Source organism: Corynebacterium sp. HMSC074C01, from assembly GCF_001814605.1.
Lineage (GTDB): Bacteria > Actinomycetota > Actinomycetes > Mycobacteriales > Mycobacteriaceae > Corynebacterium.
Genome location: NZ_KV817269.1, coordinates 115344 through 165928, shown reverse-complemented (window position 1 = coordinate 165928; position 50585 = coordinate 115344). Strand labels below are relative to the sequence as shown.

The window sequence follows — 50585 nt, the reverse complement described above, 5'->3', positions numbered from 1 at the left end:
GGCCGGCGTCCTAGGCCGCTAGACGAACGGGGCTCGTTTAGCTGTCCGTTGCGGACTTGCTAAACACTATAGGATCCTCAAAAGATTGCACAAATCGGCAGGTAAAGGAGCTTTTTGCACAGATAAAATCCCGAACCTCGTTGCCACTTATGGCTGCGATGCAAACTTCGACTCTCAAGGCCTAGGTGCGGATCGAATCAGTGGTTATTCCGCCGGCGTGCCGTTGGCTGCAGGGGCCGGACCACTCGTTAGACATCGCTGGAGGTTCGGGAGGACACGTGCACTAACAGCATGTGATGCAAGGCTCCTACTTCGCTCGAGTGTTGGCTTTAAGAAGTTGTGGATTATGGCGATGCCGCCTTGTATTATCTGCTAGGGTTGCGTCGGCGATAGTGATGATTTTCAACTTCCGCCATCCGCTCTCCTTTCTGTCGGGAATGCGTTGTACCTGCAGTGTATGGCTAGAAAAGGCATACCGGTAGGACTTAGGCCAATTGAGTACTGGTTCACCCCCTGGTACTCCAGCGCCCCTCCCATCTACCTCGCCGAGGATTGAAACCGGTATGGGGTAAAACCAGACCACTCAATTGATCCGAGTACCACACCCCCTTTACTTGCCACCCGTGCAATCATTACACTTGCACTAGATGCAAACAAAGGAGGCACATCATGGACAGCGACCTAAAAGTCATTGAAGAGATTCAGCAACGCACCACCTGGACGCAGTGCTGGTGGGCAGTAGCACTTGTAGCACTCGGCATCGGTAGCAGTCTTGCGCTATCCAAGCTGTCCTGGTGGTACACACTCGCAATCCTGATACCGACGTTCATTCTCGGCTTCCTCCTCAAGGACAAAATCGCGAACCCTTTTGTTCGCCCCAATCCCAACAAGGGACCGAAGAACGATCGCGCCACGTGGTCACGCGTACTGCTCCCCGTCGCCATGATCATGTCCACCACGCCGACACCTGATACATGGCCATGGATGATCACCAGCGGGGTCATTGTTTCGGCAGCAACGGCTTGGATGCTCTACGAAAACCGCAACGCGGCCATAAAGGGCCCCAATGCCTAAGGAAGCCCCCAATCAATCTCCTGAGCTGGATTCAGTTATCCACCCGATTAATCGCCTCAAAATCTGCGCTACGCTCTACTCCGCCGGTGCCACCGACGGCCGGCAAATGAAGTACAGCAAGCTCGCCGAATTGACCGGGCTCCCCGCCGATACACTTTCCAAGCAGTTAAAGCACCTTGAGGACCGCGGCTACATTAGCCGCACCCGAGAGTACGGCTCTACCCGCGCCAAGGACGCCGTGTGGGTCGCACTTACTGAGACGGGCACACGGGCTTACGTGCAGCACGTGGAGGCGCTCCAAGCGATGACTGAGGGCCTATAGGCTACGTAGCCATTGCACTATGCGATCCCCCAGTTGTGGAAACTCGGTATAGCCGTCATCCTCAAGGAAATGCCCTGCGCCATGGATGGTGATGGGTACGGCCGAGAGGGCGTCGGCAAGCTGCTGCGTGAGGACGGGGTCAACCAGGACATCGTCAGTGGACACGAAGACCTCCGTGTGATCGATGTGGGGTTTGACAGCAGGCACGTCGACGTAAGCCTGGCCAATAAACTCGTCAAGCTCTGGGATGACACGAAGCTTCTCCAAAAACCCAGAGACAACAAAGAGCCCAGGAAGCTCCCACTCGCCCTCATGCGATCTACGCTATCCTAGGATAGGCGCCAGAAGGAGGCTATGTTAATGAGACGCATGATGACGCGGATAGGGTTCACTAGTATTGTCTCCCTATTACTCTCCTCTTGTAGTTTTGATGACCCATTGGCTTCTCATCTCGCGTCCGTAGAACGATCGGGACATGCAATCCCCGTTACTGAGTCCATCACACTGGAGGAACTCTACGGACCAGAGTGGACTGAGTTTTCGGTCGTGTGCCCATACACTCCGTATCAAACAGTCAAAGAAACACTTATGGCTGATGATCCCCCTGTTCCAGAACACGGCTTCTCCGATCACGAAAACTTCCTTTTTCTTAGAGGAAAGGGCGACAGCGAACAATGGGTGAGGTTCTCTCAACAGGCTCTCGATCTCTGTTCTCCATCAAGTCCGTCTTCTTTAACCATGGAGTCAACGACAGTTGCTCTCACTTTTTCTCTGGATAATCCGGGTAGTGCTTGGATTCTAACCGACTTGAACAAGTAGTCATATGGGCTCGCTGCTCCTGGGCAGTATCGGGAACACTCAGATTGGGGTCAGCGTGCACGCCCAGGCGATCATCGTCGCGGCCTTGAACGAGCAGTGGGATCGTCTTGACGGTGGCCAGCAACGGAGCATCGTGAAGGGCCTGACCCTGGAAAGTAGACACGTCGGGGGTTAGCTATGCTGCTCGGGTCAGTGTAGCTGATTGGAGTGCTTCGAAGTCACCGGTCGCTGGACTCACACCTGGACTCATGCCAGCGTGCGCAAGGCCTACAACAGTCTCAACCACCTCTGGCGCAGCAACCTGCTGTTTGTCTACCTCAACCCACCCGACGGAGTCCTTGATGTACACCGAATCAAAGCCACCACCAACAGCCTTGAAGGCGGAATCAACTCCCAGCTGAAACTACTAGCACGCACTCACCGCGGAAGACGCGGAGAACACCAACGACGAATGCGGGTGCATGGTCGCCAATTATAAGAAAAAGAGTGGCAAGCTCATTGTGCTTGCCACTCTTTGAGTGGTACCCCGTACGGGATTTGAACCCGTGTTACCGGCGTGAGAGGCCGGCGTCCTAGGCCGCTAGACGAACGGGGCTTAGAACTGTGACCGCTGGCTGCAAAGTACCGCTGCACTTTGAGCAGTTATCACTGCTGGCCTACCAGGACTCGAACCTAGAATGACGGTACCAGAAACCGTTGTGTTGCCAATTACACCATAGGCCATTATTGCTATGAACTAACTCAGGGCTTTAACCCCTCGCTGCTCGCTGCAACGGTTTATTACTATATCCAGCACTACCGATACACACAAATCGCCAGGTCAGGATATATTTTCGGGGCGTTAAGAATGAACCCTAACGCCCCGAAATAACAGCCATGTGAGACTACTTAATGGATCTACTCAGCGCTCCACGGCGTGAGAGCACGCGCAGCCTTAAGGCGGGCCAGCGTGGACTCCTTGCCCAGCAGCTCCATGGACTCAAACAGCGGCGGCGAGACCTGCTGGCCCGAGATCGCAACGCGCAGGGCGCCGTAAGCCTTGCGGGGCTTGAGGCCGAGGTCGTCGATAAGCGCGGCGGAGAGAACCTTCTCAATCTCCTCCGTCTTCCACTCCCCGAGCTCCTCCAACTTCGCAATGGACACCTCCAGAGGCTGCACCGCCTCCTCCTTGAGGTTCTTCCGGGCCGCCTTCTCATCCAACTCCAGCTCGGCGTCCGGCGTGGTCAGGAAGGACATGAGACCATAGGCGTCAGACAGGGTCTTGATGCGGGTCTGCACCAGATCCGCAGCGAAGGCGAACTTATCATCCGGGTAATCGGCCGGGAAGTCGGTGTACTCGGTGAGGTAGTCACGCAGGCGCTGAGCAAAATCAGCAGGCTCGAGCAAACGAATATGGTCAGCGTTGATGGCCTCGAGCTTCTTCTGGTCGAAGCGAGCTGGGTTGCCCAACACGTCGTGGACGTCGAAGTTAGCGATGAGCTCGTCGACGGAGAAGATGTCCTGGTCCGCGGACAGGGACCAACCCAGAAGGGACAGGTAGTTGAGCATGCCCTCCGGGATGATGCCGTTGTCGCGGTGATTGAACAGGTTGGACTGTGGGTCACGCTTGGAAAGCTTCTTGTTTCCTTCACCCATCACGAAGGGCAGGTGGCCAAACTCAGGCGTCTTCTTGGCAATGCCGAGCTCTACGAGCGCCTCGTAGAGGGCCAGCTGGCGCGGCGTGGAAGACAGGAGATCCTCTCCGCGCAGGACGTGGGTAACTCCCATGAGGGCATCATCAACCGGGTTAACCAGCGTGTAGAGCGGCGCACCGTTCGAGCGTGCCACGACGTAGTCCGGCTGGGTCTCCGACTTGAAGGTCACCTCGCCGCGCACCAAGTCAGTCCAGGACCAATCCTTGTCCGGCATGCGCAGGCGCCAGACTGGTTTGCGGCCTTCCGCCTCGAAGGCGTCGATCTGCTCCTGAGTCAGGTCGCGGTCGAAGTTGTCGTAACCCAGCTGCGGGTCGCGGCCAGCTGCCTTGTGGCGCTCCTGAACCTCTTCATTGGTGGAGTAAGCCGGATAGACATAGCCGCCATCCTTGAGCTTCTGCAGGACATCTGCGTAGATATCCATGCGCTGCGACTGACGGTAAGGCTCATCCGGGCCACCGACGTTAACTCCTTCATCCCAGCCCAGCCCGAGCCAGTTCAGGGAGTCAATGATGGCCTGGTAGGACTCCTCAGAATCACGGGCAGCATCAGTGTCCTCGATACGGAAGATGAGCGTACCGCCAGTGTGACGGGCATAGGCCCAGTTGAACAGAGCCGTGCGGACCATGCCCACATGGGGCGTGCCGGTAGGCGAAGGGCAGAAACGGACGCGGACGTCGGATGTCGGTTTAGTCATGTCCCCCATCGTAGTTCAGCGCTTAGCTACTGCATTGGCCGCCCCACTTGGGGGTAATTGAACCCTGTTTCCACTAAGCGTGAACTGGGCTTTCTGCGCAAGCTTAACGGGACTGAATTCCATTACCTATAGTGAAACTCTCGCCAAAGAACTGAAGAAAGGTCCCTGACTGTGGCTCAAACTCGCTATGTGGCGCTTCTAACCTGCGCCACGCTTCTCTTCTCCCCCGCTACCGCCGTCGCTGGCCCCGACGACGGCAAACACGTAGCCACTCAGACACATATTGATTCCCCCAAGGCTTTCTGGGAGGGCAATGCTCTCAACCTCAAGAGCCATTCTGCAAGCTCCGACCACGACCTAGCCGATACCGTGACCTGGGTAGGCAAAGGTTGGGACCAGAACGGCACCAACCAATACCAGTTCACAGTGCCTGAGGACCCCGCGCTCTCTTTTGTGGGACAGCCGGGCGACACGTATTACATGGCGCCGGCCAGTGTCCAAGGCAGCTTGGACCCGGTGTGGATGGGCTTCGGCGCGGACACAGAGCTGCCTGTCGACGACTTCCGCGACAACATCGCTTCCCTGGACCTCTTAAGCGTTGACGGTCCCGGCGATGTCGAGATGTTTGGCTACTACCCCGGCCCCGGCGGCCTGCAGCGCTTCTTTGGGACCACCGAGGGCGCTCCGCATTCCGCATGGCTGACCAGCGGCACGCATACCCACAACTACACAGTCTTTTCCAAGCCTGGACGCTATGAGCTCACCTATCAAACAAGCGCGCGGGGCAAGGATGGCTCGTTGATTACCTCCAAGCCCACGACCACCTCGATCCAAGTCGGCGGGCAGCGTCCCGCTGATGAGAAAACGCCTTCCCTCACAGAGCGCTTTGACCAAGCTTCCTCTGGCGATGCCAGCCAGAAGGACTACCGCCTGAGCATCACGCCCAAGAAATCCGGGGACAAGGACGGGGATGAGCGCCTTTCCTCCATCGATTTCTCTGGCGGCAGCGACGGCACGCTTACGCTGCTGATCGACGGCTACTTCCTCACCGATCTAGCCGTGAAAGATGGCAAAGCACACTTCGATGAATTCTTAGGGCCCGAGGCCTCCACAATCCAAGCTGTGTACACCCCGGAGGACGGCAGCCCGCGCTGGGTGAGCGAGGAGCTCGCCTACTCTGAGAACGCTGAGCTTTCCACCACCTCGAAGACGTCCGCGGAGTCTTGGACCGAGACCACGAACCCCCGCCAGCTCTTCTCCGGGGAAGAGGTTTCGCTATCTGACACGGGTCTGTCCGCGCGTGCTGTTCCGGAGGGCGAAGACGCCACCCGCATCATCCTGGAGGCAGCCGATAAGAACCTAGAAGGCTACGTGCAGGGCGGCTTCTTTAGCAAAGGAAGCTCGCTTCCGGACATCGATTTCGACGGCACGATCACCCGCGGCCGCGCGGAATTTGTCGTCGGCGCCGATGCAAACTTCAACGGCACTACCGTGCGACTGGATATTCTTCCGCACCCGAGCATCACGCAAGAGTCCGGCAGCATCACGCTGACCGACGATTTCGCTTTCGGGCAAAAGTACGAGGGCACGGGCAAGCTCGGTACTGGGGCTCAGGCTCCTGCGCCAGCCCCGGATAACGGCCCGAAACCGGACGCAGGGAAACACACCGGTACCTGCGCTGACAAGGTAGTGCTTGACCGCGGCCACGTCGACATTGCGGTCACCCGTGACGGCGATGAGTTCCTCACCCGCTTGAAGGATGAAACGGCCCTCGTGGACAAGAAAACTGTTGAGCGCCCGCTCGATGACGTCGTCCTCGCGGTGCACGACAACGCTCTGCACTCCCGCCCCGCCGAACTTAAAGGAAAGGACTTCGATTACCTAGGCAAGGAAAAGTTCTTCCTCCTCCCGCAGACCCAGAAGCAAAGCATTATCTGGCCGGGCTATAACACCCAGGCCCTCAACTACAAGGACTATAAAGACGGCAAAGTCACGCTCAACATCAAGCCCGTGGAGATGCCAGAGGGTGCGCAGGTAGGCCTTTTCACTGCCGAAGGCTTGGGCAAGGTGTTCACCCCGCTGATCAATACCGCGGAGGGTGACTACTCCATCGAGACCACTTTTGCTTCGCACACCCACACCAATTGGGCGTTTACCAAGCCGGGCATCTACAAGCTCGAGGTCACCTATTCGGCCACCACCACAGAGGGCAAGGACATCTCCTCTGCACCCCAAACGCTCACCGTCGCAGCGGGCGATGCAGCAATCAAAGACTGTGTGAAATCAAAGGAAGGAAAGGAAGGCGAAGACACCCCCAAGCCAGGTAATGAAAAGCCCGGAGATAAGCCAGGCGATAAGAAACCAGGTGAGAAGAAACCAAACGATAACCAGCCTGGTGGCCAGAATGGCAAGACGTCCTCTCTGCCCAAGCTCGAGGGCCTGTGGGGGCTCGTGCTCCCAGTTGTCTTGGCCATCATCTTCCAAGGTTTCCTCAACTTCTACAACGATCACCGCGACCAAATTGCGGCGCGGTTCACTGGCCTGCTTCCCCGCTAGAAAGGACACACTGGATTGCACTCCACACCATCACGCGCTGCTCAGGACCTGAACGTGCGCCAGAACAGTGCACTGCTAAAAGCCAGCGCCGCCGTGTTCACCATTGTCGCGATATTGTGTGTAGCCGTCCTTGGCTCTCCGGCTGCGGCGCGAGCTGATAGCGAGCTCATCGATTCCGGACACGTCGATGCCTTTTATGTCTCCGCGCCAGGCGGTCAACTGACCTTGTCGATGAAGGAGGACGTCACCGGCAGTGGCGTCGTCCGGCCCGGCAACGATGTCATCCTCAAAGTCGCAGAAGAAGCATGGAGCGAGGCGACCGAGCGTATCGACGGCATTGGTATACCTACGTATTACCTTCCTCAAACCCAGGACAGCTCGCTGCTGTGGCCGGGATGGGATACCCAGGCGGCGCAATCCGCTGGTTACAAAGACGTGAACTTCGAATTCGTCGAGGTCACTGGTCCTGGTGACGTCTTCATCTTCGAAACCGCTGGCTTCGGCGATATCCAGCCGGTCACCGATGCCGGCGAGCTCGACCTCGTGTCTGGTGATGTCATCAACCAGGCTTACCCGGCGCATCGCCACGTTAACTGGGCTTTTAGTGAACCGGGTATCTACACCATGACTGTCCAGGCGGAATCCAACGGTGACACGAGTAATCAGGTCACCTATACCTGGGATGTCGGTGATGGTGACGCCGCGCCGCAGGAGGCCGGGGAAGAGGAAGCCGCCACCGATAATGGTGACCACGGTACCGAAGACCACCACGAGGCAGAGCTGGGCGACGCCTCCCCTGAGCAACCAGCATCCTCTGCTTCCGGAACACGCTCGGGAGGTGGAAACGCCGGAGGAGGTACCCGCGGTGCGGCATCCGCAGCCGGCACCAGGAACGCGAAGCAACAGGCAAGCAGCAAGGAGCGGAAAGAGCGCGGAGAAAGGAAAGAGCGCAAGCCTTCTCACCGCTCCACCGCGGCCGCGGACGGAGAGAATGTGGACACCGTCGCTGCGGCCGGCTACTACGACAGCGGGCAAAACCTGCTGCCGTGGGGCATCGGAATCCTGGGCTTAGGCATGCTCGTGCTGGGCTTGGCGCTAGCGCGCCTCGCGCTCATGAAGGGCCGCGACTAATGCCACGGAAGGTTCGTACTCGGACGCAATACATCGCGCTCCTTTCCGCCATCGTTCTCGGCGCGTCCATGCTGAGTGGCTGCACGGGCTCCGCCAGCGGAGACGATGGGAAGGTGAAGGTGGTGGCGACGACGCCGATACTGGGGGACGTCGCCAAGCACGTCGCCGGTGAGGATGCCACAGTAACCACGCTGATTCCTGCGGGAAAGGATCCACATACCTTTGAGCCGAGTCTGCGCTCGGTGCGCGATATCGCCAACGCCGACGTATTGCTGTCCAATGGTTTTCTCCTCGAGCCGCAAAACCTGCTGAAGTCCTTGCGGGAGTCATCGGATGTGTCCGTCACCGAAGTGGCGGACCAAGCGTCCACGCGCGGCGCGAAGCTCGTCCCCTTGGTAGAAAACGTTGCCCTCGATGCGGTGTGGCTGGGATTGCGCGTACGCAACGCAGCCCCAGGTACCACGAGCGTCGACATGCGCCTGCTCGATGTGGAAGGACCCGGCGATGTCGCGGCCTACGTGGTCTCTACGTTCGGTACGCCTGAGCCGCTCTTTAACAGCGCAGATGGGATTGACCAGCACAACGATTCCACGACGCTGCCGGCTAATGCCCACACGCACGTCTCCTGGGCTTTTAACAAGCCAGGTGTGTACCGGCTGAAGTTCGACGCAACAGACAGCTCCCCGCAGGAGTTCACAGTGGCAGTAGGCGTGAGCGCACCTGAGGGGATGCGCGCGCTCGATGCAGGTCACGTGGATATCACCGCGGACATGGCATCCGGGACGCTCGACCTAGAAGACCAAGGCGAGCGTTTTGATCCGAAAAGCACGGTGCTCAGCATCCCGAACTCCGCGCTGCAGGAAATTCCGCCGGACCCCTCCTACCGTTTCTTGGGCCGGCCGGGTGATGAAACATATCTCCTGCCGCAAGCCGTCTTGGGTAAACACATTCACGGTGAGGTGGACCCGCACCTGTGGCATAACGCCGCCAATGTGATCAGCTTTACCGAAGTTATCGCTGAGCAACTTGCGCAAACGGATCCTTCGCACGGCGCGGACTACCGTGCCCGCGCACAGGACTACATCGCACAACTGCGGGACGTCGACGGCGAGGTTAATCAGCTCATCTCCGCCATTCCTGAGCGCAACCGCCACCTCGTCACACCCCACCACGGCTATGCCTACCTGGAACAAGGCTATGGCGTTGACATTGCGGGCTTCGTTACTCCCAACCCGGCCATCGAGCCCTCGCCGCGCGATGTCATCGCGCTGCGCCGCACCTTGGAAAACCTCCAGCTTCCCGCGGTGTTCGTGGAGCCGACCCAACAAGCCAGCGCAGACGTCATTAGGGAAGCCGCCGTTTCCCTCGGGGTGGCGGTCTGTCCCATTTACGGCGACACCCTCGATGACGCCGTACCGACGTATCTCGATCTCATGCGTTTCAATGCACACTCACTCAACCGCTGCCTTGGCAGCACAACAAAGGAATCTCATGTCTAATCGCACTATCCGAACTTTCACCATGCCGCTTGCGGCAGCACTGAGCGCCGTGGCGCTGGCCTTCGCGCCCTCCGCCGCCTGGGCTGGGGATCTGGCTCAGGTTGTCAGCTCTGACGAAGAAGTGGCGGCACCAGGAACTGCTGCCGCTATCGATCACGGTCACGTCGACCTGGGCCTGCTGCTTAATGAAGGGCAAGCAGAATTCCTCGCTCGTGATGATTCAGCTGAAACCCCCGTGTGGCGTCAACCCGACGATGTGGTATTCCAGGTGGGCGACAACGCGCTGTTGACTCTGCCTGAGGACAAGGCTTTCTCCTTCGTCGGTGCCGAGCCCGGTTCGCAAGTATGGGTCGTTCCACAAACGGAACAGGCTGATGTGCCGTGGCTAGGTTGGAATACCCAGGCTCCTTCCCTCGAGGAGAACGTTGAGAGAGGAGTCACTATGGAGTTCCTGGGACACCAAGGCCCGGGTGAGTTCTCCCTCTTCTTGCAGAACGGCGGCTTCGAGGAACCGCAGTTGCTATGGTCCACCGCCACCGGGGACTCAGAAGGCTTCTGGGTCGACTTGGGCACGCATACCCATGCCAATTGGGTGTTCACCGAGCCCGGCATCCACCAGGTGCGCGTGCGCATGAGCGGCGAAGGTGCGGGTGAAAGTGCTGGCAGCGAGGTGGCCGCCGAGGCTACGTTGACCTTTGCTGTAGGTGATGAAACGGATGTCGCACAAGCTCAGGCAACAGAATGGGATCCGAACGCTGAATCCTCTGCCGATTCAAGCTCTGCATCGGCATCCGTGCCGGTATGGATCTGGGCGCTGGCCGGCGTGGGCGTCCTCGTTCTTATCGGTGCCATTATCGCCGTCGTGCGTGCGAAGGGCGGCCAGCGTGACTAGTCCCCTCATTTCAGTCAAGGACCTGTCCGTTTCGCTCTCCGGCCGCAAGGTCATCGACGCCGCCAACCTGTCCGTACACCCTGGCGAATTCATCGGGCTCCTCGGCCCCAACGGCGCGGGAAAAACCACGCTGATGCGCGCCATCTTGGGGCTTGTCCCCTTCGCCGGGACGATTGACGTGAGCACCTCGCTGGGGTATGTCCCGCAGCGGCACGACGTGGAATGGGACTTCCCCATCAGCGTGGCCAAGGCTGTGCTCAGCGGACGCACCGGGCTGGTGGGCTGGCTCCGCCGTCCGGGACGTGCCGATAAACAAGCCGCCCGCCGCGCCATCGCGCTAACCAACTTGGAGGAATTTGCACGCCGCCCCATCGCGCAGCTGTCCGGTGGTCAACGTCAACGAGTCCTCATTGCTCGGGCCTTAGCCTGCGAGCCTGAGGTGCTGCTTCTCGACGAACCATTTACCGGCCTCGACGCCCCCAACACCGAAGAGCTCCTGCTTCTCTTTGACAAGCTCACCGCCGATGGCACCAGCGTTGTCATGTCCACGCACAATCTCTCAGAGGCCGCACATTCCTGCTCGCGGCTCGTGCTGTTCAATCGGGGAATCATCGCGGATGGCCCAGCGGAAACGCTGCGCATAACCTCGCAGCCCTGGAGCGACACGTTTGGGGTCTCAGCTTCTTCTCCACTGCTTTCTGCGATTGGGGTGGCCGCATGATCGACATCTCGCTTTTCGAGTTCTTCCAGGATCTCACCAACCCACACTTGGACTTCCTGGCGCGTGCGGTGGGAATTTCTATCCTCGCCGCCATCGTGTGCGGTGTGGTGGGTTGCTACGTCGTGCTGCGCGGCATGTCTTTCATCGGTGATGCTGTTTCCCACGCGGTCTTCCCAGGGCTGGCCATTGCCTTCGTGCTCCAGGGCTCAGTGTTGCTGGGCGGCGCCGTGGCGGGCTGCACCGTGGCGGTGCTCATCGCATGCTTCTCCCAGCGGCGCACGGTGCGCGAGGATTCTGTCATCGGAATCTTCTTCGCCGCGGCGTTCGCCCTCGGTATGGTGATCATCTCCCGGGTTGACGGTTACACAGCATCGCTCACCAGCTTTCTCTTCGGCTCGCTCACGGGTGTCTCCCGCGCGGACCTCTACACCGCGTTCACCGTCACGGTGCTCATCGTGGCCACGGTTCTTCTCCTTGGCCCCCAGCTCACCGCCACGTGCTTGGACAAGGAAACCGCCCGCGCGATGGGTCTTCCCGTCTTTGCTCTGGATATCGTGCTCTACCTCTGTGTTACGGGCGCAGTGGTTATCTCCGTGGGCACCATCGGCAACGTCCTCGTCCTCGCTCTGCTTATCACCCCGGCCGCGACTGCCCGCCTGCTCTGTGACTCGCTGGGCTCGATGATGCTCGCAGCTGCGGCGATCGGCTCCTTGGGTAGCTTCTTCGGAATCTACCTGGCATGGGCCATCGACCTTCCCGCCGGTGCCACCATCGTTCTACTCCTCACCGCGTGCTTCCTCGTGGCGTGGGTGCTCTCCCCTCTTATGCACTCCCGCCGCGCTTCCGCATCCACCTCGACATCACACACCTCGAAGGAGACCTTGTCCGCATGAATATTCTCCCAATGACACGTATGAACTACCGTCCCCTCGCTTTGACCGCATCCGCTGCTTTAGCGCTCAGCTCCCCGACGCTCATTCACGCTGCGCCGCCCGCCACGGCGGCCGAGCAGGCGAGTGACACTTCCTGTGATGCTGACTCCCTCCACGCCTTTAGCCGCGGACACCAAGACCTCGCTTTGGTCGGTGGCTCCGGGGACCTGTCCTTTATAGCCCGCGATGATGAATCCGGTAAGGACTATGCCTCTGGGGAGTTCTACGTGGAAGTGGGTAACAACGCTGCTTTCGATGAATCAACGGGGAGCGATATTCCATCGAGCGGTTGGCAAATCCCCCAAACCCAAGATCCGAATATCCCTTGGTTGGGGTTCAACACCAGCTACCTCGATGAGGCCACTGCGGCCGATGCCACTTTATCCTTGACGCTACACAGCGGCCCAGAAGGCGGGCGCATGGTGGGCTTTCAGAACACCGTGGGTGCTAACCCCACCGTGCTCTTTGACTCCGAGAACCCCGATATCACGTGGGATTATCCTGATCATTTCCACAGTCACACCGGGATCATCTTTAGCGAGCCGGGTGCCTATGCTGCCACTTTTACCTTCACCCTCAACGATGGCTCCGAGCACTCTATTGATGTGCCTTTCTTGGTTGGTGGCGCAGATATCTCTGAACTTTGCCAGCTGGAGTGGGGCTCGGGCGAAGGTGGCAGCGGTGGCTCGGGAAGCCCGAAGAACCGCCCCCAGCAGCTGGCCAAGGACATTAATGACACCTCCAAGGCCATCGCGCAGCTAGATAAGACGATGGACAAGACCTTCAAAGAGGCCGATACCTTCTTCAACGGTGGGAAACCCTCCGATGCGAAGAATGCGAAGGAGGAAAAGAACTCAGAGCGCTCCACGCGGGCCAGCGCGCGGAAGGAAACAAAACCAGAGAAAGAAACAGGGTCGAAAGAGCCAAGCGCAGCCAACACTGCGACCGGGCAAGGCCGGAATCCGGCCCCCAACGCTACAGCCCACACGGCACAAGGACAGAGAGATTCAGCACAGCGTGGGACGTCGCGCAGCACGTCTGCCGCCGACACCAAGGACTCGACGCGCAGCACCGCGTCCAATCGCGAACGGAATGCCAGGAAAGAAGCAGCGGCACAGCGTCCGGCTTCTGATGTGCCAGAACAGTATGCTGACGGCGGAAACATCCAGGCTATGAGCTATGGAGCCCCGATGGTGGGCTTCTGGGCGGGCTTTTTGGCCGGCATGGGAGCCCTGGCCCTACTGCTAGGAATTGGACTTTTCATCGCCGTGCAATTCTTCCGCCCGCGCAAGCGCGACTAGCACTACAGCCATGCGCACAGCCTGTACGGAGGGGGATCTGGTTTCGGCACTAGCACAGCAAACAACTAGAGTTATTCCCTATGTGTGAAAACAGACCCTCTACCGCCCCTGACTTCCTCCTGTCCCGCGCGACGGGGTCTGTGCGTACCCAAGGCTCAGTGGCCACCTTCAGCGATGTTGACGCTGCCGTATCTGCTCTGCGTGCCGGCACGGCACCCATGGTTGTCGGCGCGCTGCCCTTCCACAAGGGTGACCCCGCGGCGCTGACCGTGCCGCGCAGCATCATCCGCGAGGACGGGCCGCTCGAACCGCACGCCTATTACCGCAGCGGCACGCTCAACGCGCGCGTGACTGGGTTTGACCCGGAGCCGGAGGAGCACCTGCGCCGCATCGAGGCGGCCATTGCCACGATCGAGGCCTCCAAGCTGGATAAGGTGGTGCTTGCACGCGCCGTCGACATCGAGTTCAATGCCCCGGTGGATCCGCTATTCGTTGCCGCGCGGCTGATTGATTTATCTTCCCACCGCGATGGCTTCATCGCCGACCTCACTCCGGCTGGACGCCCTGGCGCAATGTTCGTCGGCTCCTCCCCAGAGGTGCTGGTTAAGAAACAAGGTTCGACGGTCACGGCCTTCCCTCTGGCTGGCTCCGCGCCCCGCCAGGCAGATAAGGCACGCGATATCAAAGCGGGCCAAGACCTCCACAACTCCGCAAAGGACCTGCGCGAGCACGCCTTCGTGGTGGATCACATCCGCCGCATTCTGCAGCCGCTGTGCGAGACCCTCGATGCTCCCACGTCCCCGCAGCTGACCTCCACCAATGAGATGTGGCATCTGGGAACGCCGATCGCGGGAACCCTTAAGGATTCGAATATTACTGCGCTCGAGCTGGCCGAGCTGGTCTACCCCACCCCGGCTATTTGCGGCACCCCCACTGAGGCCGCACAAGCGCTGATCGAAACGGCTGAAACCGACCGCGGTTTCTACGCCGGCGCAGTTGGCTGGTGCGATGATTCCGGCGACGGCGAATACATGGTGGCCATCCGCTGCGCCGAGGTGGCCGGCGATGGCCTCTCCGCCCGCGCGTGGGCAGGCGGCGGAATCGTCGTGGATTCCGACCCGACAGCCGAGCTTCAGGAAACCACGGCTAAGCTGCGCACCATTTTGCGCGCGCTCAATCTTTAGAACAGCGTCTAAGCGCGCTCGATCGGGTTGGTCAGGCTACCCACGCCGGGGATCTCGATTTCGATGGTATCGCCCGGCACCATCGGCGCCGTACCAGCCGGGGAACCCGTCGTGATGACATCACCCGGCAGCAGCGTGTAGGACTGCGAGATCTCAGCGATGATGTGACCCATCTTCACAATCATCTGATCCGTATTGGAATCCTGCTTCTGCTCACGTTTGCCCTCGTGAGTGAGGTAGGCGTTAATCTTCTGGTCATCGAGATTGATGCAGTCCAAGTCCGTCTCAATCCACGGGCCCAGCGGGCAGAAGGTGTCGATGCCCTTCGCACGTGCCCACTGGCCATCCTGGAACTGCAGGTCGCGCGAAGAAACATCGTTACAGATCGTGTAGCCAACTACGTGATCGCGCCACTTCTCCGGATCAATATTCTTCGATACCTTAGAAATCACCACGGCGAGCTCGCCCTCGAACTCGACGTTGGTGGCGAACTCCGGGATCTTGATGGGTGCACCGGGGCCAATGACCGCGGTGGAGGGCTTGATAAAGATCGTCGGCGGCAGGTGCTCCGCGGATTCCTTGAAGACTTCCGCCACGTGGTCGGCGTAGTTGCGGCCCAGAGCCACGACCTTGGTGGGCAGAGTCGGCGCCAGCAAGCGCACCTCACTCAGCGGCCACTCGCGGCCAGTCGGCTCCGGTGGGGTAAACGGTGTGCCGGAAATTTCCTTGGCCACCAGCTGGTCAAGCGGGGCGTCGGCGGGGCCATCGATGATGGCGAAACAGATACCTTCGGTGTGAGCAATTCGTCCTAAACGCATAACGGCCATACTACTCGCAAGGATTTTTAACTCGCGATCAGGGGTCTTAGGTAAAGGTTGCAAAGATTGCAATGCTTCTACGGGCATCAAGCTCCGCGATGAGCGCCTTCGCACAGGCCTAGCGCTGGGCGACGTCCCCCAAGGTCACCGCCCGCGTGTGTCCCCGTTGTGCAAGGTATAACTCGGCACAGGCCAAGGCATCACTGAGCGCATTGTGGCTTCCATAACGTGGAAGGCCATAACGCGTCCGCACGCGGGGCAGACGTAGATCCTCGCCGCGCGGGTAGGTTCCCATGCGCTCCATGTGGCGCCGCTCAAGCGCAAAGGTATCAACCACGCTCAGGCGCGGGCGCTCCCCAAAGACCTCACGGGAGGCAGCTTCAATGAACCCCACCTCCAACGCCGCGAAATGCGCAAGTAGCGCGCGTCCCTGCGAAGCTTGGCGCAATTGCGTCACCGCGATACTTAGCTCCTCGCCGGCGTCAATGACCTCCTGAGTCAGCAGGTGGACATGTGCGTCCTCGGCCACCTGCGCGCCGCGCACCACGGTATAACCGGCACCAGATAAGTCGATGGCTCCCCCGTTGACCGGCACCCAGCCAATGGAGACAATCTTTCCCCTGCGAGGGTCAAGGTTCGTGGTCTCCATGTCCACGGCGAGCAATCCCAGGTCATCGAGCGGGGTACTGCGTGCGGGCGCGCCCCAGTCCGCTCGGCGGCTCCAGCGATTCCACATTTAGATATTCCTCACCGGATACTTGGTCGCCAACGCATTCTGCATCGATTTGATGGCACGGAAAGCATCGCGCAGGTGTTCTCGCTCCATGCGGCCCAAACTCTTGGGGTCGATGTGGTAGTTCGGCTGCTGCCCTTCACGCAGCTGGCGGGCCTGGTGTTGGAAGGACAGGGAGCGCAGGTAATCGAACGCGTCGAGAAGCTCCTGCGCACCCTGGCGGCTCACCGCATTACCCGCTGCTTCCCTGAGGCGTTGGCGCGTATCCACCACCGTGGAGCCGGAGGCCAAGGCGAAGAGCCGGGCCATCTGCACGATGCCCGCTGTTCCGCCCTTTTTGATGTCGAGGGTATTGGCGTAGTCACCATCGCGCTCCACCACGAGCCCCCGAAACAAAGTCAGCGGCGGCTCACGGCGCGCGGCCAAGCTAGCCAGGTGGGCGTGCAAGCGCGTTGCCCCTTGACCCATCTCTACGGCAGCAGTGTGAACGTCCCGGCCCAGCGCCTCGCTTCCATAGAGCACCCGGAAGTCGAAGAAAATCTGCGCGTTGAGCAGCGCCTCCGGTTGAGGGTCTCGAATCCACCGGCGAAAGGTTTCGATCCATTGGGAGCGCGTCATCCGCCACTGAGCGGTCATGGCCATCATGTCCCCAGGGCACAGGATCTGCCCGGCGTCGGCTAAGCCCTGGCATACAAAGGAACTAAGCCGCGCGAAATACTCTCCATGCGCAGCGGCATCGAAATCATCCGCGAGGACTAGCGCATTATCTTGGTCTGAGGCCAGCGCCATCTCTCGCCTTCCCTGCGAGCCCACGGCCACGAAGGCATACTCGACAGGCGGAGGACCAAGCTCTTCCTCCGCCAGCGTGCACAAGCGCCGTGCCACAGCATCGGCGGCAAGCGTGACCAGGCTCGAGGATTCCGCCGGTGTGGAGCCGCGTTCCACGAAGCGCCCGGCCAGGCGCGTGGCCTCAAGAAAAGCACCGTTGAGCTCAGCGGCACTCGTGCGCCGTGAAAGATCCGCAGCGAGGTAGACCGGATCGTTGTGCAGCAGCCGGGTAACGTCCGACTGCGTAACTATTCCCTGTAAGGCCCCTTCTTTGACCACCGGTAAATGGTGGATGCCGCGCTCGGCCATGTGCAAGAGGGCTTCCATGGCCGGGGCATCTGCCGACACCGTGAGGGGCTGAGGCGTCATGATCTCCCCCACTGGCTCGGCAGGGTCGCGCTGGGCGGCGAGCACCCGAGTTCGCAGATCGCGGTCGGTCAGTATTCCCGTGAGCCGCTTATCTGACTCTGGGCCCGGTTCCACGACGAGTAAGGAAGAAACGCCATGTTCTGTCATCAGCAATGCAGCATCGCGGATGGTGGTTGCGGCTGGCGCGGTGACCACGTCGGTCCGAATAAGCTCCCGCAGCGGCGTGCGGAGCACGTCTGTTGGTGCGGATTCGGTGAGCTCGCGCGCTGCTGCTCGGATCTGACGGGACTGCGCTGAAAAGAAACGCGCGATGTCAGGGTTCCGCTCAGCGAGTTGGCTAAAGGCCTCCTGCTCAAGAGTAAAGACGAGGCTATCCTCCACCGCGACCATCTCATAGGCAGAGACCGGCTCTCCCTGCAATGTGGAGTAGCCAAAGGTAAGGCCAGATTCGCGGCGGTCCAGTAACACGCCTTCCTCTCCCACCACATCAATCGCACCGGTGCGGATGATGTGGAGATGAGCATTCTCTTCCCCCATCTTTATGGGAATCTCCCCGCGACGCAGGTAGATCATGCTCAGCTGAGAGGACAGTGCGGTGAGCTCTTCCTCCGGCAGACGGGAGAAGGGCTCATGCTGGGCGAGGAAGCTAGTGACCTCGTCTATTTCGACGCTCATGCGCCAACCATACAGCGCTAAGCACTGAGCGCGGCAGCGATTCGATCACCAATTTCAGTGGTACGCGCCTGTGCATCATTGCGGGCGGAAACATCAGCGGCCACGGCCTCTTCGATGCGCACGGCGTTCTCCTCGTCACCAAGGTGGCGCAGCAACATCGCCGCCGACAGGATCGCCGCGGTGGGATCCGCGATGCCCTTGCCCGCGATATCCGGTGCGGAACCGTGAACCGGTTCAAACATGGAGGGGTTAGCTCCGGAGGCATCAATGTTGCCGGAGGCGGCCAAACCGATGCCACCGGTGACAGCACCGGCTAGGTCAGTCAGAATGTCACCAAAGAGGTTATCGGTCACGATGACGTCGTAGCGAGCGGGATCGGTGACCATGTAAATGGTTGCGGCATCGATGTGGTTGTAATCCACGGTGACCTCCGGGAATTCCTGAGCTACCTCGTTTACGGTGCGCTGCCAGAGCCCACCGGCGTTGACCAAAACGTTGGTCTTGTGCACCAACGTGACGTGTTTGCGGCGGGACATCGCACGCTTGAAAGCATCCCGCACAACGCGCTCAACGCCGTAGCGAGTGTTCTGGGAAACCTCCGAGGCCACCTCGTGCTCGGTGCCTTCGCGCAGCGTGCCGCCGTTTCCGCAGTACAATCCCTCAGTGCCTTCACGGACGACGACAAAATCGATATCGCCCGGGTTCGCCAGCGGCGAGGTGGACGTCGGGTACAGCTTGGAGGGGCGCAGGTTGACGTGGTGGTCCAAGGCAAAACGCATCTTCAGCAGCAGGCCGCGCTCCAGCACGCCAGGGGGAACCTTACCGGGCGCACCAATGGCGCCGAGCAGGATAGCGTCATGCTCGCGCAGGGAGGCCAAGTCGGCGTCGCTAAGCAGCTCCCCGTTGCGCAGGTAGCGCCTAGCACCGAGGTCATAATCAGTGACCTCGATATCCTGGCGAACCGCACGCAGGACCTTCAATGCCTCCGCGGTTACCTCGGGACCAATGCCGTCGCCGCCAATCACTGCCAGTTTCATTTTGTGGGATTCCTTTCTCACATATTGGATACTTGTGAGAGTACCACTCTCTCGGCTCCGGCGACGGCAAACCCCCGTGAAGAACCTCGGACGATCCTTCACGGGGGCTGCTGCGTAATGTTCAACGCCGTGGACTATGCATCCAGGACGAGCTGGCGGCAGGTAGCACCCAGCGCCGCGTTGATTTCCTCGACCAGCTCCTCCGGCACCTCACGTTCGACGCGCAGGATGAGCACAGCATCGGAGGCATCCTTGCCCTGGGTCAGGGCGGCGGCCACGATGTTGATGCCTGCAGCGCCCAGCTTGGTGCCCACGGTGCCCAGTGCGCCCGGGGCATCCTTGTAGGAGAAGAAGAGGTTGCGGCCGGTAGCGCGCATGTCGACGCCGCGGCCATTGATGCGGATAATCTTCTCCACGCCATCGATACCTGTCAGGGCGCCGGTGAGCTGGGAAACCAGACCATTAGGACCGATGACCTTCACGCGCACCGAGGAGCGGTGGCCCTTCGACTCCACGTTGGTCTTAACGTCCACGGTCACGCCGCGGCTTTCGGCGATCTTCATGGCGTTGACGAAAGTAACGGTCTCCGAAACCACGCCGGAGAACACACCGCGAACGGCAGACAAACCAAGCGCAGAGACTTCTTCATTGGCTAGCTCGCCACAAGCCTCCACCTCGATGGCGACGGGCGCAGCACCCAGGAGGTTTCCTGCAACGAGACCCAGCTTGCGCGTCAGATCCAGCCAGCCGGATACTTCCTCGCCGACCTTGCCGCCTTCAACGTTGACGGCGTCGGCCACAAACTCACCGGCCAGCGCCTTCAAGACCGAATCGGCCACATCGGTACCTGCACGGTCCTGTGCCTCTACCGTGGAAGCACCCAGGTGCGGGGACACGGTTACCTGCGGGAGCTCGAAGAGAGGGGAATCGGTGCAGGGCTCGGAAGCATAAACATCGAAACCGGCGCCGCGGTGGTGCCCCGACTTGATGGACTCAGCCAGCGCTGCCTCATCCACGAGGCCACCGCGGGCAGCGTTGATAATGATCTGCCCCTTCTTGGCCTTAGCCAAGAGTTCAGCATCAAACATGCCGGCGGTCTCGGGCGTCTTGGGCAGGTGAATGGTGACAAAGTCAGAGCGGGACATGAGCTCTTCAAGGCTCACTAGCTCCACGCCCAGCGCCGCTGCGCGAGCCGGGTTGGCATAAGGATCGTGGGCGATGACGGTGGTCTCAAAAGCCAGCAAGCGCTGTGCGAAGAGCTGGCCGATGTGGCCGAAGCCAACGATGCCGATGGTCTTGCCATAGATCTCGACGCCCTTGAAGGAGGAACGCTTCCACTCACCCTGGCGCAGGGACTGATCCGCTGCCGGCACTTGGCGAGCGGTGGCCAGAAGCAGCGCGATGGCCTGCTCACAAGCGGAGTGGATGTTGGAGGTCGGAGCGTTGACAACCATGACGCCACGCTCGGTGGCAGCGGGGATATCAACATTGTCCAAACCGACACCAGCGCGGCCCACAATCTTGAGGTTCTCCGCGGCGGCCAGCACCTCCGCATCCACGGTCGTGGCAGAGCGGACGAGGAGGGCGTCAGCCTCCGGCACCGCGGCGAGCAGCTCCGCGCGATTTGGACCATCTACCCAACGGACCTCGACGGTGTCCCCGAGAGCATCGACGGTGGATTCTGCAAGCTTATCGGCGATAAGAACGACCGGCTTCGACATAACTTCCTTTACTAGTCAGAATTGGAGATGCCGAGAAGTGTAGTTTATTCTTTCCAGCCCTGAGTGATTTTATGCGTGAATTCTGTCACTGAACCGAATTCCGGCCCGAGGGCCACGATCGGCCCGTCTGATAGCCCCGCTGTAATCGCCGCGCCGGCCTTCGTCGCTGTCGGATCCTGGTCCTCCATCACGAACACCGTACCGCCATATGCGGTGGCATTCACCACATTGGCCAAGGGACTATCTTTCGTCGCCACGATAACCGGTGCCATTTGCGCATCACGGCGCGCTTGCGCGGGAATCGCCGGCATCTTCTCCTTGGTAAGGTGCTGCGGCAGCGGCTCCCACGCGGCCTTGAGCTCCGTTTTCGTGGAGGAATCCAAGCGCGCGATGTTATCAACCATGCGCTCACGGTTCACCACCACTTTGGAATCAAAACGAAAAGCGGTGTACTCCCCCAACGCCTTGGTGTTTCCTGGGTCGTGGATAACCTCGAGTTGCCCGTTCTGGCTAGCCCACGGGACGTTGCCGATGACGAGAATTTGGTCAACATCAAGGTCATTGAGCAGTTGTGAAATCTGCGGGCGAATCGAATCATCGTAGGTCACCATGGGAACGCGCTGCGACACACTCAACGTCGCTGCCCGCAAGGCCGCAGCATCTGTCTCCTCGGCGAGAATCAGCGTATTGCTCTCCTTGAAGAATAAACGTGCCGAGACGATTCCCCAGCGGTCCCCCAAAACGGTGACTTCATTGGCGAATTGCGGATCAATGAGCCGCAGGCGGTTTTCCTCACTCGCCCGAGCCAGGTCAATTTCTGCCTCAGGGAGGGCGGTGATGTCTTGAGTCAAGAGGGGCTCACCGCGTCCCAGCGATGAGCACCCCACGACCCCCAGAGCGGTCATGCCCAGCAGCACCGCCGAGGACACGACCTTTAGCCCACGTGGAGATGGAACCTTAACGAGCAAAGGCCTGCGGCCCCTCCTCGCCACCAGAGAGGTTCGCCTCGTCCACGTCACGCACTACCTTTTTGTTGAGCGCGTATTCAACAATGCCGACGAAGCGCTCGCGGCGGTCAGCAAAGAACTGGTGCACAGTCTTCGCGGTCAACAGCTCCGGTTCCAGTTCATGGGAGGCCAGCACGCTATCAAACTCAGCATCCTCCATGATCGACTTCGACTGCACGCGCGGCAGGTAGCGCTCGGGCGAATGCCCATCGATGACAACCTCGGTGCGCTTGCCCATCGGAGTGCGGTTCAGCACGGAGTTTGCCAGTACGCCGCTGACGCCGTGACGCTCACACCAGCGAAGCGGGAAGACGGGGAAGAAGCCCGGCTGCAGCTCCTCAAAGCTATGGCGGCTAAACGGACGGCCCGTACGCCAGTCCTTCGCGCCACGAGCCATGAGCAGGGCATACAGACCGTGCCACACCCCGTCGTGCTCCCCTACCGACAACAGGCGGGACTCGCGGAAGGAGGCATCTCGGACGGTCTTTGGAACATCCTCGGTGTCGCCGGCGACCCACGCGGTGACCTCGTCAACATCGCGCGCTGCACGTAGCTTCACGGCGGAGGAGCCGTAGAGCTCACCAAAGACGCCGCTCCAGAACCACTGATTGAGGCGGTCCCAGGCATCCTGACTCGACAGCACGCCCTTCTTCTCAGCCAGACGCGCCAGAATAACCGCCAGCGGAATGATCTGCTCGGAATAAGGAACCTGCTCAAGGGATAGTATGCAACGCTCAGCCAGGAACTCTGCGACTTCGCGGAAAGTAATCACCAGGGTCTGCGAAGCCTTGCGGTATTCGGCGAGCGAGAGCTGCAGGATGTCTTCGCGCTGGCCGCCGGCATTGCCCTTCTCCCCCGACACCAACAGCGATACTGCCGAGAGGAATTCATTTCGGCCAATGCCGTCGAGCGCTGGGAAGGCACGTAGCTGCTTCTCGACGCCTGCCCAGTCCTCCGCCAAGTGGAAGTCCGGGTCCTCGGAGGCAAAGACTGCCGTGAGGAGGTCGAAGACATCCATCTGTAATCCGGCCGAGTTCACCTGGGCAAAGATGGAGCCGATACCAGCGCTGGCCGTTTCGCGGGAAAGGCGAATCATCGGCACAGTGTAGCCGGACAGCGGGCGCAGGATGCGGTTATTGAAGGCAGCGACGACATCGCGGTTGGCGCCATCGTTGGCAGCGGCGAGCTCGAAGAGCATGCTGGTGCCCTCCTCGCTCAGCAGCGCGGAGACGGGAATGCAGCATGCTTGAACCGCGGCCTCGCGGCTGTTCAGAGAATCGTCGAGGTCCGGCGCGAAGTGAGAGCGCAGCTCGCCGTGCTGATTGATGGCGAAGACTGCTTCATCCGGCATGATGTCTTCAGAAGTGGCTTTGTGCAGGTCCACAAAGTACTTGCGGGAGACCTTCTTGGAGCGGAAGTCTGTGGTATCAACAAAACCCTCACCACGGAAGCAGTGGTACAGAGTGGTCAGCCTCTGCTGGCCATCGAGCAACAGCAGGCCCGGGTTTACCCCGGTGTTGGGCGCACCCGCGAGCGGCCGCGGCCGAAAGCGCATAGCCTCGTTGCGGGTATCCAAGGCCATGAACGCGCCGAGTGGGTAGCCGCGCAGCACAGTGACGATCAGCGATCTGATGCGGTCCTCATCCCAGGCATAGGAGCGCTGAAAATCTGGAAGCTGAATATCACCGCGATCGATGCGTGCGAAGAGGTCATTAAGGTCATAGCTTGGCGTAGAGAAACCCATGGCTTCGAGCCTACCGCCAAATGTGGGAACGTGCCCGTTTATGCTCGAACATCACAAAACTAAAGAATCCCGCTGACCAGTGGCCAACGGGATTTTTAGGCGAAGCGCAGCTTATGCAGTTGCATCCAGCGGGTTCTTCACCCAGCTCATGAGATCGCGCAGCTGGGAGCCGGTCTGCTCGATCGGGTGGGAGTTCACCTTGGCGCGCAGATCCTCGAGCTCCTTGTTGCCGCCCTCAACGTTAGCGACGAGGCGCTTGACGAAAGTACCGTCCTGAATATCGGTGAGGACCTCCTTCATGCGCTCCTTCACGGAAGCGTCGATGACGCGCGGTCCAGAAAGGTAGCCGCCGAACTCCGCGGTGTCGGAGCAGGAGTAGTTCATGTTCTTGATGCCACCCTCAACGATGAGATCAACGATGAGCTTCAGCTCATGGCAGACCTCAAAGTAAGCCATCTCCGGCTCGTAGCCAGCCTCGGTAAGGACCTCGAAGCCGTTCATGATCAAGTACTCCACGCCACCACACAGAACGGCCTGCTCACCGAAGAGGTCGGTCTCAGTCTCATCTTTGAAGGTGGTCGGGATAACGCCGGCGCGGGCACCGCCGATGGCTGCGGCGTAGGACAGGGTCAGTTCGCGCCCCTCGCCCTTCGGATCCTGCTCCGTGGCAATCAGGCAAGGAACACCCTTGCCGTCAACGAACTGGCGGCGAACCAGGTGGCCCGGGCCCTTCGGAGCGACCATACCGATGGTGATGTTCTCCGCCGGCTTGATCAGACCGAAGTGGATGTTGAGGCCGTGGCCGAAGAACAGCGCGTTGCCATCCTCCAGGTTCGGCTCAATGTCCTCGGTGAAGATAGCAGCCTGGGAGGTATCCGGCGCCAGCAGCATGATGACATCAGCCCACTTGGCAGCCTCGGCATTGGTGAGAACCTTGAAGCCAGCTTCCTCTGCCTTCTCGCGGGACTTGGAGCCTTCGCGCAGGCCGATGGCGACCTCAACGCCGGAGTCACGCAGGTTCATTGCGTGGGCGTGGCCCTGGGAGCCGTAGCCAATGATGGCCACCTTGCGGCCCTGGATGATGGTCAGGTCTGCATCGGAATCGTACAGAGTCTCAATAGCCATGTTTGATGTTCCTTTTCTCTTTGGGTTCGTGAGCACTACGCATCCAGTAGTAACTCTGCCTATAGAATTTGTATCACACTTTGGGACAGTCTGCCCACATTGTGAGATTCTTTATTTGCTCGGTGCCATCGCCTTTGGGCCACGACCCAGCGCGACATTTCCGGACTGCACCAGTTCGCGGATGCCGAAGGGCTCGAGGACGTCGAGAAGCGCCTGCAGCTTGCCGGGCGTTCCGGTGGCCTCCACCACCACGGACTCCGGCGATACGTCCACGATGCGGGCACGGAAGATGTTCACCGCGTCGACCACCTGGGGGCGGTTCGAGTTATCCGCAGCCACCTTGACCAGCATGATGGCGCGGGCAATGGTGTTTTCTTCCTCCAGCTCCACCACCTTGAGCACGGGGACAATCTTGTTGAGCTGCTTCGTCACCTGCTCGATGACAACCTCGGAGGCGTCCACAACGATGGTCAAGCGGTTGATCCCCTCAGTTTCGGTACGGGCGGAAACCAGCGAAATGAGGTTATAACCGCGGCGGGTGAACATACCGGTCACGCGGGAAATGATGCCCTCAATATCTTGGACGCGCACAGACAGGATGTGGCGAGTGATGTCGTCTTTAGCCATTGCTCTTAGGCCTCCTCGAGGGATTCGTGGATGTCGGCCGGATCCTCGGCCGCGGACTCATTTTCATCAAACAGCGGACGCAGACCCAGGGCGTACTGGATCTCCTCATTGGAGGCACCGCCGCCAATCATTGGCCACACCTGGGCGTCCTGACCCACAATGAAGTCAATGACCACTGGGCGGTCATTGATTGAGCGCGCACGTTCAATCGCGGGGCCAATCTCCTCCGCCGTGGTGACGCGAATGGATTCGCATCCTAGGGCCTCGCTGAGCTTGACAAAGTCCGGGACGTACTCATCGTGCTCACGCAGCTTGGTGTGGGAGTATTTGTTCTCATAGAACAGCGTCTGCCACTGGCGCACCATGCCCAAGTTTCCGTTATTAATGACAGCCACCTTGATGGGGAACCCTTCCACCGCGGCGGTGGTGAGCTCCTGGTTGGTCATCTGGAAACAGCCATCACCGTCGATTGCCCAGACCTCTCGCTCCGGGCAGGCAGCCTTAGCGCCCAGCGCTGCGGGTACTGCGTAGCCCATCGTGCCGGCGCCACCGGAGTTGATCCAGCTGCGCGGGTGCTCGAAGTCAAGGAACTGTGCCGACCACATCTGGTGCTGGCCCACGCCCGCGCAGTAAATGGCCTCCGGGCCCACAATTGCGCTGAGCTGCTGAATGACCTCTTGCGGGTTGAGCAGACCGTCTGCTGTCGGCTCGAAACCGCGCGGGAAGCGGCTCTGTAGGTCCCCCAAGTACTTCATCCACGGCCCGATGCACGGGGCATCCAGCTCCGCGTCATTGGCATAAGCCTTGGTCAGGCACAGCAGCACCTCGCGGGCATCGCCCACGATAGGGACAGCGACCTCACGGATCTTGCCGATCTCGGCCGGGTCAATGTCGGCGTGGATGACCTCGGCATGGGGAGCGAAGGTGTCGGTATCACCGGTCACACGGTCATCGAAGCGTGCGCCCACCGCAATAATGAGGTCTGCGCGCTGCAGCGCGGCCACCGCCGGCACCGTGCCGTGCATGCCGGGCATGCCCATGTGCTGCGGGTGATTATCCGGGAAGGCACCGAGAGCCATAAGCGTGGTCACGACCGGGATTCCGGTCAACTCTGCAAACTCGCGCAGCTCGCGGGAGGCTTCGGCCTTGATGACGCCGCCGCCAACGTAAAGCACCGGGCGCTCGGCGCGAGCAATGCGCTGAACAGCCTGGGTGATCTGGCGCGGGTGCGGGGTCGTAGTGGGCTTGTAGCCAGGCAAATCCGGCATGACCGGACCCGAGTACTCCATCAGCGCGTTCTGCACGTCCTTCGGAATATCCACGAGGACCGGTCCTGGACGGCCACTAGAAGCCAAATGGAAAGCGGCTGCAATCGCACTGGGGATATCTTCGGCCTTGGTAACGATGAAGTTGTGCTTCGTAATCGGCATCGTCACGCCGCGGATATCAGCCTCTTGGAAGGCGTCGGTGCCCAGCAAAGAGCTGCCGACCTGTCCGGTAATAGCCACGACAGGCACGGAGTCTAGGTTGGCATCCGCCAGCGGTGTCACCAGGTTGGTGGCACCCGGGCCGGAGGTGGCAATCATGACGCCGACCTTTCCGGATGCCTGAGCATAGCCTTCTGCTGCATGGCCAGCTCCCTGCTCGTGGCGGGTGAGCACGTGGCGCAGCTTCGTGGATTCAAAGAGGGCGTCGTACAACGGAAGCACGGCGCCGCCCGGAATGCCGAAGACCAGCTCGGTGCCCAAATCTTCGAGGGTACGGACAATGGCGTGTGCGCCCGTGATGCGCTCGGGCGCCCGCTGTGGCGGTGTGGAAGCTGTCACGGTTGATGTGCTCCTTTGGTGGGTGTGGATATCGGAGAGATCATCCAACAAATAACGCCCCCGCTGTCCTTCCTGGGTGTGAAGGTAACGGGGGCGCTTGCTGGTCGACGTCACTAGTGGACTCGCTACGGCACGCGCCGCCCGGGTACTACTACGAGGTGAAGTCGAATAATGATCATGGGATAAACTGTACACTGATAGAAACGCCACCGCAGGCCCTTACCCCCATTTTTGGGATCTTTTTCTCATTTAGCGAGATTCCACAGGTGGGGCGGTTCGCCACCGCGCCACACTGTCAATTACGATGACCCACTATGACGTCCTCACACCCGCAGAACGCATCTTCTCGCACCGAACACCCCACGGCCGAAACGTTCAAGCCCACTCGCGAACACCTCCTCGGCATCAGCATCCTCGCCGCCATCGCTTTCCTCAGCATTGGCTGGGCCCCGAAGTACCTCTTCTGGGTTCTCATCTTCCCCGTGCTGGCCATCTGGTGGGTCCTGCGGGCCCGCACCACCGTGGACAGCAAGGGTATCCACATCACATATGGCTTCCGCGGTCCCAAACACATCGCGTGGAGGGACTTCCAAGGAATCGGATTTCAGCGCTCGAAGGCTTATGCCTGCACGACGAAGGGCGATAATTTCGACCTGCCGGGAGTGACGTTCAACTCCCTTCCCCGCCTTGCTGCCGCTTCCAATGGGCGCATCCCCGACGCCCTGACCGCTGGCCGTGACGCCGCCGATGACAAGGTGGTCATCGTCCACCGCGATGGCCAGCAGATCCTCCTCACCAAGGAGGAATACGCCGAATATCTCAAGAAACACCCCGAACTGAAGGATTAACCATGTACCCTCTCCGCTCTAAAGTCACCACCGTTGGCCGCCAGGCATCTGGCGCCCGCGCGCTGTGGCGCGCGACCGGCTCCAAGGAGAGTGACTTTGGCAAGCCGATCGTTGCCATCGCCAATTCCTTTACCCAGTTCGTTCCCGGCCACGTCCACCTCAAGAACGTCGGCGACATCGTGGCCGATGCCATCCGCGAAGCCGGCGGCGTGCCGAAGGAGTTCAACACCATCGCTGTCGACGATGGCATCGCCATGGGCCACAGCGGCATGCTCTATTCCCTGCCCTCGCGAGAGATCATCTCCGATTCCATCGAGTACATGGTCAATGCCCACACTGCCGACGCCTTGGTGTGCATCTCCAACTGCGACAAGATCACCCCGGGCATGCTGAATGCCGCGCTGCGTCTGAACATCCCCACCATCTTCGTATCTGGTGGCCCGATGGAGGCCGGCAAGGCTGTGGTCGTTGACGGCGTGGCACACGCACCGACGGATCTGATTACGGCTATCACGGCGTCGGCCAGCGATGCCGTCTCCGACGAAGGGCTGACCCGGGTAGAGGAATCCGCCTGCCCGACCTGCGGTTCCTGCTCCGGCATGTTCACCGCCAATTCCATGAACTGCCTCACCGAGGCACTCGGTCTGGCCCTGCCGGGCAACGGCACCACGCTGGCTACCCACAGCGCCCGCCGCGATCTTTTCGAGCAGGCTGGCCGCACCATCGTGGACCTGTGCCGACGCTACTACGGCGAAGAAGACGACGCCGTTCTCCCGCGCTCCATCGCCACCAAGGAAGCCTTCAGCAATGCCATGGCTTTGGACATGGCTATGGGTGGTTCCACCAACACCATCCTCCACACGTTGGCCGCCGCGCAGGAGGGCGAGGTGGACTTCACCCTCGAGGACATCAACGAGATCTCCTACCGCGTACCGTGCCTGTCCAAGGTGGCGCCCAACGGCACCTACCACATCGAGGATGTGCACCGCGCCGGCGGCATCCCCGCCATCTTGGGCGAGTTGCGCCGCGCCGGCCACTTGAACCTCAAGGTCCATACCGCCCTCTACGACAACGCCGAGGAGTGGCTCGACGACTGGGATATCCGCGGTGGCAAGGCTACCGACGCTGCCCGCGAGCTCTTCTTCGCCGCCCCCGGCGGTGTGCGCACCACCGAGCCTTTCAGCCAATCCAACCGCTGGGATGAGCTCGACACCGACGCTGCCAATGGCTGCATCCACGACGCCGAGCACGCCTTTTCCTCCGACGGTGGCCTGGTTGTCCTGCGCGGCAACCTCGCCCCCAACGGGGCCATCGTCAAGGCCGCCGGCGTGGAGGAAGAGCTCTGGACCTTCACCGGCCCGGCCCGCGTGGTGGAGTCCCAGGAAGAAGCTGTTTCCATCATCCTCAAGAAGGAAGTCCAGCCCGGCGATGTCATCGTCATCCGCTACGAGGGCCCAGCCGGTGGTCCCGGCATGCAGGAGATGCTGCACCCGACTTCCTTCCTCAAGGGCTCCGGTTTGGGCAAGGCCTGCGCCTTGATTACCGATGGCCGCTTCTCCGGCGGCACCTCCGGCCTGTCCATCGGACACATCTCCCCCGAGGCTGCCCACGGCGGCCTCATCGGCCTAGTGGAAAACGGGGATCCCATCACCATCAACATCCGCGAGCGCCAGCTCACCCTCGACGTGGACGACGAGGTCTTGGAACGTCGCCGCGCCACTGAAGAGCAGCGCGAGAAGCCCTGGACGCCGAAGGACCGCAATCGCCCGGTCACCAAGGCACTGCGCGCCTACGCCAACATGGCCACGTCCGCTGACCGTGGTGCGGTGCGCGTGGTGGATGGCTACGTCAATTAGAGTATGTGGCGATGATTTTCGCCACTAACGCCGCAAGGCGCACACTGCTGACCGCCGCCGGACTCATCATTGGCCTGGTGGGCGTCATCCGCCACGTCCTCCACACGGACTTCCCTGTCGACATGATCATTTACCGTGAGGGCGTGCGCGCCTTCATGGAGGGCGGCTCGGTCTATTCTGAGCCCATGTACGCCGGGGATTTGGCGCTCCCCTTTATCTACCCGCCCTTCGGGGCGCTGGTCATGGTGCCGCTGACTGCCTTTGACTGGATGAGCGATTCGCTCTCCGGCGATATCATGATCGTTCTCTCGGATGCCTTGGTCTTCGCCTGCCTCTACGCGATCTTCCGCGCGCTCAAGGTGCCGCACCTGTGGCCCACAGTGGCGATTGCGTGGGCCGCGGCCATGTTCTTTGAACCCATCCGCCTCAACAACGGTTTTGCACAAATCAACATCGTCATCATGGCGTTGGTTATCTTCGATCTTGTCCCCCGCAAGCGCAAGCTTCCGCAGGGCTGGCTGATAGGTCTCGCGGCGGCCATCAAGATCACCCCGTTGGCCATGCTGCTGTACTTCCTGCTGCGCCGCGAGTGGAAGCCGATCCTTACAGCCTTCGCCTCCGCCGTCGTGGCGACGCTGTTGGCTGCCGCTTACCGCTGGGAGGCCTTCGTCGAATTTTTTAGCTCAAAGCTCCTCGATATGGGCAAGGGCGCAGACTTCGGCGTGGCCACGGACTATCAGTCCAATTCCTCGCTCAAGGGCGTCATCCAGCGTCTCTTTAGCTCCCAGGAGGCCATGGACAATCACAGCACGCTCATCAATGTGCTGTGGCTGGTAGCTGCGCTTGGGATCATCGGGCTTGGCTCAGCACTCATCCTGGCGCAGATGCGGCGCGGCTTGCTTGTCGACGCCCACCTCACCACCGCCACGACCATGCTGCTCATCTCCCCCGTTTCGTGGTCCCACCACTGGGTGTGGCTATCGCTCATCGTGCCGGTTCTGGTCTACCGCGCCTGGTCCTGGCGCAATTCCACCTGGGTCGCCGGCAGCCTGCTGGCTGTTCTCGCGGCTTGGGCGGGCATGCTGCTGACCGTTCCGCCGAAGTGGTGGTTCGGTGACAGCATCGATGTCCACGAGATGCCGCTGTACCAGAAGTTCTTGGTCGATGACTTCGTGTGGCTGGCACTTCTCAGCTGGATTCTCTACGCCATCTGCCTCCAGGCTCAGAGCATTCAAGCCGACAAGCCACAAACCGAACTCCCTGCGGTCCCATCCAGCTAAGCCCCGAAACGCAAAACTGCCCGTTCTGCCAAAGTTATGCGCCGCCACTGCGGCGAGGAAAAACTTTGGCAACATTGGCACCTCTGCGACGCCGTACCATGCGCGCATCTCAGCCCTCGGCTAAAGCCTTGAGTGCTGCCAAGTGACCGTCGAAGGCGCTCTTGCCCTGTTCCGTCAAGGCGACCCACACCGAGTCCTTAGCGCGGCTGGTGCCGTACTCCCGGAAGCGAGTCACGTAGCCGGCTTGTTCTAGCGCTCCGAGCTGCTTAGACAGGGAGGCATCGGAAAGCTCCGTGCGGTCGCGCAACACGGCGAATTTCATCTCACGGTTGACCTCCCCACCTTGTGTGGCTCCGAAGGCATTGAGCGTGGCGCAAATCTTAAAACGGTTGAGTGGGTGGATTACCGGATCGATTCCATTCATCGCGGCATCCTATTCAGCGCACCGGTGTGCAACGTCCAAAAGACCGCCAAGGCGCACAGTACACCTGCGATGCACGAGGCAATAACGTGTCCTTCAACGAAAGGATTGAAGAGTGCCGGCAGAAACATAAATCCTAGGCCCGCAAAATAACGCCAAGTGATACTTCGTGACGCATGAGGATCCACCTTTTGACGCATCGAATCCCGCACCCCCGTGCGGTAAAAGAAGGCAAGACTCGCCAATAGCCCGAGTACAAGAAGCAGTCCACCAACAAGAACGAGAGGATGGACGTCATCCTTGATCCACATGTAGGCAAACCACGCGCCGTACGCGGCCGATGCGAGCAAGCTCAGCCAGATAGGCGGCCGCTTCGCTGCGGCCGCCTTCTGTCGCTCCTCAAATGCGAGTGCGTCACGAACATCCTGATCAGACAAAACTAAAGCTCCCCTCCTGCGGCACCAAAGTCATTGTTTTCCATCACGGAAACCAACTTACTTTACGCAATGGAAAACAACAACAGTTAGTGGATAACCGCAGGCTGGGAACCTAGAAACGCGCTAACAGCGCCTAGCTCAACGGGTTAACGCCAGCGCCAAACCACCAGATAGCCACGAGCGCGGCAACGCCAATGACGACGAAGACCCACGAGGTTGCCAGCGGGCGGCGGGTCCAGGAGCGATTGAAGTCAAGGGAGATGAATCCCGGACCGGTGAACTGCAGGGCCACCGCGATAACAAATAGCACCAGACCCAGCCAGACGCTCTCATTCCAGGCAAAGACATCCAACCCGGCACCGGAGGCGTTGAGGCCGTGAATAGCTGAGAAGCCCGTGACGATAAGGCCGAACATGGCCGCCAGCGGTGTAACTAGCCCCAGCAGCAGGAAGGCGCCGGCGATGAGCTGAACAGTCGGCACGCCGATGGCTAAGGCCGCTGCCATGGTGTACTCGCCAAACTCCTTTTCCAATCCCGACAGGCCCTCATTGCCGCCGAGTTTGAAGAAGGTTGTAGCACCCGCCACGAGCAGGTAAACGCTGAGCGCCAAGCGCACGAAGAGCAGGCCGAAGTCGATGGTGCCGCGGCGTACTGGCTCAGGCTTCTCCTCCACCGCTGCCGCCTCGAAGTCCACGGCGGGGTCGGCAACTGCAACCGTGCTTGGTGCCTCTTCATAGGTCTCAGTTGCTGCGGTTGCCGATACCGGCATAGCAGTTGTCTCTGTTTCAGACTCTGCCGTCGCCTCCGCGCGCGGGAAGGCGGTGGTCTCGGTCTCGGCTTCCGCGGCGGCACTGTCGAAAGACAAGGAGTCGCGGGAAGCGCTCTCAAAGGTTTCGGTCTTGGCCTCAGGCTCTGCCTCAACGGCAGGCTCCTCAGCCTTCTTCGGCTTAATCACCTGCGGCTCAGCGCGTCCGGGACGCTGGAAGAGGCTGCTCTTCTTCGGCTTATCGGTAGCTTCTGCCTCAGGCGCGCTGTCCTTCACGGAGTCTTTCCCCGTGTAGGTCGGGATATCGTCATCGAAGTCGGTGGCTTTATCAGGAGTTTTATCGCTCATGCCTCCAACTTAAGGCAGCACAGCCCCCTTATGGTGCATCTTTATCGGCGCGGCGCGAAGCTAAAACCGCACGGCCCGCGTCTAAGACATCTGCAGTGAGGTCCGCAAGCAACTCCGATTCCAGCCGCCAGCGTTGCCAATAGAGGTCAATGTCGAGCGGGAAGTCGTCGAGAAGCACCAGCTCCCCCGTCTCCAGCAGGGGCTGTACCTGCAGGCGCGGCACCAAACCCCAGCCCAGGCCGTAGCGCACTGCTTCGACGTAGCTCTCCGAAGAAGGAATCTGTGACACCCGCGCACGCAGAACATGGGAATCAATGAAGCGCTCGCGCATGGCGTCATCCAAGGTGGCATCGTTCGGACCGAAGCCCACGATGGGCAGGGTCTCCCAGTCTTCGAAAGTCTCCGCCAGAGCGGGCGCGGCGACGGCAAAGTAGCGCATCGTTCCGAGGTATGTGGATTCACAACCCGAGACCGCGGTCTGCTCGCGCGTGACCGCGCCCAGCACATCCCCGCGGCGCAACATGGCGAGCGTACGGGCCTCATCTTCGATGCGAATGCGCAGCGCCGCCTCACCGCGTTGCGCGGTCTGCTGGATCACAGGGCGGAACCACGTGGCCAGGGAATCCGAGTTGATCGCAACGGTGAGCGGAACGCGGGACAGGCGCTCGGTAAGCCGGGCATCCGCTTCGGCTTGAACCAGCGCCATGCGCCTCGCGGCTTGGGCGACGATCTCCCCTGCCTCGGTCACGGTGACGGGAGTGCCGCGGCGCAGCAGGATTCGACCAGTCGATACTTCCAACGCCTTGATGCGTTGACTGACGGCCGAAGGAGTGATTCCCAACACAGCCGCAGCCCCCTCGAAGGAACCTTCATCGATGATGGCCAGCAGCGTTTCAGTATGGAGCGGGTTCATGAAGCTATATTAAACCAGCTGTAGAACATTTAACTGGACTTCATATGACGCTATGCGCAGACTAGAAGCCATGTCAGTATTGCTTGCAGGATTTGCGCTGGGCCTGTCCCTCATCATCGCCATCGGACCGCAGAATGCCTTCATCATCAAGATGGGCATTAAACGCGACCATGTCGGCCCCATCCTGTTGGCATGCTTGCTTTCCGACGTCATCCTGATCACCGGCGGCACCGCAGGCGTCGGTGTCCTTGTGGAGCGCTTCCCCACCGCGCTCGTCGTGGTGAAGTACCTCGGCGCGGCCTACCTCATCTACTTCGGCTTCACGTGCTTCCGCGATGCCTTCAAGAAGCAACAGGATGCGCTGGTCATCGAGGAAACCGCACCCGTGGCGCAGGTGGTTGATGAGAATTCGGGTTCCTCTGGGACACCGGGGAACTCAGTGCTTACGAAGATCCGCCCCCGCGTGCGCTCAAAATCCTGGGTCAAGCCCGTCCTCGGTGCGTTGGCGCTGACGTGGCTTAACCCCCTGGCCTACGTTGACGCGCTAGTCATGCTGGGCTCCATTGCAAACCAATATGGCGACCAGCGCTGGGTGTTCGCAGCAGGCGCCATCATGGCCAGCGCAGTGTGGTTCCCCTCCCTAGGCTTTGGCGCCTACAAGCTCTCCCACGTGCTGGCCAAGCCGACGACGTGGCGCGTGGTCAACATCGTCATCGGCTGCGTCATGATTGCACTAACGGCGAAGCTCCTGCTCCTCTAGTTCTTCGTTGATTCTTCTGGGAGCTCTTCGTCTTCGGCGGGATCTCCCACTGCGCCGGTTTCCTCGACCCAAGCCTTGATTTCTTCGTCGCTGCGGTCCTGCTCCACAGCCTCGCGTTCGGTGTAGTAGGAGTGGTCGTTGCGGTTTTCCTCCCACTCTTCCCTGTCGAAGTCAAGCTCTTCATCCGAGTCCAACTCCTCGACCACATCGGAAACGAGGTCCTCGAAGAGGGCTTCATCATCCATGTTGGAATCGGCGATCTGCTGGCCGATCTCGTCGTCGTAACGCGCCGCGTCATATTCCGAGTCGGGGTGCAGCTTGAGGTGCAGCAATGCGCGGATGCGCTCGCGGCGCAGGCCCTCGTCCTTGATCTTGCCCAGGGAGCGCAGCCATCCGATCACCAGAATGACGACGAGCACGATACCCATGTAACCCAGCACCGGGTAGACGTACTGCATCAGGGATTTGAAGCCGGCGAAAGAAACGGCGAAGCCAGCGAGGCAGCCGGCGATGAAAATAATGCGGTACTTCGCCTCGTTGCCAGAAGACAAACGCTTGCCCAGCGCGTAGAACATACCGATGGCCGTGTTGAAGATCATCAGGTAGATGATGATGGCCATGATGACACCGAGTGTCGGGTGGACGCTATCTACCAAGGTCAACATCGGAATATCGGAATCGCCAACGTTCTCTGCATTCATGAGCAGTGAGAAACCAGCAATACCCATGAGCACCGCGTAGACCGCGCCGCCAACAATGCCGCCGACGCCTGCTTCGCGCGGGCTAATGTTATCACCGCCGATGACAAGGGACATCGAGACCGCCAGGATAAGAGCCAGGCCGTTGTAGTTCAGCGCGGATACGAGCCAGAACGGAATCGGGGACTCGATCGCTTCAGAGGCACTAATGGCCGCATCAACGTTCTCCGGCATGTGCAGCAGCGTGTAGGTGCCTACAAAGAGAACGGCGATAATGATGGTCGGCGTGAGAAGACCAATAACCTGTGACACCTTATCCACATCAAACATGCCTGTGATGAGAACAAGCACAAGCATGAGCAACGAGCCTACCCAAGCCGGCCAGCCGAACTGCTGTTGCATGTTGGAGCCGGCACCAGCCAGCATGACAAAGCCGACCGCAAAGAGCGTGAGGATTACCGCGACATCCAGAATGCGCGAAATGATCGGGTGAGTGATGTTCCTGAACACTTGGTTGTGCTCGCTGGCATGGAAGTAGCTTCCCAACTGGAGGAAGACCGTGCCGGCAAGGGTCATGACCAAACCAGCAACGAGGATGCCCCACATGCCGGGAATACCGAAAGACGTAAAGTACTGGACAACTTCCTGTCCCGTGGCAAAGCCCGCACCCACGAGCAAGCCAATGAAGGACAAAGCGATGCCCACGACGTTTTTATAAGACACGTTTTCCTATCTGTTTTCTAGTTTCTTCTCTTTATTCTTCAGGGGTAGCGCATAGAAACGCGCCATACTTTGGTCGAAGTACGGCGGCATACATTTACCACCGTACGCCAACGAGATAGGAAAACATGTGTGCGGCCGTGGAGAGCTTGCTCCAATAGCCGCTAAAGCATGAGCCGGCTCACCTCTTAGTGCTCAGCAAACGTCGTCGTATCGATGACGAAGCGGAACTTAACGTCACCCGCCACGACCCGGTCATAGGCCGCATCAACCTCGTCGACACCCACCTTTTCGATCACCGCGCCTAAGCCGTGCTCGGCGCAGAAGTCCAGCATCTCCTGGGTTTCCGCGATGCCACCAATATTGTTACCGGTGAGCACCTTGCCGCCGCCGACGAGGCGGTTGAGGCGCAGCGGGAGCGCCTCCGGCGGGAGCCCCACGACAGACATAATGCCGCGGGGTTTAAGCATCCCCAGGTAGTCCTCGAGGCTGTACTCGGCGGAAATGGTCGAGAGGATGAAATCGAACTCCCCGCGGTGCTTCCTGAAGAAGTCTTCCTCCTCGGTGGTGGCCAAGGTGCGGCTCGCCCCCAGCTCTGCAGCTTCTTCAGCCTTGCGAGAAGTGCGCGAGATGACGGTGACCTCTGCGCCCTTCGCGGCAGCAATCTGCACACCCATGTGTCCCAAGCCGCCTAAGCCCACGACGGCTACCTTCTGGCCTTCCTTAACATCCCAGCGCGCCAACGGAGAGTACGTGGTGATACCGGCGCACAGCAGGGGCGCTGCTATGTCGAAGTCGAGAGCATCCGGAATGCGGAGAACGAAGTTCTCGTTCACAACGACCTTCTCGGCGTAGCCGCCTTGGGTAATCGTGCCATCGACATCCGTGGAGTTATAGGTGCCGACGTTGCCGTTCAGGCAGTTCTGTTCCATTCCTGCCTGACACTGCTCGCACTCGCCGCAGGAGTTCACGAGGCAACCCACACCAACGCGGTCTCCCACCTTAAATTTGGTGACCTCCTCCCCCACGGCGGAGACCACACCGGCGATCTCATGGCCGACGGTCAGCGGGAAGTGCGCCTCGCCCCAATCGTTGCGGATGGTGTGGATATCCGAATGGCAAATGCCCGCGGCCTTAATGTCGATAACCACGTCATCGGCGCGCGGGTCACGACGCTGGATAGTCACGACCTGAAAAGGTTCTTTAGGTCCGGTCTTCTGAAGGGCTTTAGCAGAAATAGTCATGGCGACCACGGTACCCCGTAGTCGCCTGACCTCGCCTAATGGAAATTTTTGCCAACTAGACTGCTCGCCTAGGAGAGCTTCTTCGCGATCAGCTTGTTGACCTGCCCCGGGTCAGCCTTGCCCTGGGTGGCCTTCATGACCGCCCCCACAATAGCGCCGGTGACCTTCTTATTGCCGGCCTTGTACTTCTCCACGATGTCCGGGTTAGCGGCCAGGGCATCATCGACTGCCTTTTCGATCGCGCCATCATCGCGCACAACCTCGAGCCCGCGCTTGGCGACGACCTCGTCAACGTCACCCTCACCGGCCAGCACGCCGTCAACCGCCTGGCGAGCCAGCTTGGTGGTCAGCTTGCCTTCCTTGACCAGTTCGACAACGCGAGCGACCTGCGCCGGGGTGATATCGAGAGCGCTCAGCTCAACGCCGGCCTCATTGGCCTTACCGGTCAGGTACGACACCCACCAGGAGCGCGCCTCATCCGGGGTGGTGCCGGCTTCCACGGTTTCGATGATGAGGTCAAGCGCGCCAGCATTAACCAAGTCACGCATCTCCTCATCCTTAAGGTCCCACTCCTCTTGGATGCGGGCGCGGCGAATCCACGGCATCTCCGGCAGCGTCTGGCGGATTTCCTCAACCCACTCGCGGGAGACAATCACCGGCGGCAGATCTGGGTCGTTGAAGTAGCGGTAGTCCTCCGCGGTCTCCTTCGGGCGGCCCTTCGAGGTGGAGCCATCCGTTTCCTGGTAGTGGCGGGTTTCCTGGATAATCTCGCCACCGTCGACAAGCACCTGCGCCTGGCGCTGCATCTCAAAGCGCACCGCCTGCTCGACAGAGCGCAGGGAGTTAATGTTCTTGGTTTCGGTACGGGTACCGAACTCCTCCTGGCCCACTGGGCGCAACGAGACGTTAGAGTCAACACGCATCGAGCCCTGATCCATGCGGGCATCAGAAACCCCCAGTGCCGCGACGAGCTCACGCAGCGCAGTCACGTATGCGCGGGCCACCTCGGGAGCACGCTCGCCGGCACCCATGATTGGCTTGGTCACAATCTCAATAAGCGGAATGCCCGCACGGTTACAGTCCACCAGCGAAGAGGTTGCGCCATGAATACGGCCATCGGCACCACCCAAGTGGGTGAGCTTGCCAGTGTCCTCCTCCATGTGCGCACGCTCGATCTCTACGCGCCACTCGGTGCCGTCGTCGAGGACGACGTCGAGGTAGCCGTCATAAGCAATCGGCTCATCGTACTGAGAGATCTGGTAGTTCTTCGGCTGGTCCGGGTAGAAGTAATTCTTGCGGGCAAAGCGCGAAGACTCCGCAATCTTGCAGTTCAGCGCCAGGCCAATCTTGATGGCGCCTTCCACACCCTTGGAGTTCACCACCGGCAAGGCGCCTGGCAGGCCGAGGGACACCGGGTCCACGTTGGAGTTGGGGGCTGCGTTGAAGTTCGTGGGCGAGGTGGAGAACATCTTGGTCTCCGTATTGAGCTCCACGTGAACTTCCATGCCCATAACGGGATCGAACTTTTCAAGGACCTCGTCATAGTCCATCAGGTCATACATCGCAGCAGTCATGCGTGCCATCTTAGTATGTCAGCGCGACACCGTGCGCAACCGCCTAACCCAACAAGGTAATGCCGTGCGTAATGAGAATCTTGGCTATCATCGCCGCCGGATAGACCATGGCATAGCCCAAAGAAACTCGCTGGTCAGTATTCGTGCGGTTGTTAACAAAAGCCAACACCGCCGGTTGCGTTTGCGCGCCCGCCATGGCTCCCGCAGTCTTTGTTGCACCAACGTGCAGGAAACGCCGCATTACGAAGGCGAACCCGGCAGCCACCAGCGTGGTGATGATTGCACCGAGCAGGAGAATTTTCCACCACGAACCACCCGTGAAGGCGCCTGCAATCTCCCCACCCGCATTTGTTCCGGCTTGCGCCAAGAAGAGCAGCAGGCCCAGCTCGGAAAGAATCGTGTTGGCCGAGTGCGGCAGTGCGGTCACCGTGTTGCCGATGCGCCCGATGCGCGCCATGATCAGCGCCACGATGAGGACGCCCGCGGCAGCGCCGAGGCTAAAGGAAGAGCCGCCTGGAAGCGGGATTTCGAGGTGGCCCACGAAAACTCCGAGGGCCATGCCTAAGCCAAGGGAGACCGGGTTGATATCCGTTAGTCCTTGGGAGGAGTCACCGAGAAAAGTCGAAATCTCCCGCAGGGACTTCTTGGAACCGACGACGCGCACGCGGTCCCCCAGCTCCACGATGTGTTCGGGGATTGCCACCTGGTCGTTATCGGCGCGACGAACTCGCGAGATTCGCGCGCCCCAACGATCCGCCAGTTGATTATTCAGCTCCGCGATGGTCAGACCAGCCAAGTTGTGCTCCGACACCGTAATGCGGCGAAAATCTAGCTCGTGACGGTCATCGTTGAGGATCTGCGGCGACTCGCGCCCAGCATGCTCAATGATGTTGTCTAGGTCTTCCGGGGCACCAACGAGCGTGACCACGTCACCGGGGTGCAGCACGTCGAAGAATTTCGGCAAAACGATAAGGTTGCTGCCCACGCGGCGCAGGCGTGTTACCTGCACTTCCCCATTGCCGATGTCGGCGAGCTCTGCAACGGAGGTCTCACGCAGAATCTGCATGTGCTGACGCGTGACGGGTGACAGGGTGTCGTCGTCATTACCGGCGTCGCGAAGCACTAGCACAGTCGCCGCGAGCATACCGATGACACCAAACAAATAAGACACCGCATAGCCCACCGTTGCTGAGCCCGGATCACCTGTAGCCTCTGAGGCCGCCGCCAAAGCCGGGGTATTTGTCACCGCGCCGGCGAAGGTACCAGCGATAGTGGCACTCGACAGACCAAAGACATAGGTCCCCAGCCCCCAAGCTGCGAGGGCGGCGACGATGAAGACCGCGATCATGGAAAGCACGGGGCCGGTCGCAGTCTTCAGCGATTTGAAAAAGGACACGCCGGAGTTGTTGCCAATACCAAAGGCAAAGAGCACCAAACCAAACATTCCCAAAATGGGAGGAACGGAGGCTTCGACGCCAACGGCGGAGGCGGCGGCCGAGAAGGCGATGCCCAAGAAAAGCACGGCCGCCGCGCCCAAGCTGATGCCCCGTGTCTTGATACCGCCGAGGGCCATGCCAAGGCCAATTAGCAGGAACACCAACAGAACCGGCTGATCAGCCAGGAAAGCTAATACGCTTGTCATGATTCCTTTATCAACTAAGGGTGAGCCCTAATGGTGTTTAACCAAAGAGGGCTTGAGCGTTGGCATAACGCTTGGCCGGAACCACCTTTAGCTTGCCCACAGCATCTTCGAGCGGCACGAGGTCGATGTTTTCTCCGTGCAGGGCCACACACATACCGGACTGGCCGTTGTGCGCAGCGCGGGCGGCATGAGTGCCGTAGCGGGTTGCCAGGACGCGGTCATATGCAGTTGGGGTACCACCACGCTGGATGTGGCCGAGGACGGTTGTGCGCACGTCGTAGCCGGTGCGCTTCTTGATCTCATCACCGATGACCTGGCCAATTCCGTTGAAGGTCTGGTGGCCGAACTGGTCAACACCGCCTTCTTCGAAGTCCATGGTGCCTTCCTTGGGCAGAGCGCCTTCGGCAACGCAGACAATGCCGTACTTCTCACCCATCTGGAAGCGGCGCTCCATTGCCTTGGTGATATCTGCGATATCGAACGGGACCTCAGGGATCACCGTGTAGTGCGCACCGCCGGCCATGCCAGCGTGCAGCGCGATCCAGCCAACGTGACGGCCCATAACCTCGACGATGAGGATGCGGTCGTGGGATTCAGCGGTGGTGTGGAGGCGGTCGATCGCGTCAGTCGCCACGGATACTGCGGTGTCGAAACCGAAGGTGTAGTCGGTAGCGTTGACGTCATTATCGATGGTCTTTGGCACGCCCACGACCGGGATACCGTTATCGGAGAGCCACTTGGCACCCTTGAGCGTTCCCTCACCGCCGATGGCGATGAGCGCATCGACCTCAGCATCAGCCATGTTGGCCTTGATGGTGTCCAACCCAGCCTTGAATTTATCTGGGTGGAGGCGGCCGGTGCCAAGGATGGTTCCGCCGCGCAGGAGGATGCGGTCGATCTCTGCGTCGTCATAAAGGTCACGGCGGCGGTCTTCCATCAGACCAACCCAGCCGTCCTCGTAGCCGACGACCGTATCGCCGAACTCGTTGGATGCGGTGCGAACGACCGCGCGGATAACAGCATTCAGACCGGGGCAATCACCACCGGATGTCAGTACAGCAAGACGCATGACATCCAATCTACTCGCTTCCCTATAGCCTCGCAGTTTCCGCTACCGCATGCAGGGTGTCGCGGAAAAAGAGCGAAGCCACACACCCCGCCGCTAGCATCGCAACGATGACCACGAGGGAATCCGCGGCCCCCGCTACCTGCATAACCGCTGACACGGCGGCCACTCCAATGACCGAACCCACCTGCCTGGACGTGTTGTAGACGCCGGATGCCGCGCCCATGAGATCTGCGTCAATATCGCGCATCGTCGTCGCGGCGTTGGAACCCCAGATGAAGGACTGTCCCGCCCCCAGCGCCGCGCAGGGCAGGCACAACCACCAGGCCGACACTTCGGCCTGCATGAGGAACCACAGTGCGAGGAAGGTCGCAATCAGGATGCCGAAGCCCGCGACCGCCAAACGACGTGGGTGCAGCTTATCCGCCAGAATGCCCGCCAAGGGCGACACGCACAAAGAGACCAGCGCCATGGGTGTGACGATGATTCCAGCATCGCGCGCCGACATGTCCTGCTCGACCTGCAGCCACATCATGATTGGAATCATCATCGACGCCGCCATGAATCCCATGGACACGATGGCCACTGAACCCGCGGAGTAGTTGCGGTCCTTAAACAGCACGAGCGGGACGAGCGCCGCCATCCCCCGCGATGATTGCAAGCGCACGAAGATGTAAATGCCCACCACACCAGCAAGGAGCAGGACCCAAATCCACCACGGCCAGCCCGTCTCTGGGCCCTGTTGCACTGCGAAGACGAAGCACGTTAACGCGATAAACGACGCCCCCACCGACACGAAGTCAATCTTCCCCGTCGCCGTAGGTAAGGCAGGCACCCACAGGCCAGATAAGACGATTGCGGCGACAACAAAAGGAATATGAATCCAGAAAACAGCCTGCCAGCCGAATGCAGCGACGACGAAGCCACCCAAGAGCGGCCCGGCGAGCGTGGCCAAAGACCCAACCACTCCCCAGACGCCGAGCGCACGGCCGCGCCGCTCCCGGGCAAAGATGCGGTTGATGACGGCCATAGTCTGCGGCATTTGAATCGACGCCCCGAAACCTTGCAAGGCTCTTGCTGCGATAAGAAACTCCACCGAGGGCGCTAACGCGCACAGCAGCGCGCCGATGCCAAAGAGCCCGACGCCCAACTGGAACATTTTCTTCTGGCCATAGATATCGCCGAGGCGGCCGGTAAACAACAGCGGCACGACCACGGCGAGCAGATAGATGGCGGAGACCCACAGCACCTGGTTGACATCGGCGTGGAACTCACGGCGGACGTCGGGAAGCGCGACGGCAATCATCGATTGGTCGAGCAAGGACATGAAAAAGCCCAGTGATAGCGCGGCCATGGCGAGCCACGCTTGCTTCTCCGACGGCGGCGTTCCTCCGAGTTTCATGCAGCGAAGTCTAGCCACCGCACGCTCACGCGGCCTAAACTGAGGCGCATGGGAATGATTGATATCAAGAAACCGCAGGACGTATCGACGGCAGCGACCGTCACGCTGGGACTTATCGGCGGCTGGCTCACCGCCCGGGAGACTGGCATTCGCCCGCTTGGCGGCGTGGTGCTTGCCGCCGCTGGCATGTGGGCGGGCCGCAGCTGGTGGGCTAAGACGAACCCAGCCACTACCGCTGGTCTGGCAGCTCTATACACCGGCGCCTTTGGCCTCTCCCACCCGCTGGCTAAGAAGATGGGCTCCTGGCCCGCAGTTCTTGCCGTCACTGCCGCGAGCGCCGGCGCTGCCTACGCGCTTTCCGACGCCAAGTAGATCCCCCACCTACGCCCCCTTCGCGCTGTCACTGACGGTCGGAGGGGCGTTTTGTGCTCTTGCACAGGCGAAGGATCCAACATTGTGTCATCGAATGTGCTGGCTAACGTGGGGCAGCTACCCCCGTTTATAGTAACGACTTGACACGAATTCACCGCAGGCTATGGCCATACTGGGTGTGTGGTACTAGAATCATGGTTAGAACACTTCTTCTAACACATGTTTATCTCGGGGGAGATACCCATGACCACTGCCACACGCCCACCAACCTTCTTCTTTTCCACCACCAACCCGAATAACCCACACGCCATAGCCCGCGCGAAAGCACGACGAGCTGCCTATGACACCTGGGTCGGGGCTATGCCCAGCCTGCAGGCTGATATCAACACCACCGCACTATCCCTGGTTGCTGCCTGGTCACTGCCCGAAGGCCACATCAAATCCGGCCTGCGTGCTATCCATCGCCTGGATAGCCTGCCGAAAGTTAAAGCCATACAAGACACCTTGTGCCTGCTCGACATCGAGTCCCTTATTGCTATTGATCAACCCATGTCAGCACTGACAGCCTTGACTGATGAAACCCTAGACTTCATCGACACTCTCCTGGCTGACTTCTTCACCCCTTCTAAACCGAATCAGGCTTTTCCCACGCGCAGTCAAATCAGGCGCAAAGTCCGCGATATCTGCAAAACCCTCGATAACTCCATCGCCTACCAGGACACCCGCCCTAAAAATACGTACCGGTTTTCTTCTAACGGCACCTCAGCCTGGTTGGAACTGCACTGTGATGAAGACACCGGCATTAAACTCGACGCCTTCATCCACCAGACGGCCGCCAAGGAAGATATCACCGTCCCGGAGGCAGTCATAAAACTGCTTTCCGGTGAGATTAAGCCACCAGCTACCGTGGTGTTACACACCTACCAGGCCTGCGATATTGAGGATGCACCAACCTTTATTGAAGGCTTCGGCTGGCGGGCTAAGCCGATGCCGCATGATAAGACCCGGGACTTAACCGGTGACGTTGCTGAAGCCGATGGCTACCAACCAGGAATCATCATGCGCAAACATGTCGAAGGCCGTGACGGTACCTGCCGGGTTGGCGGCTGTGGCAAACCAGCTTTTCTTAGCCAGTTGGATCATCGGCATAACTGGGCTGAAGGCGGGCCCACCCATCCGAAGAACCTGGCGTGTTTATGCCAGGGTCATCACAACATGAAAACCGATGGCAGCCTCAAATACCTGCTGGACCCGTATAGCGGGGATGTCATCTGGCTATACGAAGACGGTACTTGGACTATTACCGAAGCCGACGGGCCGCTAGCACCAAAACAGAAACGGTGGGCACAAACAGTAGCCCAACACATCACCGCCACCAGGAAACGCGTACGCGAAGACGCCCAACACTTAAAACAAGAACTCGACGACTACGCACAACAACAAACCAAAACCAAGGCCGAAGCCGAAGCCAAGGATGAGAGCAAGACCGACGCTGATGCCGGCACCGACGACATCCCCTTCTAAACCCTCGGTCGTCCCAAACGACGAAGGCCGGCGGCCTCCCACGTCAGTGAAAGACCCCGGCTCATGCGCACTAGGGGCTGGTCCGAAGTGTGTGTACTACTTGCGCCCTGCTTCGTAGGCGGCGCCGACCTTGTACAGGCGGTCATCCTTAAATGCCGGTGCCATGATCTGAAGGCCGGTGGGCAAGTTGGTGTCGGATGCCATTCCGGAAGGAACGGACATGCCGCACACGCCGGCGAGGTTCAACGGCAGGGTGCACAGGTCGAAGTTGTACATCTCCATCGGGTCCTCGACCTTCTCGCCCAGCTTGAAGGCTGTGGTCGGGGTGGTCGGGGAAACGAGGACATCGACCTGCTCGAAGGCACGCTCAAAGTCCTGTGCAATGAGGGTGCGAACACGCTGCGCCTGGAGGTAGTAGGCGTCGTAGTAGCCGACGGACAGGGCGTAGGTACCCAGCATGATGCGGCGCTTAACCTCGGGGCCGAAACCAGCCGCGCGGGACAGGGACATGACCTCTTCCGCAGAGTGGGTTCCGTCATCGCCCACGCGCAGGCCGTAGCGCATACCGTCGAAGCGGGCCAGGTTGGAGGAGACCTCACACGGCATGATGAGGTAGTAGGCAGCGAGAGCGTCATCGAAGTGCGGGCAGTCGACCTCAACGATCTCTGCCCCCTGAGACTTCAGCTGTTCAACCGCTGCGTGGTAGGCCTCCATCACGCCCAGCTGCCAACCATCGCGCTCGAATTGCTTGATCAGGCCGACCTTCACGCCGGACAGGTCACCGTTGGCCCCCTCCTTGGCGGCTGCGACTACTGGTGCGACCGGCTTATTCACGGAAGTGGCATCGAAGGAGTCGTGGCCGGCAATAATTTCGTGCAGCAAGGCGGTATCCAGAACCGTACGGGCAGTCGGGCCAGCCTGGTCCAAGGAGCTTGCAGCGGCGATGAGACCGTAACGAGACACCGTGCCGTATGTCGGCTTTACGCCCACGGTGTTGGTCAAAGCAGCCGGCTGACGGATCGAGCCACCGGTGTCAGTACCGATTCCCAGCGGGGCTTGACCAGAGGCCAGAGCTGCGGCGGTACCACCACCGGAGCCGCCCGGTGTGCGCTCGGTGTCATAGGGGTTGTGGGCCGGACCGTAGGCGGAGTTCTCGTTGGAGGAGCCCATCGCAAACTCATCAAGGTTCGTCTTGCCAAGGATCGGGATACCTGCCTCGCGCAGCTTGGTCACCAGCGTGGCGTCATAAGGCGAGACCCAACCTTCCAGCATCTTGGAGGCGGCGGTCGTGGGGGCGTCGGTAGTCACCAACAGGTCCTTGAGTGCCAGTGGCACACCAGCCAAAGCGGAGGCGGGTTCTTCGCCGGCGTCGAGGGACTTATCGACGGCGTCGGCAGCCGCCAGTGCTTCCTCGGCACCGACATGTAGGAAAGCGTTGAGCTCACCGTCGGTTTCCGCGATGCGGTCCAGGAAGGCCTGAGTAACTTCGCGGGAGGTGAGCTCGCGGGAGTGGATCTTCTCAGCCAACTCGGCGGCGGTTAGTGCAGTAATGCCCTCGGTGGGCGCAATGAATTGTGCCATTCTTATTCGTCTCCTCCACCCAGAATCTGCGGAACCATGAAGCGATCTTCATCAGCTGCGGGGGCCTGGTCCAAGGCCTGCTCGGCAGTGAGGGTTCGCACGACAACGTCCTCACGCATAGGGGCATGTACGGAGTGCGGGTGCGACATCGGCTCCACACCTTCAGCCTCGACCTTGCCAACCGCGGACACGGAGTCCACGATTTCGTCGATCTGCGCGGCGAACTGCTTCAGTTCTTCCTCGCTCAGGGCCAATCGCGACAGCTTTGCCAAGTGCGCGACCTCGTCACGCGAAATATCAGACACGCGAACTCCATCCTTTTATTCATTGAGACGGTTGATAGCTAAGCACCCATGGTACTGCACGGCCGATGCCATGCCACCACCACTCCTCCCCTAAGTGATGCTCAATACTATTGAATAGTATTCGATACCTTGGGTACCATCGATCGGGTTAGTAGAACCTATCATCCCTTGCTTAACCGCTTAGCTCCCCTAGAAAGAACGATATGTCGTACCTCGTCCGTGTCCTACTCCCTGACACTCCCGGCAGCCTTGGCCTCCTCGCCAACGCGATGGGCAGCATCGAGGCCGATATTCGTTCCGTTGACATCGTGGAAAACTTCCCCGATGGGACGGTCATGGATGACATCGTCCTCGATCTCCCCCAGTCCACCATGGCTGACGAGATCATCACCGCGGCACAGACCGTAGAAGGCGTAGAAGTTGACTCCATCCGCCCATTCAGTGGACGCGTTGACCGCCGCGGGCAGATCCACGTGCTGGCCAAGGTTGCCGCACAACGCAACGTGACAGCCGCAATGAATGAAGTCTGCGCCGCCATCCCCAAGGCGCTGACCTCTAACTGGGCCATCGTCATTGCTAACGACGAGAAGATCAGCCGCATCGCTGCCTCGGACGCAGCGCCTGCCGACGACGGCTCGATCCCCACCGACCTCAACGTCACTTCGGCCCGCGTACTCAATCCAGAAAAGGACACGTGGATCCCGGAATCGTGGACCCTCATCGAATCCGCGCTGGCTGCGGCTCCCCTGGTGGGTACGAACTATTTCGTGGTGATGGGCCGCGTTGGTGGGCCCGATTATCTCGCTTCTGAGGTCGAGCACCTGGGTGACTTGGGCGCCATCTTGGGCGCGTTCCTCACCTAGATCGACCTAGCGGTCGAGCAATAAGCTGAGGCCCGCGGCGACGTCGGGAACCACATGGTCCACCTCGTCGGCGATCTGCGTTCCCGGGAACGTGAAGGACTCGGTGGCGATCGAATGCATCGAGAGATCATTGAAGCTATCACCGAAAGTGTAGAGTTCAGCTTCTTCGTGGCCGAGACGGCTAAGCAACCGTGTCAAGCCCTCACCCTTGTTATGCCCAGGCGGCATGATGTCGTAGAAGTCGCAGTTGAAGGATGACTCGACATTACAGTTTTCGCGGACCCACTCGTCGACTTCACGGCGCAACCCAGGGTTTCCTGGGATCCACAAGGACATGAGGACCGTGCTGCGCTTGGCGACGTCCCTCGGATCCACCGCCTCCGTATTCGCCACCATCGAGGACTCTCGCCCCGCCAAGCCATCCCATGCCACCTGATCGGCTCCAGACAAGCCCGTGAGGTAGATATTCAACGGCAGCCCAGTGAAGCGATCAATGACGGCTTGGACGATATCACTGGGCAAGTGCTCCTCGTGGAGGATGGAGTAATCGCCGTCCGTGATGACGGTGCCGTTGTAGAGCACGTGGTAGTCCAGCTCCACGCCGAAGGGCTCGAGTGTGTTGCGCGCGTTGGCAATAGACTTACCCGTCGCAGAGACCGCGAGGTTACCAGCGGCCCGCCACGCGGCGACGGCTTCCTTTACGGCCTCAGTTATGTCTTCGTTGACGTAAACGGTGCCATCCATGTCCAAAGCCGCAATCTTCATGAACCGTAGTGTATTAGACCTTTCACGGCCGAGTCCACCACCGCGGTGCACGCCTCCTGGATGTCGGGTTGCGCCCACGGGAAGGTCAGGGAGACGTCGGCAAGCGCATGCATGGGCAGGTCATTGTGGCCGTCCCCGAAGGTGATGAGCTCGATCTCGGAACGCTCAACTTCCAGGAGACGAAGGAGCCAGGTCAAGGCAAAACCCTTGTCGTGACCGGGCGGCGTAATGTCGAAGAAGTTGCGGTTCATCGCGGTCCCGACGGGAAAACGGTCGGTGACCCACTGGGCAATCTCTTTCTGTAGCTCCGGGTTACCCGGCGTCCAGGCGGCAACGAGGGGAAAGGCCTCCTTCTCGATGCGCTCGGGCGCTACCGGCACTGGCTCGCTGATGATGGGATTGTGCACGCCCCCTACGTTGCGGACGAGGTGACCGTCTGGGGCTTCCAGGCGCGTGCAATACAAGTCGAGCTTCGGAATATCACGAACCCGCTCATACACAGCGCGGACTACCTCGGGCGGCACGTGGCTTTCATAGAGCAGCTCATAGGAACCATCCGTGATGACCGTGCCGTTGCAGAGCAGGTAGTAGTCGAAGTCAACGCCAAAAGGCTCGAGGGCTCGGCGGGCCGAATAGGGAGACTTGCCCGTGGCCACGACGGCAAGGTTGCCCGCAGCGCGCCAACCGGCAATCGCCTCCGGCACGTCCTCGGGCATGTGCCCATCAAAGTAGATAGTGCCGTCCAGGTCGAAGGCGGCTAACTTCATGCCTCGCCCGTTTCAAGGAGTCGGTTGAAGCCCTCCTCATCCAAGATGGTCAAGCCAAGGTCGCGGGCCTTCTGTTCCTTTGAACCGGCGTTTTCTCCTACGACGACGTAGTTGGTCTTCTTCGACACCGAACCGGATGCCTTTCCGCCGCGGGTGATAATGGCCTCCTTGGCCGAATCACGAGTGAAGTTCTCCAAGGTGCCGGTCACTACCACGGTAATTCCTTCAAGCGTCTGCGCTGGTTTATCGCTGACTTCCTCCGCCATGGTGACCCCGGCCGCGGTCCACTTCTGCACGATGTTGTCGTGCCAATCCACCTCGAACCACTGCTTGAAGGATTCCGCGATGATGCTGCCCACGCCGTCGGTATCCGCCAGCTCCTCCACCGAAGCCGCGCGCAGCGCCTCCATGGAGCCGAAGCGGGCGGCTAGCGCACGCGCCGCAATGGGGCCGACGTGGCGAATGGACAGCGCTACGAGCACTCGCCAGAACTCGGCTTGGCGGGCCGTCTTGAGGTTCTCCAGCAGCTTTTTACCAGAGGCGTTGAGCGCGCCCTTCTGTGTGGTATAAACCGAAGATTTGAGGAGGGCGTCTTCATCGAGGTCAAAGAGTTCCGCCTCGTCCACGAGCACACCGGAAGAAATCAGATCTGTGGCTGCCTTCTCTCCCAGCTCACCAATGTCGAGTGCCTTGCGGGAGGCCAAATACTCCAGACGCGCCGCCAGCTGCGCTGGGCAGCTGCGGGTATTGGGGCAGCGCCAGTCCTGGTCGCCTTCCTTCTGCGGGGCCAGCTTCGTGCCGCAGGCAGGGCAGTTCTCCGGAAAGACCCATTCGGTCTCGCTGCCATCGCGCTTATCCAGAACGGGGCCGAGGACCTCGGGGATGATCTCTCCGGCCTTGCGGATGATGATGGTATCCCCAATGAGGACATTCTTGTTCTTGACCTCGAATTGGTTATGCAGGGTGGCCATGGAGACCGTCGAGCCGGAGACAAAGACTGGTTCCATGATGGCGAAAGGCGTCACGCGCCCGGTACGTCCCACACCTACCTCGATGTTGAGCAGCTTGGTGGTGACCTCCTCCGGCGGGTATTTATAGGCAATA

45 protein-coding genes, 2 tRNA genes and 1 pseudogene (1 of these 48 only partly in view) are annotated in these 50585 nt (G+C 60.2%); 18 read left to right on the top strand and 30 right to left on the bottom strand.

Going from position 1 to position 50585, the window contains the following annotated elements; all coding sequences use genetic code 11:
• Positions 1-669: 669 nt before the first annotated feature.
• Together HMPREF2978_RS03120 and HMPREF2978_RS03115 are read left to right on the top strand one after the other, a co-directional pair.
• Positions 670-1074 (top strand): hypothetical protein, encoded by a 405-nt coding sequence (locus HMPREF2978_RS03120; protein WP_070744053.1) that lies wholly within the window; start codon positions 670-672, stop codon positions 1072-1074.
• Positions 1067-1396, top strand: coding sequence for a transcriptional regulator (locus tag HMPREF2978_RS03115; protein ID WP_070744051.1), 330 nt, complete (start codon positions 1067-1069; stop codon positions 1394-1396). Before HMPREF2978_RS03120 ends, HMPREF2978_RS03115 begins: the two co-directional genes overlap by 8 nt.
• On the opposite strand, the gene HMPREF2978_RS12985 is transcribed toward HMPREF2978_RS03115, so the two are convergent.
• Entirely contained in the window at positions 1391-1663 is a 273-nt protein-coding gene (locus HMPREF2978_RS12985; protein WP_143342264.1) for an alpha/beta hydrolase, read from the bottom strand. The genes HMPREF2978_RS03115 and HMPREF2978_RS12985 overlap by 6 nt on opposite strands.
• Before the next feature lie 493 nt (positions 1664-2156).
• Positions 2157-2378, bottom strand: coding sequence for a hypothetical protein (locus HMPREF2978_RS13175; RefSeq protein WP_168166438.1), 222 nt, complete (start codon positions 2376-2378; stop codon positions 2157-2159).
• 69 nt (positions 2379-2447) lie between these two features.
• On the opposite strand from HMPREF2978_RS13175, the pseudogene HMPREF2978_RS12745 reads away from it, so the two are divergent.
• Positions 2448-2669 (top strand): annotated as a pseudogene (locus HMPREF2978_RS12745) (IS256 family transposase); the annotation flags it as partial.
• Positions 2670-2734: 65 nt separating this feature from the next.
• On the opposite strand, the gene HMPREF2978_RS03105 reads toward HMPREF2978_RS12745, so the two are convergent.
• The 3 genes from HMPREF2978_RS03105 to gltX form a co-directional block, all read right to left on the bottom strand.
• Positions 2735-2810: transfer RNA gene (locus HMPREF2978_RS03105), tRNA-Glu, on the bottom strand.
• Between the two features lie 56 nt (positions 2811-2866).
• A tRNA-Gln gene (locus HMPREF2978_RS03100) sits at positions 2867-2938 on the bottom strand.
• Between the two features lie 174 nt (positions 2939-3112).
• Positions 3113-4612, bottom strand: a complete 1500-nt coding sequence (gene gltX, locus HMPREF2978_RS03095; protein WP_083316479.1) for a glutamate--tRNA ligase — start codon at positions 4610-4612, stop codon at positions 3113-3115.
• Positions 4613-4774: 162 nt separating this feature from the next.
• On the opposite strand from gltX, the gene HMPREF2978_RS03090 reads away from it, so the two are divergent.
• The 8 genes from HMPREF2978_RS03090 to HMPREF2978_RS03055 all read left to right on the top strand — a co-directional run bounded on the left by HMPREF2978_RS03090 (position 4775) and on the right by HMPREF2978_RS03055 (position 14819).
• Positions 4775-7159 (top strand): choice-of-anchor M domain-containing protein, encoded by a 2385-nt coding sequence (locus HMPREF2978_RS03090; protein ID WP_070528566.1) that lies wholly within the window; start codon positions 4775-4777, stop codon positions 7157-7159.
• 54 nt (positions 7160-7213) lie between these two features.
• Positions 7214-8290 carry a choice-of-anchor M domain-containing protein gene (locus HMPREF2978_RS03085; protein ID WP_246818718.1) on the top strand — a complete coding sequence of 359 codons (1077 nt, stop codon included), beginning with the start codon at positions 7214-7216 and terminating at the stop codon, positions 8288-8290.
• Positions 8290-9789, top strand: coding sequence for an anchored repeat ABC transporter, substrate-binding protein (locus tag HMPREF2978_RS03080; protein ID WP_070528572.1), 1500 nt, complete (start codon positions 8290-8292; stop codon positions 9787-9789). Before HMPREF2978_RS03085 ends, HMPREF2978_RS03080 begins: the two co-directional genes overlap by 1 nt.
• Complete coding sequence (locus tag HMPREF2978_RS03075) at positions 9782-10681, top strand: choice-of-anchor M domain-containing protein (RefSeq protein ID WP_070744045.1); 900 nt, start codon at positions 9782-9784, stop codon at positions 10679-10681. The genes HMPREF2978_RS03080 and HMPREF2978_RS03075 overlap by 8 nt, the downstream gene beginning before the upstream one ends.
• A complete protein-coding gene (locus HMPREF2978_RS03070; RefSeq protein ID WP_070744043.1) occupies positions 10674-11402 on the top strand; it encodes an anchored repeat-type ABC transporter ATP-binding subunit in 729 nt (242 codons plus the stop codon). The genes HMPREF2978_RS03075 and HMPREF2978_RS03070 overlap by 8 nt, the downstream gene beginning before the upstream one ends.
• Complete coding sequence (locus HMPREF2978_RS03065; protein ID WP_070744041.1) at positions 11399-12295, top strand: anchored repeat-type ABC transporter permease subunit; 897 nt, start codon at positions 11399-11401, stop codon at positions 12293-12295. The genes HMPREF2978_RS03070 and HMPREF2978_RS03065 overlap by 4 nt, the downstream gene beginning before the upstream one ends.
• Positions 12292-13635, top strand: a complete 1344-nt coding sequence (locus tag HMPREF2978_RS03060) for a choice-of-anchor M domain-containing protein (protein WP_070744039.1) — start codon at positions 12292-12294, stop codon at positions 13633-13635. The genes HMPREF2978_RS03065 and HMPREF2978_RS03060 overlap by 4 nt, the downstream gene beginning before the upstream one ends.
• An 80-nt stretch (positions 13636-13715) precedes the next feature.
• Positions 13716-14819 carry an isochorismate synthase gene (locus HMPREF2978_RS03055; protein WP_070528591.1) on the top strand — a complete coding sequence of 368 codons (1104 nt, stop codon included), beginning with the start codon at positions 13716-13718 and terminating at the stop codon, positions 14817-14819.
• An 8-nt stretch (positions 14820-14827) separates the two neighbouring features.
• Here the strand turns inward: HMPREF2978_RS03055 and HMPREF2978_RS03050 are convergent, their stop codons facing one another.
• The 10 genes from HMPREF2978_RS03050 to HMPREF2978_RS03005 form a co-directional block, all read right to left on the bottom strand.
• The gene (locus HMPREF2978_RS03050) at positions 14828-15637 is read right to left on the bottom strand and encodes a fumarylacetoacetate hydrolase family protein (protein WP_210383650.1); all 810 of its coding nucleotides are present in this window, start codon (positions 15635-15637) and stop codon (positions 14828-14830) included.
• Positions 15638-15755: 118 nt separating this feature from the next.
• A complete protein-coding gene (locus HMPREF2978_RS03045; RefSeq protein ID WP_070744037.1) occupies positions 15756-16373 on the bottom strand; it encodes an exonuclease domain-containing protein in 618 nt (205 codons plus the stop codon).
• Entirely contained in the window at positions 16374-18242 is a 1869-nt protein-coding gene (locus HMPREF2978_RS03040) for a DUF294 nucleotidyltransferase-like domain-containing protein (RefSeq protein WP_070744036.1), read from the bottom strand. It lies immediately after the preceding gene.
• 17 nt (positions 18243-18259) lie between these two features.
• Positions 18260-19279, bottom strand: coding sequence for a 3-isopropylmalate dehydrogenase (locus HMPREF2978_RS03035; RefSeq protein ID WP_070744034.1), 1020 nt, complete (start codon positions 19277-19279; stop codon positions 18260-18262).
• Positions 19280-19413: 134 nt separating this feature from the next.
• On the bottom strand, positions 19414-21000 hold the full coding sequence (gene serA, locus HMPREF2978_RS03030; protein ID WP_070744032.1) for a phosphoglycerate dehydrogenase: 1587 nt from the start codon (positions 20998-21000) through the stop codon (positions 19414-19416).
• 44 nt (positions 21001-21044) lie between these two features.
• On the bottom strand, positions 21045-21929 hold the full coding sequence (locus HMPREF2978_RS03025; protein WP_083316478.1) for a hypothetical protein: 885 nt from the start codon (positions 21927-21929) through the stop codon (positions 21045-21047).
• 28 nt (positions 21930-21957) lie between these two features.
• Positions 21958-23751: a GmrSD restriction endonuclease domain-containing protein gene (locus tag HMPREF2978_RS03020; RefSeq protein ID WP_070744030.1), complete on the bottom strand. Its 1794-nt coding sequence runs from the start codon at positions 23749-23751 to the stop codon at positions 21958-21960.
• Positions 23752-23862: 111 nt separating this feature from the next.
• Entirely contained in the window at positions 23863-24876 is a 1014-nt protein-coding gene (gene ilvC / locus HMPREF2978_RS03015) for a ketol-acid reductoisomerase (RefSeq protein ID WP_070744028.1), read from the bottom strand.
• Between the two features lie 111 nt (positions 24877-24987).
• Positions 24988-25503 (bottom strand): acetolactate synthase small subunit, encoded by a 516-nt coding sequence (gene ilvN / locus HMPREF2978_RS03010; protein WP_010186907.1) that lies wholly within the window; start codon positions 25501-25503, stop codon positions 24988-24990.
• 5 nt (positions 25504-25508) lie between these two features.
• Positions 25509-27329, bottom strand: a complete 1821-nt coding sequence (locus HMPREF2978_RS03005) for an acetolactate synthase large subunit (RefSeq protein WP_070744026.1) — start codon at positions 27327-27329, stop codon at positions 25509-25511.
• A 314-nt stretch (positions 27330-27643) separates the two neighbouring features.
• On the opposite strand from HMPREF2978_RS03005, the gene HMPREF2978_RS03000 reads away from it, so the two are divergent.
• The 3 genes from HMPREF2978_RS03000 to HMPREF2978_RS02990 are packed head-to-tail and all read left to right on the top strand — an operon-like array spanning position 27644 to position 31313.
• Positions 27644-28177: a PH domain-containing protein gene (locus tag HMPREF2978_RS03000; RefSeq protein WP_070744024.1), complete on the top strand. Its 534-nt coding sequence runs from the start codon at positions 27644-27646 to the stop codon at positions 28175-28177.
• 2 nt (positions 28178-28179) lie between these two features.
• The gene (gene ilvD, locus HMPREF2978_RS02995) at positions 28180-30033 is read left to right on the top strand and encodes a dihydroxy-acid dehydratase (protein ID WP_070744022.1); all 1854 of its coding nucleotides are present in this window, start codon (positions 28180-28182) and stop codon (positions 30031-30033) included.
• A gap of 11 nt (positions 30034-30044) precedes the next feature.
• A complete protein-coding gene (locus HMPREF2978_RS02990; RefSeq protein WP_070744020.1) occupies positions 30045-31313 on the top strand; it encodes a glycosyltransferase 87 family protein in 1269 nt (422 codons plus the stop codon).
• Positions 31314-31422: 109 nt separating this feature from the next.
• On the opposite strand, the gene HMPREF2978_RS02985 is transcribed toward HMPREF2978_RS02990, so the two are convergent.
• The 4 genes from HMPREF2978_RS02985 to HMPREF2978_RS02970 form a co-directional block, all read right to left on the bottom strand.
• A complete protein-coding gene (locus tag HMPREF2978_RS02985) occupies positions 31423-31737 on the bottom strand; it encodes a transcriptional regulator (protein WP_070744018.1) in 315 nt (104 codons plus the stop codon).
• A complete protein-coding gene (locus HMPREF2978_RS02980; protein WP_070744016.1) occupies positions 31734-32171 on the bottom strand; it encodes a hypothetical protein in 438 nt (145 codons plus the stop codon). The genes HMPREF2978_RS02985 and HMPREF2978_RS02980 overlap by 4 nt, the downstream gene beginning before the upstream one ends.
• A gap of 133 nt (positions 32172-32304) precedes the next feature.
• Positions 32305-33285 (bottom strand): DoxX family protein, encoded by a 981-nt coding sequence (locus tag HMPREF2978_RS02975; RefSeq protein WP_070744014.1) that lies wholly within the window; start codon positions 33283-33285, stop codon positions 32305-32307.
• A gap of 28 nt (positions 33286-33313) precedes the next feature.
• Complete coding sequence (locus HMPREF2978_RS02970; protein WP_070744012.1) at positions 33314-34198, bottom strand: LysR family transcriptional regulator ArgP; 885 nt, start codon at positions 34196-34198, stop codon at positions 33314-33316.
• A 70-nt stretch (positions 34199-34268) separates the two neighbouring features.
• Here HMPREF2978_RS02970 and HMPREF2978_RS02965 point away from each other — a divergent pair, with 70 nt between their 5' ends.
• Complete coding sequence (locus tag HMPREF2978_RS02965) at positions 34269-34958, top strand: LysE/ArgO family amino acid transporter (RefSeq protein WP_070744010.1); 690 nt, start codon at positions 34269-34271, stop codon at positions 34956-34958.
• Here the strand turns inward: HMPREF2978_RS02965 and HMPREF2978_RS02960 are convergent.
• From HMPREF2978_RS02960 to HMPREF2978_RS02935, 6 genes are all read right to left on the bottom strand, one after another.
• Positions 34955-36379, bottom strand: a complete 1425-nt coding sequence (locus HMPREF2978_RS02960; protein ID WP_070516448.1) for a YkvI family membrane protein — start codon at positions 36377-36379, stop codon at positions 34955-34957. The genes HMPREF2978_RS02965 and HMPREF2978_RS02960 overlap by 4 nt on opposite strands.
• 185 nt (positions 36380-36564) lie before the next feature.
• The gene (locus HMPREF2978_RS02955; protein ID WP_070516447.1) at positions 36565-37620 is read right to left on the bottom strand and encodes an NAD(P)-dependent alcohol dehydrogenase; all 1056 of its coding nucleotides are present in this window, start codon (positions 37618-37620) and stop codon (positions 36565-36567) included.
• 68 nt (positions 37621-37688) lie between these two features.
• On the bottom strand, positions 37689-39194 hold the full coding sequence (gene gatB / locus HMPREF2978_RS02950; protein ID WP_070516444.1) for an Asp-tRNA(Asn)/Glu-tRNA(Gln) amidotransferase subunit GatB: 1506 nt from the start codon (positions 39192-39194) through the stop codon (positions 37689-37691).
• Positions 39195-39237: 43 nt separating this feature from the next.
• Positions 39238-40836, bottom strand: coding sequence for an aspartate:alanine exchanger family transporter (locus HMPREF2978_RS02945; RefSeq protein WP_070744008.1), 1599 nt, complete (start codon positions 40834-40836; stop codon positions 39238-39240).
• 37 nt (positions 40837-40873) lie between these two features.
• The gene (locus HMPREF2978_RS02940; protein WP_010186971.1) at positions 40874-41905 is read right to left on the bottom strand and encodes a 6-phosphofructokinase; all 1032 of its coding nucleotides are present in this window, start codon (positions 41903-41905) and stop codon (positions 40874-40876) included.
• A gap of 22 nt (positions 41906-41927) precedes the next feature.
• Positions 41928-43304, bottom strand: a complete 1377-nt coding sequence (locus HMPREF2978_RS02935; RefSeq protein WP_070744006.1) for an MFS transporter — start codon at positions 43302-43304, stop codon at positions 41928-41930.
• Positions 43305-43352: 48 nt separating this feature from the next.
• Here HMPREF2978_RS02935 and HMPREF2978_RS02930 point away from each other — a divergent pair, with 48 nt between their 5' ends.
• Positions 43353-43676 (top strand): hypothetical protein, encoded by a 324-nt coding sequence (locus tag HMPREF2978_RS02930; RefSeq protein WP_070744004.1) that lies wholly within the window; start codon positions 43353-43355, stop codon positions 43674-43676.
• 243 nt (positions 43677-43919) lie between these two features.
• Entirely contained in the window at positions 43920-45200 is a 1281-nt protein-coding gene (locus HMPREF2978_RS02925) for an HNH endonuclease signature motif containing protein (protein ID WP_070744002.1), read from the top strand.
• 96 nt (positions 45201-45296) lie between these two features.
• On the opposite strand, the gene gatA is transcribed toward HMPREF2978_RS02925, so the two are convergent.
• A complete protein-coding gene (gatA, locus tag HMPREF2978_RS02920; protein ID WP_070744000.1) occupies positions 45297-46781 on the bottom strand; it encodes an Asp-tRNA(Asn)/Glu-tRNA(Gln) amidotransferase subunit GatA in 1485 nt (494 codons plus the stop codon).
• Positions 46782-46783: 2 nt separating this feature from the next.
• The gene (gene gatC, locus HMPREF2978_RS02915; protein ID WP_070743998.1) at positions 46784-47086 is read right to left on the bottom strand and encodes an Asp-tRNA(Asn)/Glu-tRNA(Gln) amidotransferase subunit GatC; all 303 of its coding nucleotides are present in this window, start codon (positions 47084-47086) and stop codon (positions 46784-46786) included.
• 203 nt (positions 47087-47289) lie between these two features.
• On the opposite strand from gatC, the gene HMPREF2978_RS02910 reads away from it, so the two are divergent.
• The gene (locus HMPREF2978_RS02910) at positions 47290-47949 is read left to right on the top strand and encodes an ACT domain-containing protein (RefSeq protein WP_070743996.1); all 660 of its coding nucleotides are present in this window, start codon (positions 47290-47292) and stop codon (positions 47947-47949) included.
• Between the two features lie 6 nt (positions 47950-47955).
• Here HMPREF2978_RS02910 and HMPREF2978_RS02905 read toward each other — a convergent pair whose 3' ends face one another.
• The 3 genes in view from HMPREF2978_RS02905 to ligA are tightly spaced (each overlapping or abutting the next) and all read right to left on the bottom strand, a layout consistent with a single transcriptional unit that may run on beyond the window.
• Entirely contained in the window at positions 47956-48714 is a 759-nt protein-coding gene (locus HMPREF2978_RS02905) for an HAD family hydrolase (protein ID WP_070743994.1), read from the bottom strand.
• Positions 48711-49481 (bottom strand): HAD family hydrolase, encoded by a 771-nt coding sequence (locus HMPREF2978_RS02900; RefSeq protein ID WP_070743992.1) that lies wholly within the window; start codon positions 49479-49481, stop codon positions 48711-48713. Before HMPREF2978_RS02900 ends, HMPREF2978_RS02905 begins: the two co-directional genes overlap by 4 nt.
• Positions 49478-50585 carry the 3' portion of an NAD-dependent DNA ligase LigA gene (gene ligA / locus HMPREF2978_RS02895; protein WP_070743990.1) on the bottom strand. The gene runs 917 nt beyond the window's last position, so 1108 of the gene's 2025 nt are visible here — the last part of the coding sequence; its start codon lies off the right edge, out of view — the gene reads right to left on this strand; its stop codon occupies positions 49478-49480. Before ligA ends, HMPREF2978_RS02900 begins: the two co-directional genes overlap by 4 nt.

What these genes read in the sequence shown, in the direction of transcription:
- HMPREF2978_RS03120 (WP_070744053.1), top strand. Translation starts at nt 670, where the DNA reads ATGGACAGCGACCTAAAAGTCATTGAAGAGATTCAGCAACGCACCACC.
- HMPREF2978_RS03115 (WP_070744051.1), top strand. Translation starts at nt 1,067, where the DNA reads ATGCCTAAGGAAGCCCCCAATCAATCTCCTGAGCTGGATTCAGTTATC.
- gltX (WP_083316479.1), bottom strand. Translation starts at nt 4,612, where the DNA reads ATGGGGGACATGACTAAACCGACATCCGACGTCCGCGTCCGTTTCTGC.
- HMPREF2978_RS03080 (WP_070528572.1), top strand. Translation starts at nt 8,290, where the DNA reads ATGCCACGGAAGGTTCGTACTCGGACGCAATACATCGCGCTCCTTTCC.
- HMPREF2978_RS03075 (WP_070744045.1), top strand. Translation starts at nt 9,782, where the DNA reads ATGTCTAATCGCACTATCCGAACTTTCACCATGCCGCTTGCGGCAGCA.
- HMPREF2978_RS03065 (WP_070744041.1), top strand. Translation starts at nt 11,399, where the DNA reads ATGATCGACATCTCGCTTTTCGAGTTCTTCCAGGATCTCACCAACCCA.
- HMPREF2978_RS03060 (WP_070744039.1), top strand. Translation starts at nt 12,292, where the DNA reads ATGAATATTCTCCCAATGACACGTATGAACTACCGTCCCCTCGCTTTG.
- HMPREF2978_RS03055 (WP_070528591.1), top strand. Translation starts at nt 13,716, where the DNA reads ATGTGTGAAAACAGACCCTCTACCGCCCCTGACTTCCTCCTGTCCCGC.
- HMPREF2978_RS03050 (WP_210383650.1), bottom strand. Translation starts at nt 15,637, where the DNA reads ATGCGTTTAGGACGAATTGCTCACACCGAAGGTATCTGTTTCGCCATC.
- HMPREF2978_RS03045 (WP_070744037.1), bottom strand. Translation starts at nt 16,373, where the DNA reads ATGTGGAATCGCTGGAGCCGCCGAGCGGACTGGGGCGCGCCCGCACGC.
- HMPREF2978_RS03040 (WP_070744036.1), bottom strand. Translation starts at nt 18,242, where the DNA reads ATGAGCGTCGAAATAGACGAGGTCACTAGCTTCCTCGCCCAGCATGAG.
- HMPREF2978_RS03035 (WP_070744034.1), bottom strand. Translation starts at nt 19,279, where the DNA reads ATGAAACTGGCAGTGATTGGCGGCGACGGCATTGGTCCCGAGGTAACC.
- serA (WP_070744032.1), bottom strand. Translation starts at nt 21,000, where the DNA reads ATGTCGAAGCCGGTCGTTCTTATCGCCGATAAGCTTGCAGAATCCACC.
- HMPREF2978_RS03020 (WP_070744030.1), bottom strand. Translation starts at nt 23,751, where the DNA reads ATGGGTTTCTCTACGCCAAGCTATGACCTTAATGACCTCTTCGCACGC.
- ilvC (WP_070744028.1), bottom strand. Translation starts at nt 24,876, where the DNA reads ATGGCTATTGAGACTCTGTACGATTCCGATGCAGACCTGACCATCATC.
- ilvN (WP_010186907.1), bottom strand. Translation starts at nt 25,503, where the DNA reads ATGGCTAAAGACGACATCACTCGCCACATCCTGTCTGTGCGCGTCCAA.
- HMPREF2978_RS03000 (WP_070744024.1), top strand. Translation starts at nt 27,644, where the DNA reads ATGACGTCCTCACACCCGCAGAACGCATCTTCTCGCACCGAACACCCC.
- ilvD (WP_070744022.1), top strand. Translation starts at nt 28,180, where the DNA reads ATGTACCCTCTCCGCTCTAAAGTCACCACCGTTGGCCGCCAGGCATCT.
- HMPREF2978_RS02990 (WP_070744020.1), top strand. Translation starts at nt 30,045, where the DNA reads ATGATTTTCGCCACTAACGCCGCAAGGCGCACACTGCTGACCGCCGCC.
- HMPREF2978_RS02985 (WP_070744018.1), bottom strand. Translation starts at nt 31,737, where the DNA reads ATGAATGGAATCGATCCGGTAATCCACCCACTCAACCGTTTTAAGATT.
- HMPREF2978_RS02975 (WP_070744014.1), bottom strand. Translation starts at nt 33,285, where the DNA reads ATGAGCGATAAAACTCCTGATAAAGCCACCGACTTCGATGACGATATC.
- HMPREF2978_RS02970 (WP_070744012.1), bottom strand. Translation starts at nt 34,198, where the DNA reads ATGAACCCGCTCCATACTGAAACGCTGCTGGCCATCATCGATGAAGGT.
- HMPREF2978_RS02965 (WP_070744010.1), top strand. Translation starts at nt 34,269, where the DNA reads ATGTCAGTATTGCTTGCAGGATTTGCGCTGGGCCTGTCCCTCATCATC.
- HMPREF2978_RS02955 (WP_070516447.1), bottom strand. Translation starts at nt 37,620, where the DNA reads ATGACTATTTCTGCTAAAGCCCTTCAGAAGACCGGACCTAAAGAACCT.
- gatB (WP_070516444.1), bottom strand. Translation starts at nt 39,194, where the DNA reads ATGACTGCTGCGATGTATGACCTGATGGACTATGACGAGGTCCTTGAA.
- HMPREF2978_RS02945 (WP_070744008.1), bottom strand. Translation starts at nt 40,836, where the DNA reads ATGACAAGCGTATTAGCTTTCCTGGCTGATCAGCCGGTTCTGTTGGTG.
- HMPREF2978_RS02940 (WP_010186971.1), bottom strand. Translation starts at nt 41,905, where the DNA reads ATGCGTCTTGCTGTACTGACATCCGGTGGTGATTGCCCCGGTCTGAAT.
- HMPREF2978_RS02935 (WP_070744006.1), bottom strand. Translation starts at nt 43,304, where the DNA reads ATGAAACTCGGAGGAACGCCGCCGTCGGAGAAGCAAGCGTGGCTCGCC.
- HMPREF2978_RS02930 (WP_070744004.1), top strand. Translation starts at nt 43,353, where the DNA reads ATGGGAATGATTGATATCAAGAAACCGCAGGACGTATCGACGGCAGCG.
- HMPREF2978_RS02925 (WP_070744002.1), top strand. Translation starts at nt 43,920, where the DNA reads ATGACCACTGCCACACGCCCACCAACCTTCTTCTTTTCCACCACCAAC.
- gatA (WP_070744000.1), bottom strand. Translation starts at nt 46,781, where the DNA reads ATGGCACAATTCATTGCGCCCACCGAGGGCATTACTGCACTAACCGCC.
- HMPREF2978_RS02910 (WP_070743996.1), top strand. Translation starts at nt 47,290, where the DNA reads ATGTCGTACCTCGTCCGTGTCCTACTCCCTGACACTCCCGGCAGCCTT.
- HMPREF2978_RS02905 (WP_070743994.1), bottom strand. Translation starts at nt 48,714, where the DNA reads ATGAAGATTGCGGCTTTGGACATGGATGGCACCGTTTACGTCAACGAA.
- HMPREF2978_RS02900 (WP_070743992.1), bottom strand. Translation starts at nt 49,481, where the DNA reads ATGAAGTTAGCCGCCTTCGACCTGGACGGCACTATCTACTTTGATGGG.